General features: G+C 71.3%; 48 protein-coding genes and 5 pseudogenes (1 of these 53 running past the window's edge). 23 read left to right on the top strand and 30 right to left on the bottom strand.

Features of this window, described 5'->3' with window-relative positions:
• The 3 genes from ACZ7BZ_RS32270 to ACZ7BZ_RS32260 all read right to left on the bottom strand — a co-directional run.
• Window positions 1-507 carry the 5' portion of an alpha/beta fold hydrolase gene (locus tag ACZ7BZ_RS32270; RefSeq protein ID WP_470361439.1) on the bottom strand. Its footprint begins 291 nt before the window's first position, so the window shows 507 of its 798 coding nt (coding positions 1-507); the start codon lies at window positions 505-507; the stop codon falls past the left edge of the window.
• An 81-nt stretch (window positions 508-588) separates the two neighbouring features.
• A complete protein-coding gene (locus ACZ7BZ_RS32265; RefSeq protein ID WP_470361438.1) occupies window positions 589-1,488 on the bottom strand; it encodes an aldo/keto reductase in 900 nt (299 codons plus the stop codon).
• The gene (locus tag ACZ7BZ_RS32260; protein ID WP_470361437.1) at window positions 1,485-2,351 is read right to left on the bottom strand and encodes a helix-turn-helix domain-containing protein; all 867 of its coding nucleotides are present in this window, start codon (window positions 2,349-2,351) and stop codon (window positions 1,485-1,487) included. The genes ACZ7BZ_RS32265 and ACZ7BZ_RS32260 overlap by 4 nt, the downstream gene beginning before the upstream one ends.
• Before the next feature lie 512 nt (window positions 2,352-2,863).
• On the opposite strand from ACZ7BZ_RS32260, the gene ACZ7BZ_RS32255 reads away from it, so the two are divergent.
• The gene (locus ACZ7BZ_RS32255) at window positions 2,864-4,438 is read left to right on the top strand and encodes a serine/threonine-protein kinase (protein ID WP_470361436.1); all 1,575 of its coding nucleotides are present in this window, start codon (window positions 2,864-2,866) and stop codon (window positions 4,436-4,438) included.
• Between the two features lie 540 nt (window positions 4,439-4,978).
• Here ACZ7BZ_RS32255 and ACZ7BZ_RS32250 read toward each other — a convergent pair.
• The 3 genes and pseudogenes from ACZ7BZ_RS32250 to ACZ7BZ_RS32240 all read right to left on the bottom strand — a co-directional run.
• A pseudogene (locus tag ACZ7BZ_RS32250) lies at window positions 4,979-5,311 on the bottom strand (helix-turn-helix domain-containing protein); the annotation flags it as partial.
• 115 nt (window positions 5,312-5,426) lie between these two features.
• Window positions 5,427-5,732, bottom strand: a complete 306-nt coding sequence (locus ACZ7BZ_RS32245; RefSeq protein WP_470361435.1) for a hypothetical protein — start codon at window positions 5,730-5,732, stop codon at window positions 5,427-5,429.
• Between the two features lie 47 nt (window positions 5,733-5,779).
• Complete coding sequence (locus ACZ7BZ_RS32240; RefSeq protein WP_470361434.1) at window positions 5,780-6,619, bottom strand: ribosome-inactivating family protein; 840 nt, start codon at window positions 6,617-6,619, stop codon at window positions 5,780-5,782.
• A gap of 628 nt (window positions 6,620-7,247) precedes the next feature.
• On the opposite strand from ACZ7BZ_RS32240, the gene ACZ7BZ_RS32235 reads away from it, so the two are divergent.
• Window positions 7,248-7,460, top strand: a complete 213-nt coding sequence (locus ACZ7BZ_RS32235; protein ID WP_470361433.1) for a hypothetical protein — start codon at window positions 7,248-7,250, stop codon at window positions 7,458-7,460.
• Between the two features lie 283 nt (window positions 7,461-7,743).
• On the opposite strand, the gene ACZ7BZ_RS32230 is transcribed toward ACZ7BZ_RS32235, so the two are convergent.
• Both ACZ7BZ_RS32230 and ACZ7BZ_RS32225 read right to left on the bottom strand, forming a co-directional pair.
• Window positions 7,744-8,025, bottom strand: coding sequence for a transposase (locus tag ACZ7BZ_RS32230; protein ID WP_470361432.1), 282 nt, complete (start codon window positions 8,023-8,025; stop codon window positions 7,744-7,746).
• Window positions 8,026-8,134: 109 nt separating this feature from the next.
• Window positions 8,135-9,269: pseudogene (locus tag ACZ7BZ_RS32225) on the bottom strand (IS630 family transposase).
• Between the two features lie 83 nt (window positions 9,270-9,352).
• Here ACZ7BZ_RS32225 and ACZ7BZ_RS32220 point away from each other — a divergent pair.
• Window positions 9,353-9,883 carry an SMI1/KNR4 family protein gene (locus ACZ7BZ_RS32220; protein ID WP_470361431.1) on the top strand — a complete coding sequence of 177 codons (531 nt, stop codon included), beginning with the start codon at window positions 9,353-9,355 and terminating at the stop codon, window positions 9,881-9,883.
• Window positions 9,884-10,140: 257 nt separating this feature from the next.
• Window positions 10,141-10,983: pseudogene (locus ACZ7BZ_RS32215) on the top strand (IS5 family transposase).
• Window positions 10,984-11,008: 25 nt separating this feature from the next.
• Here the strand turns inward: ACZ7BZ_RS32215 and ACZ7BZ_RS32210 are convergent.
• Window positions 11,009-11,641 (bottom strand): class I SAM-dependent methyltransferase, encoded by a 633-nt coding sequence (locus ACZ7BZ_RS32210; protein WP_470361430.1) that lies wholly within the window; start codon window positions 11,639-11,641, stop codon window positions 11,009-11,011.
• A gap of 138 nt (window positions 11,642-11,779) precedes the next feature.
• Here ACZ7BZ_RS32210 and ACZ7BZ_RS32205 point away from each other — a divergent pair, with 138 nt between their 5' ends.
• Window positions 11,780-12,946: a hypothetical protein gene (locus ACZ7BZ_RS32205; RefSeq protein ID WP_470361429.1), complete on the top strand. Its 1,167-nt coding sequence runs from the start codon at window positions 11,780-11,782 to the stop codon at window positions 12,944-12,946.
• Between the two features lie 13 nt (window positions 12,947-12,959).
• Here ACZ7BZ_RS32205 and ACZ7BZ_RS32200 read toward each other — a convergent pair whose 3' ends face one another.
• The 7 genes from ACZ7BZ_RS32200 to ACZ7BZ_RS32170 form a co-directional block, all read right to left on the bottom strand.
• Entirely contained in the window at window positions 12,960-13,529 is a 570-nt protein-coding gene (locus tag ACZ7BZ_RS32200) for an integrase (RefSeq protein ID WP_470361428.1), read from the bottom strand.
• 165 nt (window positions 13,530-13,694) lie between these two features.
• Window positions 13,695-13,886 (bottom strand): hypothetical protein, encoded by a 192-nt coding sequence (locus ACZ7BZ_RS32195; RefSeq protein ID WP_470361427.1) that lies wholly within the window; start codon window positions 13,884-13,886, stop codon window positions 13,695-13,697.
• Window positions 13,887-14,013: 127 nt separating this feature from the next.
• Window positions 14,014-14,379, bottom strand: coding sequence for a hypothetical protein (locus ACZ7BZ_RS32190; protein WP_470361426.1), 366 nt, complete (start codon window positions 14,377-14,379; stop codon window positions 14,014-14,016).
• Between the two features lie 17 nt (window positions 14,380-14,396).
• Entirely contained in the window at window positions 14,397-15,026 is a 630-nt protein-coding gene (locus tag ACZ7BZ_RS32185; RefSeq protein ID WP_470361425.1) for an SMI1/KNR4 family protein, read from the bottom strand.
• Between the two features lie 66 nt (window positions 15,027-15,092).
• Window positions 15,093-15,224: a hypothetical protein gene (locus ACZ7BZ_RS32180; RefSeq protein ID WP_470361424.1), complete on the bottom strand. Its 132-nt coding sequence runs from the start codon at window positions 15,222-15,224 to the stop codon at window positions 15,093-15,095.
• A gap of 295 nt (window positions 15,225-15,519) precedes the next feature.
• Window positions 15,520-15,780 (bottom strand): hypothetical protein, encoded by a 261-nt coding sequence (locus tag ACZ7BZ_RS32175; protein ID WP_470361423.1) that lies wholly within the window; start codon window positions 15,778-15,780, stop codon window positions 15,520-15,522.
• A gap of 70 nt (window positions 15,781-15,850) precedes the next feature.
• Window positions 15,851-16,282, bottom strand: a complete 432-nt coding sequence (locus ACZ7BZ_RS32170) for an arsenate reductase ArsC (RefSeq protein ID WP_470361422.1) — start codon at window positions 16,280-16,282, stop codon at window positions 15,851-15,853.
• 150 nt (window positions 16,283-16,432) lie between these two features.
• On the opposite strand from ACZ7BZ_RS32170, the gene ACZ7BZ_RS32165 reads away from it, so the two are divergent.
• Together ACZ7BZ_RS32165 and arsB are read left to right on the top strand one after the other, a co-directional pair.
• Window positions 16,433-16,738 carry an ArsR/SmtB family transcription factor gene (locus tag ACZ7BZ_RS32165; protein WP_470361421.1) on the top strand — a complete coding sequence of 102 codons (306 nt, stop codon included), beginning with the start codon at window positions 16,433-16,435 and terminating at the stop codon, window positions 16,736-16,738.
• Entirely contained in the window at window positions 16,738-17,826 is a 1,089-nt protein-coding gene (gene arsB / locus ACZ7BZ_RS32160) for an ACR3 family arsenite efflux transporter (protein WP_470361420.1), read from the top strand. The genes ACZ7BZ_RS32165 and arsB overlap by 1 nt, the downstream gene beginning before the upstream one ends.
• Before the next feature lie 91 nt (window positions 17,827-17,917).
• Here the strand turns inward: arsB and ACZ7BZ_RS32155 are convergent.
• From ACZ7BZ_RS32155 to ACZ7BZ_RS32145, 3 genes and pseudogenes are all read right to left on the bottom strand, one after another.
• Window positions 17,918-18,073 (bottom strand): annotated as a pseudogene (locus ACZ7BZ_RS32155) (MerR family transcriptional regulator); the annotation flags it as partial.
• A gap of 205 nt (window positions 18,074-18,278) precedes the next feature.
• A complete protein-coding gene (locus ACZ7BZ_RS32150) occupies window positions 18,279-18,752 on the bottom strand; it encodes a GNAT family N-acetyltransferase (protein ID WP_470361419.1) in 474 nt (157 codons plus the stop codon).
• A gap of 64 nt (window positions 18,753-18,816) precedes the next feature.
• Window positions 18,817-19,176, bottom strand: coding sequence for an ArsR/SmtB family transcription factor (locus tag ACZ7BZ_RS32145; protein ID WP_470361418.1), 360 nt, complete (start codon window positions 19,174-19,176; stop codon window positions 18,817-18,819).
• Between the two features lie 127 nt (window positions 19,177-19,303).
• Here ACZ7BZ_RS32145 and ACZ7BZ_RS32140 point away from each other — a divergent pair, with 127 nt between their 5' ends.
• From ACZ7BZ_RS32140 to ACZ7BZ_RS32125, 4 genes are all read left to right on the top strand, one after another.
• Window positions 19,304-20,683 (top strand): FAD-dependent oxidoreductase, encoded by a 1,380-nt coding sequence (locus tag ACZ7BZ_RS32140; protein ID WP_470361417.1) that lies wholly within the window; start codon window positions 19,304-19,306, stop codon window positions 20,681-20,683.
• 295 nt (window positions 20,684-20,978) lie between these two features.
• Window positions 20,979-21,494, top strand: coding sequence for a SigE family RNA polymerase sigma factor (locus ACZ7BZ_RS32135; RefSeq protein WP_470361416.1), 516 nt, complete (start codon window positions 20,979-20,981; stop codon window positions 21,492-21,494).
• Window positions 21,491-22,378, top strand: a complete 888-nt coding sequence (locus ACZ7BZ_RS32130; protein WP_470361415.1) for a hypothetical protein — start codon at window positions 21,491-21,493, stop codon at window positions 22,376-22,378. Before ACZ7BZ_RS32135 ends, ACZ7BZ_RS32130 begins: the two co-directional genes overlap by 4 nt.
• Before the next feature lie 195 nt (window positions 22,379-22,573).
• Entirely contained in the window at window positions 22,574-24,166 is a 1,593-nt protein-coding gene (locus tag ACZ7BZ_RS32125; RefSeq protein WP_470361414.1) for a glycosyltransferase 87 family protein, read from the top strand.
• Between the two features lie 536 nt (window positions 24,167-24,702).
• On the opposite strand, the gene ACZ7BZ_RS32120 is transcribed toward ACZ7BZ_RS32125, so the two are convergent.
• The 3 genes from ACZ7BZ_RS32120 to ACZ7BZ_RS32110 form a co-directional block, all read right to left on the bottom strand.
• Window positions 24,703-24,843: a hypothetical protein gene (locus ACZ7BZ_RS32120; RefSeq protein ID WP_470361413.1), complete on the bottom strand. Its 141-nt coding sequence runs from the start codon at window positions 24,841-24,843 to the stop codon at window positions 24,703-24,705.
• A gap of 110 nt (window positions 24,844-24,953) precedes the next feature.
• Window positions 24,954-26,693: an ABC transporter ATP-binding protein gene (locus tag ACZ7BZ_RS32115; protein ID WP_470361412.1), complete on the bottom strand. Its 1,740-nt coding sequence runs from the start codon at window positions 26,691-26,693 to the stop codon at window positions 24,954-24,956.
• The gene (locus ACZ7BZ_RS32110; protein WP_470361411.1) at window positions 26,690-28,474 is read right to left on the bottom strand and encodes an ABC transporter ATP-binding protein; all 1,785 of its coding nucleotides are present in this window, start codon (window positions 28,472-28,474) and stop codon (window positions 26,690-26,692) included. The genes ACZ7BZ_RS32115 and ACZ7BZ_RS32110 overlap by 4 nt, the downstream gene beginning before the upstream one ends.
• Window positions 28,475-28,767: 293 nt before the next feature.
• Here ACZ7BZ_RS32110 and ACZ7BZ_RS32105 point away from each other — a divergent pair, with 293 nt between their 5' ends.
• The 9 genes from ACZ7BZ_RS32105 to ACZ7BZ_RS32065 all read left to right on the top strand — a co-directional run bounded on the left by ACZ7BZ_RS32105 (window position 28,768) and on the right by ACZ7BZ_RS32065 (window position 39,528).
• A complete protein-coding gene (locus tag ACZ7BZ_RS32105; protein WP_360240007.1) occupies window positions 28,768-28,926 on the top strand; it encodes a hypothetical protein in 159 nt (52 codons plus the stop codon).
• Between the two features lie 116 nt (window positions 28,927-29,042).
• Window positions 29,043-29,852 (top strand): hypothetical protein, encoded by an 810-nt coding sequence (locus ACZ7BZ_RS32100; RefSeq protein WP_470361410.1) that lies wholly within the window; start codon window positions 29,043-29,045, stop codon window positions 29,850-29,852.
• Window positions 29,853-29,904: 52 nt separating this feature from the next.
• Window positions 29,905-30,699 carry a hypothetical protein gene (locus tag ACZ7BZ_RS32095; RefSeq protein ID WP_470361409.1) on the top strand — a complete coding sequence of 265 codons (795 nt, stop codon included), beginning with the start codon at window positions 29,905-29,907 and terminating at the stop codon, window positions 30,697-30,699.
• A complete protein-coding gene (locus tag ACZ7BZ_RS32090; RefSeq protein WP_470361408.1) occupies window positions 30,696-31,826 on the top strand; it encodes an insulinase family protein in 1,131 nt (376 codons plus the stop codon). Before ACZ7BZ_RS32095 ends, ACZ7BZ_RS32090 begins: the two co-directional genes overlap by 4 nt.
• Entirely contained in the window at window positions 31,817-33,001 is a 1,185-nt protein-coding gene (locus tag ACZ7BZ_RS32085) for a peptidase M16 family protein (protein ID WP_470361407.1), read from the top strand. The genes ACZ7BZ_RS32090 and ACZ7BZ_RS32085 overlap by 10 nt, the downstream gene beginning before the upstream one ends.
• Before the next feature lie 83 nt (window positions 33,002-33,084).
• Window positions 33,085-34,305, top strand: a complete 1,221-nt coding sequence (locus tag ACZ7BZ_RS32080; protein ID WP_470361406.1) for a cytochrome P450 family protein — start codon at window positions 33,085-33,087, stop codon at window positions 34,303-34,305.
• 1 nt (window position 34,306) lies between these two features.
• Window positions 34,307-37,060 (top strand): class IV lanthionine synthetase LanL, encoded by a 2,754-nt coding sequence (gene lanL, locus ACZ7BZ_RS32075; protein ID WP_470361405.1) that lies wholly within the window; start codon window positions 34,307-34,309, stop codon window positions 37,058-37,060.
• 8 nt (window positions 37,061-37,068) lie between these two features.
• Window positions 37,069-38,055 (top strand): LLM class flavin-dependent oxidoreductase, encoded by a 987-nt coding sequence (locus ACZ7BZ_RS32070; RefSeq protein ID WP_470361404.1) that lies wholly within the window; start codon window positions 37,069-37,071, stop codon window positions 38,053-38,055.
• A gap of 219 nt (window positions 38,056-38,274) precedes the next feature.
• On the top strand, window positions 38,275-39,528 hold the full coding sequence (locus ACZ7BZ_RS32065) for a phenylacetate--CoA ligase family protein (RefSeq protein ID WP_470361403.1): 1,254 nt from the start codon (window positions 38,275-38,277) through the stop codon (window positions 39,526-39,528).
• Between the two features lie 90 nt (window positions 39,529-39,618).
• Here the strand turns inward: ACZ7BZ_RS32065 and ACZ7BZ_RS32060 are convergent, their stop codons facing one another.
• From ACZ7BZ_RS32060 to ACZ7BZ_RS32045, 4 genes are all read right to left on the bottom strand, one after another.
• Complete coding sequence (locus ACZ7BZ_RS32060) at window positions 39,619-42,120, bottom strand: acyl-CoA reductase (protein WP_470361402.1); 2,502 nt, start codon at window positions 42,118-42,120, stop codon at window positions 39,619-39,621.
• Entirely contained in the window at window positions 42,117-43,292 is a 1,176-nt protein-coding gene (locus ACZ7BZ_RS32055) for a LuxE/PaaK family acyltransferase (RefSeq protein ID WP_470361401.1), read from the bottom strand. Before ACZ7BZ_RS32055 ends, ACZ7BZ_RS32060 begins: the two co-directional genes overlap by 4 nt.
• Complete coding sequence (locus ACZ7BZ_RS32050) at window positions 43,289-44,416, bottom strand: GNAT family N-acetyltransferase (RefSeq protein ID WP_470361400.1); 1,128 nt, start codon at window positions 44,414-44,416, stop codon at window positions 43,289-43,291. The genes ACZ7BZ_RS32055 and ACZ7BZ_RS32050 overlap by 4 nt, the downstream gene beginning before the upstream one ends.
• A gap of 343 nt (window positions 44,417-44,759) precedes the next feature.
• On the bottom strand, window positions 44,760-45,467 hold the full coding sequence (locus ACZ7BZ_RS32045; protein ID WP_470361399.1) for a hypothetical protein: 708 nt from the start codon (window positions 45,465-45,467) through the stop codon (window positions 44,760-44,762).
• 60 nt (window positions 45,468-45,527) lie between these two features.
• Here ACZ7BZ_RS32045 and ACZ7BZ_RS32040 point away from each other — a divergent pair, with 60 nt between their 5' ends.
• Window positions 45,528-45,851: a hypothetical protein gene (locus tag ACZ7BZ_RS32040; RefSeq protein WP_470361398.1), complete on the top strand. Its 324-nt coding sequence runs from the start codon at window positions 45,528-45,530 to the stop codon at window positions 45,849-45,851.
• A gap of 153 nt (window positions 45,852-46,004) precedes the next feature.
• Here the strand turns inward: ACZ7BZ_RS32040 and ACZ7BZ_RS32035 are convergent.
• Window positions 46,005-46,408, bottom strand: a pseudogene (locus tag ACZ7BZ_RS32035) (pyridoxamine 5'-phosphate oxidase family protein).
• 193 nt (window positions 46,409-46,601) lie between these two features.
• Between ACZ7BZ_RS32035 and ACZ7BZ_RS32030 the strand changes: the two are divergent.
• Entirely contained in the window at window positions 46,602-47,042 is a 441-nt protein-coding gene (locus tag ACZ7BZ_RS32030; RefSeq protein ID WP_470361397.1) for a hypothetical protein, read from the top strand.
• Window positions 47,039-49,744, top strand: coding sequence for a hypothetical protein (locus tag ACZ7BZ_RS32025; RefSeq protein ID WP_470361396.1), 2,706 nt, complete (start codon window positions 47,039-47,041; stop codon window positions 49,742-49,744). The genes ACZ7BZ_RS32030 and ACZ7BZ_RS32025 overlap by 4 nt, the downstream gene beginning before the upstream one ends.
• Window positions 49,745-50,272: 528 nt before the next feature.
• On the opposite strand, the gene ACZ7BZ_RS32020 is transcribed toward ACZ7BZ_RS32025, so the two are convergent.
• From ACZ7BZ_RS32020 to ACZ7BZ_RS32010, 3 genes are all read right to left on the bottom strand, one after another.
• On the bottom strand, window positions 50,273-52,684 hold the full coding sequence (locus ACZ7BZ_RS32020; protein ID WP_470361395.1) for a ricin-type beta-trefoil lectin domain protein: 2,412 nt from the start codon (window positions 52,682-52,684) through the stop codon (window positions 50,273-50,275).
• A 150-nt stretch (window positions 52,685-52,834) separates the two neighbouring features.
• A complete protein-coding gene (locus ACZ7BZ_RS32015) occupies window positions 52,835-54,310 on the bottom strand; it encodes an arabinofuranosidase catalytic domain-containing protein (protein ID WP_470361394.1) in 1,476 nt (491 codons plus the stop codon).
• A 675-nt stretch (window positions 54,311-54,985) separates the two neighbouring features.
• On the bottom strand, window positions 54,986-56,110 hold the full coding sequence (locus tag ACZ7BZ_RS32010; RefSeq protein ID WP_470361393.1) for a hypothetical protein: 1,125 nt from the start codon (window positions 56,108-56,110) through the stop codon (window positions 54,986-54,988).
• Window positions 56,111-56,276: the final 166 nt, after the last annotated feature.

Below are 56,276 nucleotides of genomic sequence, written 5' to 3'. Positions count from 1 at the left end.
GGTCAGCTGGCGGTGGAGCATGCGGGCGGCGTGGGCGAGTACCTCCTCGGTGGCCCCGGCCGAGGTCCACGCCTTGACGCCGGCCGTCACCGCGGCGTCCAGGTCGTCGGCGGCCAGCGCCGTCCGTTCGGCCTCCCAGGCGGCGTCCAGACGTGGGGAGGCGGGCTGGTCGTGGGGCCGGTACCCGACCAGTACCAGGCCCTCCACCCGCTCGGGTGCCGTGACGGCGGCCTGGAGCGCCACCAGGGCGCCCAGTGAGTTCCCGGCGAGGACGAAGCGGTCGGCCCCCAGGTGGTCGAGCGTGTCGAGCACGTCCGACCAGGCGGCCACCGTGCGGCGGTCGGGCACGATCGCGTCGCCGTGGCCGGGCAGGTCGAGGGCGATGGCCCGCACGCCCGCCTCGGCGAGCAGCGGGAGGTGGGCGTCCCACATGGTGCGGTCGGTGGGCCGGGCGTGCAGCAGGACGACGGGCCGTCCCCGGCCTGCCTCGGTGGAGGGAAGCAGCATCGCTTGAGTGCCTTCTTCGGTGAGCGGGTGGGAAGGGCCGGCCGGCGTGGAGATCAGCGGCAGGTCCCGCGGGGGTACGGATCAAGCGGCGTCGGTGAGTTCGCCCAGTTCCGTGTCGGTCAGGCGCAGCGTCGCCGCGGCCAGGTTCTCCTCCAGGTGCGCGACCTTGGAGGTGCCGGGGATGGGCAGCACGACCTCGGAGCGGGCGAGCAGCCAGGCCAGCGCCACCTGGGACGGCCGGGCACCGTGGGTGGTCGCGATCCGGTCGACCGGCCCGCCGGGGCGGGCGAGCTCGCCCGCGGCCACCGGCGCCCAGGGGATGAAGCCGATGCCGTGGCGGGTGCAGTAGTCCAGGACGTCGGCAGAGGTGCGGTCGGTCAGGTTGTAGCGGTTCTGGACGGTGGCGATTTCCGTGATCGTGCGCGCGTGCTCGACCTGGTCGACGGTGACCTGGGACAGGCCGATCGCGACGATCTTGCCCTCGTCCTGGAGCTGTTTCAGCGCACCGACCTGGTCCTCCAGCGGGACCTCGGGATCGACGCGGTGCAACTGGAACAGGTCGATGTGATCCAGGCCCAGTCGGCGAAGGCTCATCAGGGCCTGCTGGCGCAGGTACTCCGGGCGCCCGACCGGCGGCCACGCCTGGGGGCCCAGGCGCACCAGCCCGTCGCGGGTCCTGATCGTGTCCGGGCCGTTGCGGGTCAGCCCGGCTTTCGTCGTGACCAGCACTTCCTCGGGGTAGGGGTGGATCGCCTCCCGGATGATCTCCTCACTGACGTGCGGGCCGTAGGAGTCCGCCGTGTCGATCAGCTGCACGCCGAGTTCGACGGCCCGGCGCACCACGCGGATGCACTCGTCGCGGTCGTCGGGCTCGCCCCACACGCCGAGCCCGGCCAGGCGCATGGCGCCGAAGCCGAGACGGTTGACGTCCTTGCCGGCGATCTTGAAGGTGCCGGCGGTGCCGGACGGGGCAGCGGTCATGACCGGTTGTCCTCCTCCTCTGCGAGAGTGCCGCAAACGGTGGGAGCTGAGCCCTGCTCGGCCAGTCGGCGGAGCTGGACCAGGGCCGCGGCGCTGGCGCTACCGGGTTCCGCGCTGTAGACGGACAGGTGCTGGCCCGCAGCGCTGGTGACGGCCAGCGCCTCGAAATGCAGCCGGATCTCGCCCACCAGGGGGTGCCGGAAGTGCTTGTCCTCATGTGTGCGGGGACGGACCTCGTAACGTGCCCACAAGCCGACGAAGGCGGGGCTGCACACGCCGAGCTCGCCGACGATCCGCTCGATCCGCTCGTCCTGGGGGAACTGCGAGGAGGACGCCCGCAGGTTGCCGACCGCGGTGTGCGCCGCCTTGTCCCAGTCGACATAGAACTCCCGCGCGAACGGGTCGAGGAAGATCATTCGCAGCAGGTTGTCGTACCGGGCGAACCCGCGGTACAGCTCGCGCGCCATCCGGTTGGCGGCCAGGACGTCCTGCGCCGCGCCGACCACGAAGGCCGGCACGTCACGCATGCCGTCCATCAGCCGCGACAGCTCTGGGGCGACAGCAGGTGCCGCGGCCGCCGTGGCGAAGACCGGCAGGCCGAGCCGGAACAGGTGATCCGCTGCGGTGCCGTCCAGCCGCAGTGCCGCAGCGATCGCCCGGAGCACCTGCTCGGACGGGTTCCGCTCACGACCCTGCTCCAGACGGATGTAGTAGTCCGTGCTCACCCCGGCCAGCAGTGCCACCTCGTCCCGCCGCAGTCCCGGCACCCGCCGGTCCCCGCCGTCGAGCAGCCCGACGTCCCGCGGCGTGATCACCGCGCGGCGAGCACGCAGGTACGCACCGAGCTCGTTGTTGCTTTCCATGCCCGCCACGCTAGATCCACACCATGGGTCGGGGCGTGGGTGCGGTGCACCCACCCGAGGGGGCGGCTACCCGGCATCCCCGTGGAAGCCCCCGATGGGAGCCGCCCGCCGGACGGGGGCTCAACCGTCGGGACTACCACGGCCAGAGCAGCGACCCGCAGCTGCCGAGCGGGCGCGGCCAGGGGTGTGCAGCAGCCGCGGACTTGAGTGCCCGTACTCAGGACGGCACATGGGATGAGCGTGAGGATGACCGGATGCTTCAGTTGGTGGTCGACGTTCTCGTGGCCGTGGTGCTGACCACTGTGGAAGTCGTGGCACTGGTCCTCGCCTCTTTCGCCATCGGAATCACGGCGTGGGCGGATGACAACTCTGGCCGCGGGGTCACACCCAGCCTCAAGCGGATCGCCCGTGCCGTGGCAGTGGTGTCGTTGGTCCTGCCGGAGAGGGCCGCCCCGTCGCCTGGAGTCTGCCGGGAATTGGCCGGGCGCGCGGGCTGCGACAAGATGTGCGGCATGACCGATTCAGGGGGAACGGCGGACGATTCCGCCACGAGGGGATTGCTCATCAGCGGCCGCTACCGGCTGCACGAACGCCTCGGGCGTGGCGGTATGGGCACGGTGTGGCGGGCCACCGACGAAAGGCTGCGCCGCCAGGTGGCACTCAAGGAACCCGTGCTCCCCGACGGCGTCGATGAGCGGGAACGCGACGAGCGCTTCCGGCGGATGGAACGCGAGGCGCAGGCCGCAGCCGCCCTGCGGCACCCGAACATCGTCCGGGTGCACGACATCGAGACCGTCGATGGCCGGCCCTGGCTGGTAATGGAACTGATCGAGGGCGAGAGTCTGGAGGCGGTCCTGGCCGCCGGCACGCTCAGCGTCCGCGAGGCGGCCGGGATCGGCCGCGAGATCGCCGCCGCGCTGGCCGCGGTCCACACGGCCGGCGTGGTGCACCGGGACATCAAGCCGGCCAACATCATGCGTACCCGCACGGGCGAGACGATCCTCACCGACTTCGGGATCGCCCAGATCGACGGCGGCACCGACCTGACCCGGACGGGCGTCGTGGTCGGCTCCGTCCCCTACCTCTCCCCCGAACGCGCCGCCGGCCAGCGTCCCGGGCCGCCCGCCGACCTGTGGGCCCTCGGCGTGCTCCTGTACGAGGCGGTCGAAGGCGTCCACCCCTACCGCAGGCAGCACCCGCAGAGCACCCTCGCCGCGATCCTCACCGACCCCGTGCCCGAACCACGCCGCGCAGGTGTGCTGACCGTGCCGATCATGTCGCTGCTGGAGCGCGACCCCGCCCGCCGGCCGACCGCCGCGCAGGCCCAGCTCCAGCTCGCGGCGGCGGCGACAGCGACCACTCCGCCCGTGCCGACCGCGCTCGACACGCCTGCCCCGACGGCCGTTCTCCCGGCCGCGCTGACCTTGCGGCTGCGCGCCGCCACCGTGGCCGTCGGCGGCACGAAACGGCGCACGGCGACCACTACCCTCGTGGGTCTGGCCGTCATCGCCGCAGCCACCACCTGGGCACTGTGGCCCGCCGGCACGCCGAGCCCCTCGAACGTCCCCGTCGGCTACAAGGCGCAACAGGTGGAGTCGCTGGGCTTCGCCGTCGCGGTACCCCAGGACTACACGGCATCCATCGGCAGCGACGACGCCGCCTGGGCCAGCCCCGACGGACGCATCCAGATCGACCTGCGCGACGAGGGCAAGAGCACCCAGGACCCCCGGGCGTACGCACAGAAGCGGCTCGACACCGTGAAGACCAGCCAGGGCAAGCCGCCGAGCTGCAACGACATCCCGGACCCCTTCTTCATCACACCCATCCACGCCCCCCAGTCGATGCTCCACCACGGCGGCGTCAACGCCTCGGTCATCGAATACGACTACTCGACCAAGGCCGACGAGCTCTACCCCTGCATCGCCCAGAACCCCAACGACAAGGCCATCGAGCAGTACATGGTCCACGACGGCCACGTCCTCCACCTCACCGTCACCATCCGCGGCTACGACAAGGAACAGCCCGACGGCCAGAAAGCCGACTACACCGTCTACGAGAACGTCAACAACTCACTGGCGTTCAGCTGACGCGCTTCCCGACGGTACGTCCGTTTGCCCGGCTGTCCGGGGAACCGTCGGGGAGTCCACGATGCTCTCACCGTCGTCGGAGACCCCGGCCTGACCGGTGAGAGCGAAGCCGAAGGCTTCGTAGAGACGCCGGGCACGGACGTTGTCAGTGTGGGTGAACGGCTCGCACCGGTCGTAGCCCCGTTCGGGCCGTGGGAGAGCAGGGCTTCAAGGAGCTTCCCGCCCACTCCCCGCCCCCGTGCCCGGGGTGGACGGCCATGCTGATGTGGCACAGGCCTGCAATGGCGGGGAGAGTCCTTCGCTCGGGGTCGGGATCGAGTCGAGCCGACTCGACTCGGGAGGCTCGCACGTGTGCGATGTGTAGCACTACTGAAGTTGAATTCGTGATGTCGGTCTGAGGTGTGGTCAGCCATCCATGACCAGGCCGGCGGTGGCGAGGCATCCGTCGATGAGGTGAGGGCGGTACTGGAGTCTCTTCAGGCTGCGCTTGACGGCTCGGGCGAGTTGGTCGATGTCGGCGGCGGCGAGGTTGCCGATGGTGCGCTTGACCAGCGACCAGATGCCCTCTTGCGTCCATCGCTGGTCGTCCCAGCCGTGGGCAAGCGGCCCACGCTCCAACTCCCGCTCCAGCCTCATGATCTGGGCATCGGAAAGCTTTGGACGACCCGGCGAACCCTTCGAGGCGATTCCTGCCGCGCCGTCCTCGCGCCACTGCCGGCGCCAGCGCTCCACCGAACGCACGCTCACCCGCAGCGCGGCTGCGATGTCCCGACTCTTCTCACCGCCCTCGAAGCGATCCACGGCCTGCCGTCGGATCCGCTCCCGCGCGGCCCTCTCCGCGTCGGTCAAACCGCCGCCCTGTGCATACCTCACAGCACACGACTACCGGGACCAACCCTCCAACGGCAGGCGAACGCTACCGCTTCACCCATCCGAGCGACATCACGAATTCAACTTCAGTACGCAGGCATGAAAATCGCGGCCTACTCTATGCAGCGAGGTCCTGACCGATCGCCCGCAGAACGTCAGCGAACCACACCAGGTGGTATCCCAGAGCACGATCTTCATTAGCAAGCAGATCCTGCAGATGCTGCCAGGAATCAGAGAGCTGCCCGATCGTCAGGTCGCCTGGCACCTTCGCGACGTCGTACAGCTCGTCGGACGGGATCGACCAGAAGTAGTCCTTATCCAGGATGACGGCACCGCCCGCCGTGGCGCCTTCGACGTGGCGGATCAGCACGTCGAAGGACCTGCGCAGCTCATCAAGGGACACATACAAGGGATCACCAGTCATGAGCACCATCCTGATGCCTGACGACATCAAGATCTACAGCTGGAGTACTAAAGGCGGGCTTGGGAACCGTTGAGTTCGACAAATCCGAGGACCCGGCCCAGACCGACCAGGCTCGTCACCCACTGGCCCAGAATCCTGATCGACAGGGTCGGGTTGTTGCGGATGTTGTAGGCGAACTGGGAGATGCGGCCCCAGTCGTTCTCCAGCCCGGCGTAGTCGTCGGTCAGGGGCGTGTGGGTCCAGTTGCGGATGTTGCCCCGGATCCGGTCGAAAATCGGGCTGAAGCGCGACGCCTCGGAGAAGATCTGGATCGCGACCACCAGCGCGCGGCCGACGGCGTCGTTGTAGTTGTTCGGGGCCGCGTGACCGAGCTGGTACATGGCGTTGTAGATGGTCTCCGGCTCGAGTACCAGCCGGCCCCTGTCGTTGCCGCCCGGAAGACCGGTGTAGTTGCCGTTCGTCGGCAGGATGCGGGCGCTCGGGATGCCTAGCGCGGTCTGGAAGTCCTGGTACCGGTCGTTGAACGCGAAGTGCGTGTTGGTGGCCGGGGCGTAGAACCCGGCGACGTAGAGGTTGTCCGCCCACAGGTAGACCGAGGTGAGTTGGGTGTTGTTCGTGTCCAGCACCCTGACCTGGACCAGGCGGTTGTGGTCGGTCGAGGTCTGGGTGAGGCCTTCGTAGTGGGTCGCATTGCCGTAGGTGTGCAGGTGGATGGCGCTGATCAACCTGTAGTAGTTCGACTCGTGCGTGGCGCCACGCTCGGTGATGTTCGAGATGTTCCAGTCGATGACGCTGAAGTTGGTGGCGGACGCGGTAGTGCTCAGGCCCGTCACCAGACCCATGGCCGTCGCCAGTGACAGCAGCAGAAGAGCGAGTTTCCTCAGCATGTTCCCTTTTCGTTCCTGATTCAGAGGCAAATGGAATTCAGGCGCCCTCGCGCGTACCGATGGGCGTCTCGTCAGTCGCGAGGCTATGGCGCGCCGCGGTCCCCGCTTTTGCCGTCAGTGAACGTCCGCTGGCCCCGGCGTGCACACTGTAGGGGCTTTCAAAGTCCCTGTGATCATGGGAATTTGCTGGTCACGACGGTGTGATGGGTGCCAGCCGGCCCGTTGCCAGCGCAACGAGGCCCCGGTTGTCGGGGTGACCTTGCCAAACTCGCGTCACACAACACGTCTGCCGGATCAGACCCCACCACGCGGGCGAAACCCGCAGATTGATCACGACCCGATACGCACCCTATGGCCGCGCCGATCTCCTCAGGTCGGGCCACTGGACTCCGTCGGAGACACCGGCCACCGCCGCCTTCGGCCCCACCACCCGCGCGGCTCGGCACCAGGACAGCGCCCTGCGAACTCCCCCGACCCGGATGGCCCGGTACTGCCGCGGGATGCCGCCCGCGCCGGCCGCCATGTCATGGCACGGCATCGGCCTGTGGACACAGGCTGTCCTCGGTCACCTGTCCGAACCGGATTCCCGAGCTGGCAACCACGTCTACTGGAAAGGACGCAGGAGCTGGTGGACGCCGGCGCAGAGATCGACGTGGTGAACGTCGCCGCCGAAGTCAGGGCTATCGGTGATGAGACGTCGACAGCGTGGGCCGGTTCGGTGCTACGGCTCGGAGCGCAGCCGGCCCGGGTCGATGGCGGCGATCGTGAGGGCCATGTCCTTGACGGGACCTGGTCGGCCTTCTCCGGGATGGTGCACCCGATCCTGCGTCTGCACAGGTAGGAGCGGTTGGCGCGGGAGCCGTAGGCTTTGTCGGCGCGGACCTTGTCCGGTTTGGTGCGCGGCCGCCCCGGCCCGGTGCGGGGAACACGGGTGCGTTCGAGGACGGGCTGGAACTGCGGCTGTCGTGCCGGTGCCCGGCAGTGACCAGCAGTGCCGGCGGCTTCTGCCCCTGCTCGGTCGCGAGGTGGATCTTCGCGGTCAGGCCGCCGCGGGAGCGTCCGAGGCCGTGGTCGTCGGGCTCGATGTCGATCCCGCCGGGCGGCTCGCGTTGCAGATCCCTTTTTTACGCGCGCCGACGGCGTGCTGGTGGGCGCGGCACACGGTCGAGTGCACGCTTACGTCCCGGGCGATCAGACCCTGCGCGTCGGCCTGGACCCGCAGTTGCTCCAGGATCCGCTTCCAGGTGCCGTCGCGCTGCCAGCGGCGGAACAGGTCGTACCCGGTCCCTCGGACCGTACCGCTCGGGGACGTCCCGCCACGGGGTGCCCGCGCGGGTCCGCCACCGTATCCCGTCGATCAACTGCCGACGTGTCCACGTCCGCGGCCTGCCCGCCTTCTTCCCCACCGGCAGCAACGGCCAGCCGCGCCCACTGCCGGCCCGTCAGATCCCCTCGCGCCCACACCATGATCATCGCAACTCGAGATCCATTTTCGCAACAGACCCTAATGCCGCGTCAGGCAATGTTTGCCCTGGTGACGACTTCGCGTAGGCGTTCGTCGGCGGCGTGCTTGTTTCGCCAGATGATGTAGCGGCGGATCATGCTGCCCTGGGCCTTGTGGCTGGGGTGGTCGGTGCCGTCGAGGGTGAAGTAGCGCAGGGCGGTGAATTGGGCCTCGATCCAGTTGCGCCAGGAGCTGTTGGTCGGGGTGCAGGCGATCTCCACGTTGTTCGCCTCGGCCCAGGTTCCGACCCGCCGGCACCGCTTGGTGGTCAGGTGGGGTGAGTAGTTGTCGGCCACGATCGCGATGCGCACGTCCAGCGGGTGCAGCGAGAGAGAGATAGCGGCAGAACTCCAGGAACTTGGAGCGGTTCTTGGTCTTCTTGATGTGGCCGCAGAGCTGGTCCTTGGCGAGGTCGTAGGCGGCGAACAGGTGCCGGACGCCGTGCGGGCGGGTGTAGGTCGCCCGCCTGCGCGGGCGAGGTTCGCGGTCGGGGTCCTTGTGCCGGCCGCCGCGTTCGGCCCACTGCCTGCCGGGGTGGGGCTGGAGGTTGAGGGGGCCGAACTCGTCCATGCAGAAGATGACTTCGGGCTCGCCTTTCTCGGGTATGACCTCGCCGTCGGCGATCGCGTAGAGATGTTCGACCCTCGCCTTCCTGGCGGCGTAGTCGGGGTCGCGGGAGGTCTTCCAGGTCTTCACACGTTGAAAGGAGACGCCTTCCTCGCGGAGCAGGATTCGCAGGCCCTCGTGGCTGATGTCGTCGACCACCCCCTCGGCGACCAGGAAGTCGGCCAGCTTGGCCAGGCTCCAGGTCGAGAACGGCAGGCCGTGCTCGACCGGCTTGGACTTGGCGATTTTCTTGATCTCCCGGCGCTCGGGCAGTGTGAACGTCCTTGGCCGTCCGCCCTTGTACTTCGGGTAGAGCGAATCGAAGCCGTCCGCGTTGAAGTTGTGGATCACGTCGCGGACCCGGTCCGCACTGGTGAACGTCACTTCGGCGATCCTCGCCACGGGCATGCGCTGGGCGGACAGCAGCACCATCTGGGCCCAGCGCCAGGTCACCACCGACCCGGTGCCCCTGCGCACGATCCGCAGCAGCCGTCTGCCCTCGTCGTCATCGATCCCACGGACCTGCACACGTTCAGCCACGTGATCATTCTGACGGCCCTTTTCCGGGCTAAGAAGTGATCTTGTAGCTGAGGTCCGTGCGGCCGAGCCGTAGGCTGCGCTTCGTGAACCGATTCGATGAGGTCGTGGCGACGTTCTGGAACAGCGGCGACTTCGGCGTCCAAGAGCCCCTGACGGACGAGATGGTGCAGGAGGCCGAGCGTGAGCTCGGTGTGACACTGCCGCTGGCGCTGCTTCACCTCCTTCGGGTTCAGAACGGCGGCGTCGTGGCGGATGATCACGACGCGTTTCCCACCAATCAGCCGACCTCGTGGAGCGAAGACCATGTGCCCTTCGACCACCTGATGGGCATCGGGCGCGACGAGGGGGCTACCTCGCTGCTCGACACTCCGTACCTGGTTGAGGAGTGGGGCCTGCCGACGCCGCTCGTGCTGCTCTCTGGCGATGGACATTGCTGGATTGGGCTCGATTACCGCGTGTGCGGACGGGATGGCGAGCCGTCGGTCACCTGGTTCGAGACCGACCTCAATGCAGAGTTTGTCCTGGCCGACGACTTCCGTTCGTTCGTCGAAGGCCTCACTCCCAGCAGCTCCTATGAGGACGGTTCGGCCAGGAATCCGGAATCGGCTGGGTGATCGCAGTGCCTTCGGAGCCGAGGACGTGATCACGAGCTGGCTGGCCCGAGCACGCGGGGCAGGTGGACGTGGAGGTGCTCGACCTCGACCTGGTGGCCACGGTCGCGAACTTCGCGGGCGAGGATTTCGATGAGTCCGGATGCCCTTTTCCGGACTAAGAACTCGCGCGGATAGGCGACGGGTAGCTCCCGGCAGCAGGAGGCACAGGTCTCGGATGATCACGGAGTTGCGACGCTCTGTGATCACTGGGGAGACCTGTGCCTGTCCTGCCATCATGGCTCACCGATCCGCTCTGGGACCAATTCTCGGCGCTGCTGCCCGAGCGGTCGGTCTTCCATCCGGACCACCCGCTGGGCTGTCACCGCAGACGGATCGGCGACCGGATCGTGTTCGACAAGCTCGTCCAGCTCCTGCGGTTCGGCTGCTCCTACGAGGCGATCGCCGACACCACCTGCTCGGCCACGACGATCCGCAACCGCCGTGACGAGTGAATACGCCTCGGCGTATTCGCCCAGTTCAAACAGCTCGCACTTGACGCCTACGACCGGATCGTCGGCCTCGCCCTGGAGCAGATCGCGGTGGACGGTGCGATCACCAAGGCGCCCGGCGGAGGCGAAGCGGCCGGACGCTCACCCGTCGACCGGGGCAAGCAGGGCATGAAACGCTCCGGGATGACCGACGGCTACGGCATCCCGCTCGGACGCGTCCTGGCCGGCGCGAACCGCCACGACTTCCCGCTCCTGGCCCCAACTCTCGACCTCCTGAGCGAACTTGGCCCGCTGCCGGACGACATCACCGTGCATCTGGACGCCGGATACGACTCCGCCGGCACTCGCAGCGAACTGAACGGTCGAGGGCTGCACGGGCAGATCGCCCACAAGGGCGAGAAGGCGGCGATCCAGGCGAGTCGGCGGTGGCACGTCGAACGCACCCACGCCTGGCAGAACGCCTTCCACCGCCTCGCCCGCTGCTACGAACGCCGCACCACCGTCATCAACGCGTTCTTCGACCTCGCCGACACCATCATCACCGTCCGCAGCCTGATCCGCCGGGCCTGGACCACCCACCGCTGGGACACACGCCCCCGGCGCCGACCATGAGCGACCACCCATCCACAGGCCCAGGTCATTCCAGCCTGCGGGCCAGCAGATACGCGCGCTCGGTGTCCGCTTCACCCGGATACGGTCCCCGCATCAATGTCGCCTCCACTGCGAATCCGGCGGCGGAGAGGCCCGCGGCCACCTCCTCTGGGCGAAGAGCGAAGAAGTCGAGCGAGACCGGACGGTCGAGCCAGGAGTCCAGATGCCGAACCTCCTGACCCGCATGGAACGCCGCAAGGACAAGGCCTCCCGGCCGCAGCACCCGGGCGAACTCCGCATAGGCCAGCGGCCGCTCCTCGACCTGGAGATGGATCAGCGAGTAGAACGCCACCACACCGGCCAGCTCACCGTCTCCCAGCGGAAGGTCGAGCATCGATCCGACCCGCACATCCAGGCCAGGCCTACGCGCCCGGGCCACCTCCACCATGCCCGGCGACACATCCAACCCCAGAACCGGGACCCCGAGATCGGCCAGGAAGCACGCCACCTGGGCAGGACCGCACCCCACGTCGCCCACGAGGCCCTCATTCGGGACCTGCTCGGCGAAGGCCGTCAGCATGGCACGGTCCAACGGCTTGGAGGCCAGATCCGCAGTGAAGCCCTGCGCGTACACGTCCGCGACCGCGTCGTAGGAGTCCCGGATGGAGGCGTTGTTCATTCGGCCAGTATGCGACACGCCCCGAAACCCCCGGCCAGCTGGCACTACGGGAACCTCCAGCAGCCCGTCGCCGGTCCCAGCGCCGGTAGCAGCCAAGCATCTAAGCGGATCGAACCATCACAGAGCGTCAGCAACTCCATGATCAAGGACTCGCGCCCACCACGGCTGTTGGCCAGCCTCCATCCGCCTATCCGCGCGGCCTCTTACACAGACATTGTCCGCGACATGGTGGAGCGCAAAGTGTCGATCGGTATCGATGATCTGGAGGAAGCCTACGGCCAGCCTCGGACGGCACTCGTCAGCGCGCCGAGTCCGAGCCTGCGTGCTGCGGTCGCACGAGCCTGGTACGACCGGCCTCTCGCCGTGCAAGTGGAACTACTCGCTGACCCGGATCCGCAGGTCCGTGCAGCCGCCACCGAGCGCAAGCAACCGGGTGCCCCGCCTGAGTGGAGGGAGCGTTGCCTGGCCGACGCTGCTGTGCGCGTCAACGTGGCGCGCCACGTCCCGCTCACGTCGGAGCAGTTTGCGCAGCTCATTCGGAGCGAGGAAGAGGAGGTCCATCAGGCTGTCGCCGGGAACCCTCATCTATCGGCAGAGATGGTTGCCCGGCTACTGGACATCGCCGACCCGCTCGTGCGGGTCGCGGCGGCGCAGAGTCGCCATGTAGACGCCGAAACCCGCGACCGACTGTATGCGCTCGTAGAAGCCGAACGCGCGGACGGAAGCGTCGAGGCCGAGGTGGCCCTGAACTGGAACTTTGCCGAACCGGAGTGGCTGCGCGAAGCGCCCCTCAACGAGCGGATGACCTACGTGGACTGCCAGTACACGACATTCCGGCGCGTACTGGCCTCCTGCCATGACCCACCCGAAGAGGCATGGCGTCGGCTGGACAACGACCCGGAACTCGCGGTCCGTCGTGCTGCCGCCGGCCGGCCGACCACACCACCGGAGGCCCTGGAAGGACTGGTACGCGCACACGGCGACGTATTCCACATCCGACCGCTACTCGTCGAACACCCCAACTTCCCCCGTCACATGCTGCGCACGTTCGTTGCCGAACCAAGCCCGAACGTGCGCTACCTCGCCCTGCAAGACCCAGAACTACCTGTGCCAGACCTTCAGCAACTCGCCGCCGCTGCCGAGTCCTTCCTGCGCCGCGGGGTCGCCCGTCACCCCAACGTCACGGACGCGTTGCTGGAGCACCTGCTCTCTGACCCAGACCCCCAGGTAGTCGACGATGCCGCTGCCAACCCCGCGTTGCGGCCGACCCAGATGTATCGGATGCTCACCGCTGCTGGCTTGTGACTCCACGAGAGGCTCAGGCCCGGGCCCCGTGTCCTCCCGGTTCTCGCGGAGGCGGCGGTGCAGGGTCGGTGAAGACGGGCATGCCGAGGTCGACCAGTTGGGGTCGGCCGTCGGTCGGGGCCCGACCGAGGCTGTTGAGCTTGGCGGTGGCGGCGTCGAGGCTGACCTGGAGCCCTTCGACTTCTCCGAGCCAGCCGTTGCCACGGGCTTCGCGGATGCGTTCGCGGAGGTTCTGGATGATCTCGATGAGGCGGCCCCGTTGGCGGGGGTCAATCTGGAGGACAGGGCAGCAGGCGTGTTCGTGCTTGCACGGGGTGCCGTAGGGCCGTCCGCAGGTACCGAGGGAGACCTTGCGCAGCTCGAAGTGCTGCTGGAAGTCGCACCACTCCTGGTCGGTGGGCTCGCGGTACTCCTCCTGGGGCCGATCGGCCCGGCGCCGGTCCAGGAAGCTGCGGTAGGTCCGCACCAGGTCGTCTTGGAAGACGGCGAGGTATGCCTGGGTGGTGGTCAGCGTCTTGTGCCCGAGGATGCGGGCGGCGATGTGGACGGGCAGGCCCCCCGTGACGGCTTCAGTGGCGAACATGCGGCTTGTGTCCGCAGAGGCCGTGTGCGGATCAGCCCGTGTTGTCTTTGAGCGGGAGGCACTCGGCGAGGGCGTTCGCCACGTCGTTCCCGGGCCGTATTGCATTGCGGCCACCAAGATGTGAGGCAGAGCACACTTCTGGGCGACACCCCTGGGCCATGGCGATCACGCTTCCTCGTTGCCCTCGATGAGCCGTTGATGCCCCCTCAGCTCGGTAGTCCGGGCTGTACTCGTGAGTACGATCTGCTTCGCCGTCCCGAGGCATCCTTGGCCCGCGCCGAGCAGTTCGCGGGTGACAACGATGGAGTCGATGACGCTGGCCCCCTGACTGTGCAGGAAGCGTTGGGCGGCCTCCATTCCGCGCTCCTGGTCGAGCAGTGGAAGGCTCTGCGCGACCAGAGAGGCAAGATGGGTGGCTCGGTCAGGGTGGGGCCGTGAACGTCGGCGAACATGCGATCCCTCCTGGAGGCTGCTGCTTCGATGCTCAGGTGACCTGGGTTTCTTCGCTGCTCTCTCGGTCCGCAAGGAACTCGTCGAGCAGTTGGAAGAGAACCTCGATCGCGCGGGCTTCGTCCTCAGGCGGCAGGTCCCAGGGGCTGTCCCAGCCGTCGGGAAGAGCGATGTGCAGGACCTGGCCGGGCCATGCATGGTTGCAGCCCTGCCCTCGCCGGGCGACGAGCCATTCGCGCCATCCCGCCAGTCCTGGAGACCGGTGCCGGGCCGCGTTCTGGTCGTATCCGCTGAGAAATGCAGTCAGCGCGTGGAAGGAAGGGTGGCCGACGAACATCCCGGGCCGCTTGCCGACGTTGGAGAAGTACTCGCGTTCGCTCATCTCGATGAGGCTGGTCATGAATCCGTTGAGCGCCGTCAGCGAGGGAACATGTCAGCGTAGGGGTCTGGTTCGCCAGTGGCAGGGTCGAGTCCTGCCTTCCAGCGGAGTTGCGCCACCCGCCAGTGGACGAAGGTCGGTGGTGAACAGTTCCAAAGCTCACCACCGATGCTGATCGGCCAGGGCGACCACCGGTCGTGGTCCTTCTGGACCAACCGACGGATAAACTCGACCATGCCGAACGGGTGGACCGTGAAGGTCGGGTTTGTGTGCCGCCCGTAGACCAGGACCGGCCAGCGGTCCGGATCACTGTCGTCAGTCAGCCAGCAGAGAATGTCTGGCCCAGAGGTGATTCCCCAGGCGAGGATGTGCTCCGGATCGACATCGAGAGCGGCCCGGCCGCCCTCCATTTCCCAGCCATAGCGGGCATTCTCGGTCTCCCCTGCGATGTCGCCGGGGTCCCACTGAATGCCTTCCGCAGGGAGGGGAAGCAGGACGCTGGCCTCGCCGTTGATCGAGCCGCCGCCGTAGACAGACATGAAGCTCTTGTAGTCAGCGGGAAAGCGAACGTGCCAGGTCGCTTCAGCGGCAGCCCAGTCGACCTGTTCGTCCGCACCGTGCTCCGGCGACATGATCTGTGTGAGCGCTGCGACGCCCGACTGCTCCACGATTACGCTCCCTCTCCTCTGAGGCAATCCGATCAATCTAGCGGCCAGGTCCGACAGCGAATCCCCTCACCTGGTCCGGCTCTGGGAGCCGTGATCCAGGCGGCTGGGGATCTGGTTGACCTTGGGCAGGATGCGCAGGTAGCGGGTGCCCTCGTGCTCGAAGACCTCTTCGAAGGGGGTGGCTCGGGCGGCTTCCAACAGCGCGGCTGCCTCGCTGCGGACGCGCTCTGCGGTCTCCAGCAGGACCGGCAGATGGGGCAGGCGTTCACGGCGGGGTAAACGTTGCCTGATGCGGCATTAGATCGTTCCCCGGGCCGTTCCCAGGAGTTCACCGAATGAAAGACAGCAGTCACCGGGCGTACGGTTCCTGTCGGCCGCCGTACGCGGTTTTTCGGGATTCGACGCTCAACTCTCCCCGACGGAAGCAGGCGGGCGCCCTCAATCCCTGGTGCCGACGCACCGGGCCCGACCCGGCGTGATCTTGCTCGCCGCCTCAATCTCCTCCTAAGATCAACTTCGCTTCTTCGGAGCGCTGTTCGTCGTGGCGCAGGGCGTCGAGACGGCCGAGGTCGTTCTTCAGCCGATTCTCGGCGGCGGTGAGGCCCTCGCCGGTGTCGTTGCGCTGCGGGTCGGGCAGTCGCATCCTGGCTTGCGCCTCGGCACGGTGGGCCTCCTGGTAGTCGTGGTCCGCGTCATCGAGGGCCTGGACGAGGGGCCGGATCTGCGCGGCGCGGCGACCGCGTTCCAGGGTCATCCGCAGGTTCCCGAAGACCGGGGCCTGCGCCCGCGGGGCCGACAGGGCTTCGGCGGCAGTGCGGTGGGGGTCAGCCCTCCTGTCCGGTGGCGGCCTTGGCGTCGATCTCGGCGATCAGCTGCTCGATGAGGACTTTGATGGCGTCGCGGATGGGGCGGACGGCTTCGACGCCCTGTCCGGCCGGGTCCTCCAGCTTCCAGTCGAGGTACTTCTTGCCGGGGAAGAAGGGGCAGGCGTCGCCGCAGCCCATGGTGATGACGTAGTCGGAGGACTGGACGGCCTCGGTGGTGAGGATCTTTGGCTTCTGGTCGGAGATGTCGATGCCGACCTCGGCCATCGCGGCGACGGCCGCCGGGTTGACCCGGCCGCCGGGGGCGGAGCCGGCGGAGCGGACCTCGACGCGGTCCCCGGCGAGGTGGGTGAGGAAGCCGGCGGCCATCTGGGAGCGGCCAGCGTTGTGGACGCAGACGAACAGCACGGAGGCGAGCGGCGCGGCGGTCATCGGTGGGCGGTCCTTCGTTGGTCTCGGGTATCCGAGCCGGGGCGGCGCCGTCGGGGGGCGCGGTCCGCGGCGGGCGGTGGCGGGCAGGCGGCTGCAGAACGTATCAGCTGCCGCTGGTGTCAGCCCCTGCTGACGTGAAAGTATCAGTCCATGGTGATGTCAGTCGACACTGAGTTGATGCGCGTTCTGTCCGACCCGCTCAGGCTGCAGATCGTGACCCTGCTGGCCCGCGAGACCCTGTGCACCACGCACCTGGTGGAGGAGACCGGCGCCCGCCAGACCAACCTCTCCAACCACCTCAAGGTGCTGCGGGAGGCGGGCGTGGTGGACACCGAGCCTTGCGGGCGGTTCACGTACTACCGGCTCCGCCCGGAGGTGCTGGAGGCCCTGTCCGGGCAGTTCGCCGACCTCGCCGCCACCTCCCGTGCCAACGCCGACGTCAAGAGGTCCTGCTGATGCCGCGCGCCGCGCCCGCCCCCGAGACCGAACCCGAGGCGGCCTCGGTCGCCAAGAAGCTGTCCTTCGTCGACCGCTACCTGGCGGTGTGGATCCTCGTCGCGATGGCCCTCGGCCTCGGCCTGGGCCGGCTGATCCCGGGGCTGAACGACGCCCTCGCCAAGGTCGAGATCGGCGGGATCTCGCTGCCCATCGCACTCGGCCTGCTGGTCATGATGTACCCGGTGCTGGCGAAGGTCCGTTACGACCGGCTCGACACCGTCACCGGCGACCGCAAGCTCATGGTCTCCTCGCTGGTCATCAACTGGCTCGTCGGCCCGGCCGTGATGTTCGCCCTGGCCTGGACCTTCCTGGCCGACCTGCCCGAGTACCGCACCGGGCTGATCATCGTCGGCCTGGCCCGCTGCATCGCCATGGTGATCATCTGGAACGACCTGGCCTGCGGCGACCGTGAGGCCGCCGCCGTCCTCGTCGCCCTGAACTCGGTGTTCCAGGTCGTCATGTTCGGCGTGCTGGGCTGGTTCTACCTCGACCTGCTGCCGGGCTGGCTCGGTCTCGGGAAGGGCGAGCACCTCGACGTCTCGATGTGGAGGATCGCGCTCAACGTCGTCGTCTTCCTCGGCATCCCCCTGGTCGCCGGGTTCCTCACGCGCCGCCTCGGGGAGAAGAAGCTCGGCCGCGAACGCTACGAGGCCAAGGTCCTCCCGAGGATCGGCCCCTGGGCGCTGTACGGGCTGCTGTTCACCATCGTGATCCTGTTCGCCCTCCAGGGGAAGACGATCACCTCCCAGCCACTGGACGTCGCCCGCATCGCCCTGCCGCTGCTCGCTTACTTCGCGATCATGTGGTTCGGGACCTTCACTCTCGGCAAGGGCCTGGGGCTGACCTACGACCGCACCGCCACCCTCGCCTTCACCGCCGCGGGCAACAACTTCGAACTCGCCATCGCGGTCGCCATCGGCACTTTCGGCGTCACCTCCGGCCAGGCCCTGGCCGGCGTCGTCGGCCCGCTGATCGAGGTTCCGGTGCTGATCGCCCTGGTGTACGTCTCCCTCGCCTGGCGCAGGAAGTTCCGGTCGGCTTCCTGAGCCGCCACCGCAGGCCTCTCGGGCCCGGCCTCCCGGCAAGCCTCTTGCCGGGAGACCGGGCCCGGGGCGTCAGCGGTTCTCGCCCGACGACTCAGGTCCGAGCGGCGGGGGCGTTGCGTTCCAGGCGCGCGGCCAGGGTGGCGGCGAAGTCCTCGGTACGGGAGAGCTGCACCCGTAGCTTCTCCACCTGCTCGACCGCGGCCCGCTCGTAGTCGCGCACACGCTCCAGCAGAGCCTCGCGCTCGCTGCCGGCGAGAGTACGAGCAGCGCGCAAGACCGTGGAGATCACCGGCCTGAACGACCCCAGCGCCGACCTCCACGGCAAGCTCACCGGCGAACTCGCCGGCGGCCACTGACCCACCGCACGCCGGAGCGGCGGCAGGCGCACCGCCACCGCTCCGGCACCGGCACCGGGGCGGGCGGCGCCCCGAGTTCGCCTCACCGGCCCGCGATCAGCGGACGACGGAGCTGCGGCGCTCGATCAGGACGGTGTCGCGCCAGCGGCCGTGGCGGCGGGCGACGCGTTCGCGGGTGCCGATGGTCCGGAAGCCCGGCGCGGGCGTGCAGGGCGAGCTGGCGGTGTTCTCGGGGAAGACGGACGACTGGACCGTCCGGATGCCGACCTGCTCGGTGGAGTCGGTCAGCCGCGCCGGCAGCACGCCCGCGACACCCCGGCCGCGGTGCTCGGGGTGGACGTGGACGGAGTGCTCGGCCACCCCGGCGTGGGCGGGGCGGGCGGAGACCGCGCCGACCGCCGCCCAGCCCGACACCTCCCCGTCCTCGCCGAGGGCGACGTACCGGTGCGCGGGCAACCGGGCCGCGTCGAGGGCATCCCAGACGGGGGCCTCCGTTTCGAAGGTGGCGTTGCCCTCCTCGATGCCCGCCCGGTAGATCGTCAGGACCTCTTCGGCGTGCGCGGGCAACATCGGGACGAGCCGCGGAAGGGCGACCGGCCCGGCAGTCCTCCAGAAGGACGGGGACGGGGGCGGGTCAGTGGTTCAGGCCGAGGAACTGGGCAAGACCCGCCAGCACGGACGGCTCGACCCGGTAGTACACCCAGGTGCCACGCCGCTCGGAGGCCAGCAGACCGGCCTCGCGCAGCTTCTTGAGGTGGTGCGAGACGGTCGGCTGGGAGACCCCGACGTCCTGGATGTCGCACACGCACGCCTCCCCGCCCGGGTGGGAGGCGACCTTTGAGAACAGCCGCAGCCGGACCGGGTCGCCGAGCGCCTTGAACATCGCGGCCATCCGCGCCGCGTCCGCCTCGGACAGCTCCGCCGAGGTCAGCGGTGGGCAGCACGGCACCGCCTCCGGCTCGAGCACCGGCGACTCCACTCGTGAATTCGACATACGTCTATGTTGACATCCATCGATTCCCGGTGGCAAGGTCGAAGGCGACAACACATCGACGCTTGTCGAATCAGGCGGACGCGGCACGCCCGCCCGCACCGCCCAGCGCGAAGGGGAGATAGCCGCCATGACCTCCGAGACCACCGGCCTGCCCGTCCTCGTCGTCGGAGCCGGACCGATCGGCCTGGCCGCCGCAGCCCACCTGCTGGATCGCGGCATCGAACCGCTCGTCCTGGAAGCCGGGCCGTCTGCCGCGGCCTCGGTGCGCGCCTGGTCGCACGTACGGCTGTTCTCCCCCTGGGCCGAGGTCGTCGACCCCTCCGCCGAGAAGCTGCTCACCCCCACCGGCTGGACCCGCCCCGACGCCGACGCCTACCCGACCGGCGGCGACTGGGTCGCGCAGTACCTGCAGCCGCTCGCCGACTCGCTCGGCGGGCGCGTCCGCTACGACGCCCGCGTCACCGGTGTCGCCCGCGCCGGGCGGGACCGGATCGTCGACGCCGGCCGCGAGGAGCAGCCCTTCACCGTCCACGTCAAGCACCCGGACGGCCGCGAGGAGCGCCTTCTGGCGCGTGCCGTCGTCGACGCGTCCGGCACCTGGTCCACCCCCAACCCGCTCGGCGCCAACGGCCTGCCCGCCCTCGGCGAGCGCGCCGCCACCGACCGCATCTCCTACCGCATCCCCGACCTCAAGGACCCCGCCGTCCGGGCCCGCTACGCCGGCAAGCGCACCGCCGTCGTCGGCACCGGCGCCTCCGCGTTCACAGCCCTCGCAGCCTTCGCCGACCTGGCGAAGGCTGCGCCCGGCACCCACGCCGTCTGGGTGCTGCGCCGAGGCTTCACCGGCTCCACCTACGGCGGCGGCACCGCCGACCAGCTCCCCGCCCGCGGGGCACTGGGCCTTGCCGCCAAGGCCGCCGTCGAGGACGGATACGCCGACGCCCTCACCGGCTTCCGCACCGCCGCCGTCGAACGCTCCGCCGACAGCACGCTGACCCTGGTCGCCGAGGACGGCACCCGCGCCGAGGAGTTGGACGAGATCGTCGTCCTGACCGGCCTGCGCCCCGACCTGTCCTTCCTCACCGAACTGCGGCTGGGACTGGACGACCGCCTCCAGGCCCCGGTGGAGCTGGCCCCGCTGATCGACCCCAACCAGCACTCCTGCGGCACCGTCTACCCCCACGGCGCGAATGAGCTCTCCCACCCCGAAAAGGACGTCTACCTCGTCGGCATGAAGTCCTACGGCCGCGCCCCGACCTTCCTCGCCCTGACCGGCTACGAGCAGGTCCGCTCCGTCGCCGCCGCCCTCGCCGGCGACCACGACGACGCCGCCCGCGTCGAACTCACCCTCCCCGAGACCGGCGTCTGCGGCGGCGCCGGACTCTATGACCAGCCCGCCGCCGCCCAGAGCGACGGCGGCTGCTGCCCGGCCCCGGCCGCACCGCAGCTCATCACCCTCGGCACCCCCGCCACCGACAACTCCTGCTCGTCCGGCGGCAGCTGCTGACTCGACCTCCACGGCTCTATCCGAGCCCACGCGGCATCCGTTATCTCTCCTCGACCCACCACAAGATCGATTGTCAGACACGGCCCAGGACATGGTGCTCGCCGCCCGGCCGTGCGCGGCCGGGCGGGCTCGGTCCGCTCCGCCACCGAATCCTCCTCCAGTGATCACTGCACGGCGCTACCGCCGATGACGAGACGGAGCCGAAGTCCGTACGGAGCCGCCCGTCACACTGGCCTGCGGAAATTGACATCGACGTCTTGTCATCCGTTTTCGGCGGGTGGTGCGTCCAAGGAGTATGAAGCGCGAACTGAGGCGCCCGGGGGGCTGCCGATCCGACCCGTTCGACGAGTTCGTCGCGGCGCGGTACCAGACCCTGTTGCGGGGGGCGTACTTGATCACCGGGAACGTTCATGACGCCCGGGACCTCCTGCACGACGCGTTGGTGCAGGTCTACCCGAAGCGGTCGGTGATCCGGGACGCGGGGGCCGCCGAGGGATACGTCCGCACGACGATGGTCCGCACCCATGTCTCGCGGTGGCGCCGGACCAAACGGGAGGAGCTCACCTCCGCTCTGCCGGACAGGCCGGTGGTCCAGGAGAGCGGGTGGGACGACCAGTTGGCGGCGGCGCTGGCCGGGCTCCCGCGGCGGCAGCGGGCGGCGGTGGTGCTGCGCTACTACCTGGATCTGCCGGTCGCGCAGGTGGCGGAGGAACTGGGGTGTTCGCTGCCTACGGCGAAGACGCACCTGGTGCGCGGGATCAAGGCGCTTCGGCAGGAAATGGAACTGGTGAGGGAGTTGGTGGGGCCGTGAGCGCTGAGGCCGCATTCGAGGAAGAGTTGGCGGGCCGGCTCGCAGAACATGCGGGACGGGTCGGTGGCAGCGCGCCGCTGGCCGAGCTGCACGCGGCCGGGCGGCGGCGGGCGCGGCGGCAGAGGGCCCTGCGGGGCGCGGCAGCGGTGGCGGTGCTGGCCTTCGGAGCGGGGGCGCTGACACAGCTCGGCAGCGGTTCCGGGGACTCCCGGACGGGCCCGGCCGGTGCGGGCGTGGGTCTGGCCGGCCCGGCACCGGGAACGACGCGTTCGGTCGCCGTGATCCTGGAGTGCGCGAACGGACCCACGGGCTGGCGGACGCCGGGCCTGCACCAGCACGGCAAGCAGGTGCTGCCGGACTCCCCGTCGCCGGCGGGGCCCGCATCGTCCGGTGCCCCGTCGTCCGATGACCCGTCGTCCGATGACCCGTCGTCCGGGCCCACGCTCTCGGGCTCGCCGTCACCGCTGTCGTACGCCACGCCGGCGCAGTCCGACCTGGAACGGGCGGGTCAGGCCATCGAGTACATGGCGATGGCGAGCTACCGCGACCACTACTTCGGCACCTGCCGCGACACGAACACGAACACGCTCTACGTGATGCGGGTCCCCGGCGGCGGCCTGGACGCGGCGGCGGCCTCGGCGCTGACCGACTGGCCGACGGTGAAGCTGCAGTTCGCCGTCGCGGCCGGCTCGCGCGACGAACTGTCGGCGTTCGGCGCCCGGATCCGAGCGGACCGGGAGGACTGGCGGGCCAAGGGTGTGGAGATCGAGGCGGTGACCCTCGCCATCGACGGCGCCGGAGTGGTGGTCGACACGCCGCAGTGGCAGACCGCGGCGGCGCAGATCGAAGCGAAGTACGGCCCCCGGGTGGCCGAGGTCCGCTGAGCCCGACGAAGGGCTGACGCGAAGCGCCGGCGCCACGCCGACTCGTGAGGAGCACGGCGGCCGGCGGCCCTGAGGAACAACGAACACACGACAGGCGGGCCGCGCGACGGGCGCCCCGCCGCGGCCCTGCCATGCCCCCGGGCGCGACAGGTGCCCCGACGCGCGAACCTTTCCGCCCAGCCCAACGGGAGACCGATGTCCGAGACAGTCGCCGAGGAACCACGCCGGAACGAAGGACCGCCTCCGGACCGGGCCGACTCGACGGTCCTGGTCCTGACCGCGGTGACGGCGGTGGCGTCCGCGCTCCTACTCCGGTTCCTGTTGCTGGAGTACGAATCGCCGGACTGGTACCGCTTCCTCGGTCCCTGGTACCGGTACATCACGGAGCAGGGCGGGTTCCACGCCCTCGGCAACGCCGACTTCTCGGACTACAACGTCCCCTACCTGTACCTCATGGCCGCGCTCACCTACCTGCCGGTGCCGGCGATGGAGGGCGTCAAGTGCCTGTCGATCCTCTTCGACCTGGCGCTCGCCTCCTACGCCTACCGCATCGTCGCACGGCAGTCGCCGCACCGGCCCCGGCGGGCGCTCACCGCGGCGGTGATCGTGCTGTTCCTGCCCACGGTCGTGACCAACAGCGGCTGGTGGGCCCAGTCCGACGCCGTCTTCACCACCTTCCTGGTGGCAGGCGTCCACCATCTCCTGCGCGGGCGTCCCTGGTGGACCTGCTCGTTCTTCGGGATCGCCCTGGCCTTCAAGCTCCAGGCGGTCTTCCTGTTCCCACTGCTGCTCGTCGCCGTCCTGACCCGGTGGATACCGTGGCGGAGCCTGCTGGCCATCCCGGCCGCATACGTGGCACTCGACGTCCCCGCCGTCCTCCTCGGTTCCGACCCCTGGCAGCTGCTGACGGTGTACGTGCGGCAGACGGGGACCTACAAGGACCTCACGCTCAACGCGCCGACGGTCTACCAGTTCGTCTCGGTGCCGTACGGCGAGGAGGACCCGGTGCGCCGGGCGGGCGTCCTGGTCGCGGGCCTGCTGGTCCTGGCGCTGACCTGGCCGACGGTCCGGGCCGTGCGGCGCACGCGCCAGGCCCGGCCGGAGGAGCGCACCGGGGGCAATGCGCGCACAGGACCCACCGCACCGGTTGTCCTGCTGCTGGCCACCGCCTCCGCGATCGCGGTGCCTTTCCTGCTGCCGTCCATGCACGAGCGCTACTTCTACGTCGCGGACATCCTCAGCGTGCTCGCCGCCTCCCAACGCCCGCGGCAGCTCTGGTACCTGCCGGTCCTGGTCCAGCTCTCGTCCTTCGGCAGCTACCTGAAGTTCATCGCGCCCGGCGTAGCGCCGTACCTGTCGATGCCGGCCCACGGCGTGCTGATGCTCCTGGCGCTGATCACCGTACTCCGCGCCACCGACCGCGAGTTCCGGGATGCAGCCGCTGCGCCGTCCGGATGCTTGCGCCAGGTGCGGGGGCGCTTGCCGAACACGTCCGGAGCGCGGGCCGCCTCGGAACCCTTCCGGTACCCGGCCCGCTCCCCCGCCGTCAGATCACGGCGCACTGCACGCGGGAACGTCGCAAGCGACGGCACCCGCTCCAACGCGGGAACCGCAGCCGCTGGTGCGCCGCCCGGAACCGCCGGGGCAGCCGGCCGAGACGCGAATGCCGGTGGGACGGCTGCTCCGGCCGCAGCATCAACGGCGGCGGCATCGACGGGCGCGGTATCGACGGCGGCTGCGCGGGCGAGGAGTTCGCGGTGGACCGCGGAAGCGTTGCCGCGCCAGTAGGCCAGCAGCACCCGGACCTCGGGCGTGATCTCGAACCGGTCGCCGTGGCGGGCCCCGGGATCGTCCGCGCTGGCGGGCGTCGCGGTGGCGTCGGCCAGCCACCGCCACACCGTCCGGTCCGAGACCTCCAGGCACTGCGCCGTGGTGCGGACGTGCGAACGGGTGAGCCGGCCCTCGGCACGCAGGCCGAGAAGACGGCGCACCGCGGGCGCACGCAAGGCCTTCGACGACACCGGGTCCAGGACGGGCTCGGCCTCGGCCGGCGCAGGCACAGCGGCGGTGGCCGTGGCGTCGGGGGTGGGGGTGTTCACCGGTGTCCTTTCCGCATGCGGCGGCGGTGGCAGTCGTCGCGGCAGCAGACCCAGAGCCCGGTGGGTCGTGACCGTCTTGCCCTGGCCAGCGTCCCCTTGGACGCACGCAATCCCGTGACGTCCTGACGGGGACCGAATTGGCGGCCCCCTGGGGTTCGAACATGGGACACACTGCCGTGCCTGGCGGGAAAGCCGTCCGGTACACCACAGGGAGCACCTGTTCCGTCAGAGCCGCTTGCCGGCCGGGGCCTTTCCACACCACCGCGCGGCCTCGGTCGACCAGGAGTGCACCGTGCCGACCCCGCCCGCGGCCCCGGGCGCGCTGACGCCCAGGACGAACGCGGCGATCGTCTCGTTGACCGCCATCGCGTGCTGGGCGCCGAAGCCACCGATACCCAGGTCAAGTCGTGACCCGGGGACGGGCCGACGAGCTGAACGGCCTCGCCGACGACCAGGAGAGCGGCGGGCCGGGCCGGTCACGGCGACGGGTGGGCGAGGTGGAGACGGGCGTAGGCGCCGTCGACGGCGAGGAGTTCCTCATGGGTGCCCTGTTCCGCGATGCTCCCGTTCCGCAGGACGAGGATGGTGTCGGCGTCACGGACGGAGCCGAGGCGGTGGGCGATCACGAAGGTGGTCCGCCCGCTCCGCAGTGCCGTCAGGGCCTCGCGGACGAGTTCCTCGGTCCGGGCGTCCAGCGCGCTGGTGGCCTCGTCCAGCACGAGGACGGCCGGGTCGGCGAGGAAGGCGCGGGCGATGGTGATCAGCTGCCGTTCACCGGCGCTGAGGCCCGGCTCCCCGTCGTCCCCGCCGATCACCGTCCGGTAGCCGAGGGGCAGGGTGCGCACGAAGTGGTCGGCTCTGGCGGTACGGGCCGCCGCCTCCACCTGGGCCGGGCTGGCGCCGGGGCGACCGTAGGCGATGTTCTCCTCGATCGTGCCGTGGAACAGCCACGGGTCCTGGAGCACCAGCCCGACCCGGGAGCGCAGGTCTGCGCGGGTCATCGCCGCGGTGTCCACGCCGTCCAGGAGGATGCGGCCCGCGCTCGGCTCGTGAAAGCGCAGCAGCAGGTCCGCCAGGGTGCTCTTCCCGGCGCCGGTGGGGCCGACCACGGCCACCGTCCGCCCGGGCCGCACCTCCAGCGACAGCTCCTCGATCAGCGGGCGGTCCGGGGTGTAGGAGAAGCAGACCCGCTCGAACGCGACGGCGCCGCGCGGGGCGGCGGGCCGTTCGGGCCGGGGCGGGTCGGGCGGCTGCTCCTCGGTGTCGAGGAGGTCGACGATCCGCGTCCCGGCCGCGATTCCGGCCTGGACCAGGGCGGTGAGCCCCGCGAGCTGGGCCATCGGCTGGTTGAACTGGCGGACGTACTGGACGAACGCCTGCACCTCGCCGACGGTCATGCTCCCGGAGGCGATCCTCAGGCCGCCGACCACGGCGACCAGGACGTAGCCGAGGCCGCCGAGGAACACCGTCACCGGTTCGACGGAACCGGCGAGCAGCTGGGCACCGGCGGCGGCGTCGCGCAGATCGGCGTTGTGGCGGTCGAAGTCCCGGGTGGCGGACTGTCCCCGGCCGAAGGCCCGGAGTTCGGCGTGGCCGGTGTACATCTCCTCGACGTGGGCGGTGAGAGCCCCGGCCGCCGTCGCCTGGGCGGTGAAGCGCCGCCGCGCCCGTCGGGTGATCGCCCGGGTGGCGAGGGCCGTGACCGGGACGAGGGCGAGGGTGAGCAGGGTCAGTTCGAGGGAGAGCAGGCACGTCATCACGAGGACGCCGGTGATGGTCACCAGCGAGTTGACGGTCTGTCCGACGACCTGGTGCGCGGTCTGGGCGACGGTGTCGAGGTCGTTGGTGGCCCGGCTGAGCACCTCCCCGCGCGGTTGGGCGTCGAGGAAGCCGAACGGGAGCCGGGCGATCTTGGTCTGGAGCCGTTCGCGCAGCCGGGCGACGGCACGTTCGACGGCCAGGACCGCGAGCCGGACGCCGAGCAGGTTGAGCAGCGCGGCGGCGGCGTGAACGGCGAGGACCAGCAGCAGGAGGCGGCCGAGGGCGGTGAAGTCGAAGGGGCCGGGGGTGTCGGCGAGGAGCAGGTCCGTCGCCCTGCCGAGCAGGAGCGGGCCCGACACCGCGAGGGCGGCCCCGGTGGCGCAGACGGCGAGCGCGGCGGCGAGGGTCAGGCGCTCCTCGTGGAAGAGGGCGGCCAGCCTCCGGACGGCGGTCATGCGCCGCCTCCGACGGGCGCGGTGCGGTCGGCGGCGGCGTCGGGTGGCGGCGCGTCGCCGTCGACGGACGGTCGACTGCGCGCCAGTGCCCGGTAGGTGGCATTGCCGGCGAGCAGCTGGGCGTGCGTACCGGTGCCCACCACCCGCCCGGCCTCCAGCACCACGATGCGGTCGGCGTCGCGGACGGCGTCGGCCCGTCGGCCGGTCAGCAGAACGGTGCGGGCCGTGTTCGCCCGTGCCAGCGCGGCCAGCAGGGCGGCGGCGGTGGCCTGGTCCAGAGCGGAGGCCGGGTCGTCCAGGAGCAGGACGGCGGGGTCCGCGACCAGGGCGCGGGCGATCGCCAGCCGCTGGCGCTGCCCGCCGGACAGGTTGGCGCCGCCCTGCCGGACCGGCGCCAGCAGGGCGCCGTCCAGGTCCTCGACGAACGCGCGGGCCTGTGCGGTCTCCAGGGCCCGCCACAGTTCGTCCTCGGTCGCGCCGGGGCGGCCGAGCCGCAGGTTGTCGGCGATCGTGCCGGAGAAGAGCGTGGGCCGTTGGGGCACGACGGAGACGGTCCCGGTGAGGGCGGCCGGGGCGAGGTCGCGGACGTCGACGCCGTCGATCCGGACGGTCCCGGTGGTGGTGTCGTGCAGCCGCAGGACCAGGTTCAGCAGGGTGGACTTGCCGCTTCCGGTGGGGCCGACCACGCCGACCGTCTCGCCGGGCGCGGCGGTGAGGCCGACCCCGGTCAGCACCGGGTCCTCGGCGTCGGGGTGGCGGAAGCCCGCGTCGCGGATCTCCAGGCGTCCCTCGCGCAGGGGCGCGCGCACCGGCTTCCGGGGCTGCGGGACGGAGGCCGCGGTGTCCAGGACTTCGAGGATCCGTTCCGCGCTCACCTCCGCCCTCGGCAGCGCCACGAACAGATAGGCGGTGAGGGCGACGGCGCTCAGCACCTGGGAGAGGTAGCCGAGGAAGGCGATCAACGCGCCGACGCTCAGCCCGCCCCCGGTGATCCGGTGGCCTCCGATCCACAGCACGGCCACCCCGGCACAGTTCAGGACCAGGCCCGACAGCGGCGACATCAGGGCCATCAGCCGACCCGTGCGCAGGGACACGGACAGCAGCTCGCCGTTGTGGACCGCGAAGCGGCGTGCCTCGTCCTCCTCGCGGGAGAAGGAGCGCACCACCCGCTGACCGCCGATCTGCTCGCGCAGCACCCGTGCTGCCTCGTCCAGCGCCGTCCGGCCGCCGCGCAGAAGGGGGCGCATCCGCCGCACCGCGAATGCCGTCGGCACTCCGAGCGCGGGGACGACCAGCACCAGCAGCGCGGTCAGCGCGGGGTCCTGGCCGTACGCGAGGACCACCCCGCACACCAGGGTCAGCGGTGCGGCGACGGTGACCACCAGGACCAGCAGCACCAGGGCCTGGACCTGCTGGACGTCGCCGACGGTCCTGGTGACGAGCGAGGCGGCGCCGAAGCGGGCGACCTCCCGCGGGCCGAGCGACCGCACGTGCCGGAACACCGAGGCCCGTAGGTCGTGCGCGATCGCGGCCGCGACCCTGCTGCCGATCAGCAGGACGCCGCCGGTGCAGGCGACCTGAACGGCGCTCAGCCCGAGCATGGCCCCACCGAAGCGCAGGATCGTGCCGGTACCGCCGGAGGCGACGCCCTGGTCGACGATCGCGGCGTTCAACCGGGGCAGCGCCACAGCCGCTGCGGTCTGGACGAGCTGGAGCAGCAGCAGGAGTCCGACCGGCCGTAGGTGCGGGCGCACACGGGTGCGCAGGAGCCTGAGCAGCATGACGCACTCCTCATTCGTGGCCGGTATCCGGCATTCGTGGCCGGTATCCGGCGGACGATGGGGGGATCCCCGGAACCGCCGTCCGGACCAGGTGAATTCCCCCTCTCTATTCGTTTCAACGGGCACGTACCACCACCGGGTTCAAGATGCCCCGGAGAAGTTGGTCACACACCATGAGACTTGTTTTCGGAGCTGCCCCGAGGACACGATCTAGTCGCGGCCGGGAATCGGAATCGGAATCTCGGCCACACACCGCAGTACGTCATCTCACCCTTCTGAACGGAGAAATGAGCATGGACAAGGATCTGCAGAACGAGAACCTCCGCGTGGACGCCATCGTCGACAGCCTCCGGGCCATCGACGCCACCGTGGACGGCGAGGAGAGCCTCGCCGCGGCGCAGGCGGGCGCCACCTGGCCCGACGGCGGCACCTCGATGCGCACCACCATCTGAGACCGCTCCTGACGCCGTGACCGGGCCGGTTCGCAAGGACCGGCCCGGTCACGGCGGGGTCGTCGCGGCCCCGCCCCGACCGTCGTCCAGCTCCCGGAGTGTCGAAAGCGAGCGCCATGAGTGCCGGAACCAGCGAACGGACCGAAGCCGGCCGACGGCCCGGAACCGGCGCGGCGGGCGGAAGCGCCCCCCTCGACTGCGGTGCCATCCTCCGCCGTTACCGGGACCTGGCCGCGGCCATGGGCGACCGTTACGGAGCCGGATCGCAAGCGGTGGTGTTCGTCCGTTACGAGGAACTGCTCACCGTCCGCTCGATGCTGTTGTCACGGCGTGGCGACCCGGTCCTCGAATCCCGGCTCGACGAATTGCGCGCCCTGGTGCAGGAACTCTATACCGCGAGCGCGCCGTCGAATTCCGTGGAAACTCCCTGGAGAACCCTGGTGAGCGAATCGCCGCCCGTGGTGGAATACAGCCGGGCCCATTTCGACAGCCGTTACCGGGCGGTGTCCGGACGGGTCATGGCGGACACCGTGACGGTGACCGGCGCGCGGCAGGCCTTCGAGCGCCTCGCCCCTCGGACCTGCTTCATGTTCGCCGTCACCGACGAGGGCGAACTCCGCGTCTGGAACCGGGCGTTCGAACTGCACGACCTCGCCTTCGGCCGCAACCGCGCCACCGTGGACGGCGTGCCGGTCGCCCACCCGATGCTCGTCCCGGAACGACTGCGGGTCCGCGCGGCCGGAGAGGTCCTCCTCCTCGGCCGCGACCGGGTGGAGATGGTCGTGGCGAACACCAAGTCCGGGCACTTCCGCCCGCCGCCGCAATCGGCGGCGGTGATGCGCGAGGTGTGCCGCTCGGTGCTCGGCCTCGCCGACCGGGACATCGACGTCTTCACCCTCTTCACCTCGGCCGACACCAACCGATGAGCCGACGGCCTACACCGCCCGAGGACCCGACGACCGGCAGAGGAGACAGCCAGTGACCGAGGCGACCAGCGGCACCGCCCCCGTGACTCGCGTGCCGCCCGCCGTCCGGCGGTCCGTCGGCACCGAGTACGAGTTCAAATGGCGCCTGGACCCCGCCGAGGCACGGTCCGCGCCCCTGGACCTCCTGACGGACGGCCTCTTCGACCGCCACCTGACCTCCTGCTCACCGCCGGTGACGGTCACCCAGTCGACCATGTACGCCGACGACGCCGACTTCGGCCTGACCCGCGCCGGGCACTCCCTGGGCTGCGTGGTCAACTCGGGCCGGGCCTCCTCGGTCGCCTGGCTGCGCCTGAAGCAGACCGTCCTGTGGGACGGGCGCCGGGACTGCCTGGAGGTCAGCGAGAAGGTCGACCCCGCCCGGGTCGGCGCCCTGCTGAACGACCCCGCCGTACTGCCCGTCGGCCACCTCCGCCGGTACGGCATGGCCCGAGGGCGCCTCGCCCCCGTCGGCGTGCTGACCCAGGTGCGGCACAAGCGCACCGGCGCCTTCCGGGAGATCCCGGCCTGGCTGGCCTACAGCGTCGACCTGGTGGAGTTCCGCTCCCCGCAGGACGGCGTCGCCCCGCTGGGCCGGTACGCGTGCCTGGAAGTGGAGGTCAACGACTCCACACCGGACGTGCTCGCCCTGCTGGACGAACTGGCCGCCGGACTGGACGGGCTCCTCGGCGGCCGCCGGGAACGGCTCACCAAGGGGCAGCTCGCCGCCCTGGCCGCGAACCCGGGCCGCTTGACGGTCCAGGACCTCGCCCCCGGGCCCGGCACGGCCTCGGAGCACCGCTCGTGAGCGCCGCCCCCGACACGGGCCGAGCGGTGATCGTCGACCTGCCGCACGGCCCCGCCGACGACCCGCAGGACCGCGCGGGCCTGGCGGCACTCGCGGCACGCCACCTGATGGACCCCCGGGCGGGCGGTCCCGGCACCCTGGCCCGCGCGAGGGTCTGGCACACCCGCCACCGACTGGCCCCGCACTGCTCCTCGTTCGCCTTCTGGTCCGGCTTGGACGACGACCTCGCGGAGGTCGGGACGGCATTCGCCCTGGCCGCGCCGCCCGGGGCCGACCGCCTCCGCGAACTCGTCGCCGCCCAGCTGCGCCTGGCGACCGCGTACCGCGACGACCCGTACACCCGGCTGCTGGACCTCCTGGAGGCCACCGCCACGGGCGCCCCCGACCGGCCCGCGCTCGGGACGGAGCAGAGCCTGGCCGCGATCGGACCGCAGGACGTGCGGGCGTACCTCGCCGCCAACTGCGGCGACCGGGCCGTGACCCACCGCAGCGCGGGCGACGACGCGCCCGCGCCCGCGCCAGGGGCCGTGCGACAGCCGCGACCGCGACACTGGCACGGCGGCCGGCGCACGGTCCCGCTGCCCGGCGCCGTCGTCCGGGTCGCCCTCGCGCTGCCGGTGGACCCGCCCGCGCCCGGCGCGCTCGAGCTGGCCGTGGAACTCCTCGGCAGCCACGGCCTCGGCGGACGCCTCGCCCGCGCGCTGCGCGGCGAACGCCCCCTGGCCTACGGGCTCGGCGCCTTCCGGCTCGGCGGACCGGACGGCCGGGGCACCGCGGCGCTCGCCGTCCAGGCGCAGGTCGCGCCCGAGCACGCGCGCGAGGCGCTGCACCTGCTGCGGGAGACCGTCCACTCGGTGCTCTCCGGACCCGTCCCGGAGGCCGAACGGCGGGACGCCTCCGCACGGCTGCGCACCGCCCTGCTGTCCCAGGTCGACCAGCCGTTCGGCGCCGTGGACGAACGGCGCCGCCGACTGCGCGGCGAGCCCGAACTGACCGCGCTCGCGGCGGCGGTGGGGGAACGGGCCGTCGACGGTCTGCTCCCGTCCGTGGCGGCAGGACTGACACCGGCGACGGTGGCACTCGGCGCGGTACCGGAGGACTTCCTGGAGAGTGGGACATGGGCATGACCTCGGTGGACCTCGGCGGACTGCGCGTCCGCCTGCTGGAACGGCCGGGAGCACGGACCGCCGGCGCGGTCCTGCTGGTGCGCGCCGGCTCGGCCGACGACCGCCCGGCGGCCCTCGGCGCCGCACACCTGGCGGAGCACCTCCGCATCGCCGCCGGGCCGCCGGGGCCGGCTTCGATGCCGCCGGTGCGCGGAGTCACCGACAACACCACCACCCGGTTCAGCGCCGTCAGCCTGCCCGAGGACGCCCCCGCGCTCTCGGCCCGCCTCGCCGGCCTGCTGGGCACCTCCGACCTGGCCGACACCGTCTTCGAGGCCGAGCGGCAGGCCGTCCTGGTGGAACACCGCCAGGCGGCCGCCAACCCCCTGCTCGCCCTCGGTCCCGCCGTCGCCGACGCCGCCCTCCCCGGCCACGGCCTGGCCGCCACCCGGTGGGCCGACGCGGACGCGCTCGCCCGGCTCACCCCGGCTGACACGGCCGCCTTCACGGACCGGCACTACCGGCGGGCCGTGGCCGGCCTCGCCCTGACCGGGCCATCGCTGGACCCGGACCGGATCCTGGCGGCGATCGACGCGGCGGCCCGACCGTCGCCGCCGGCGGCCCAGGGGGCCTACGAGGCCTACGCCGCATCCGACGCGGCCGACGGACCGTCCGAGGACCGGGGGCGGCGGGGCGGACACCCTCTCGCGCTCTCCCCCGAACTGGACGGACTGGTCCTCCTCTCCCTGGCCTGCGACGCCGCCGCCACCGACCACCTCACCGCCCTGCTCGGCCCCGAGGGCACCGCCCAGGCGGCGGCCCTGCGGCACGGCCACCCGGTGCTGGGCCGCACCTCCCTCACCGGTCGCAGCCCGTCCGGGCGGGCCGTGGCCGTCCACGTCCTCTGCTGGAGGGCCGGAGCGGACGCGGACCGGCTCGCCGACGGCCTGGCCGCCGGGGCCCCCGCGTACCGGACCGCCGCCACCGCCCCCGAGGCCCTGGCCAGGGCCTCGCTGCGCCGCCGGCAGGAGGACGCCCTCGCGGCGCGGACCCCGCTCGGTGCCGCCGCCGCCCTGCTGGGGGAAGCCCCCGACGGGCCTGCGACCCCGGCCCCGCCCGTCCGGCAGGCCCCGCCCGCCCCCGAAGGCCTCGCCCTGTGGCGGGTCGACCGCGGGGTCCTGCGCCGCCACGTCTGAGGACCGGCCCCGGCCACCGCCACGCCCTGCCCCGCCGCCCTGACCCGCCGACCGGCTCAGCCCAGAAGGAAGGCCCCGCCCGCATGTCCACCGGAACCGACCAGCACCCCGTCGTCGACCTGGGCCCCCGGCGCCGCACCCTCGCCACCGACCCGTACGCGGTCCTCGAGGAGCTGCGCGCCCAGGGGCCGGTCCACCGGGTCCGGCTGCCCGACGGCAGCGTGACCTGGCTGATCGTCGGCTACCAGGAGGTGCTGGCCGCCGTCAAGGACCCGACCCTGAGCAAGAACTGGTACCGGGCGACCGGACAGCTCGGTCCGAACGTCATCGGAACCAACATGCTCACCGCTGACCCGCCGGACCACACCCGGCTGCGCCGGCTGGTCTCGCGAGAGTTCTCGGCCCGGCGCATCGAGTCGCTGCGCCCGCTCGTCGAGGCCGCCGCCGCCGAGCTGATCGACGGCTTCCAGCACGCCGGATCGGTCGAACTCGTCGAGGACTTCGCCATGCCACTCTCCCTCGGCGTGATCACCGACCTCCTCGGTGTGCCGTTCCTCGACCGCGAGGCCTTCCGCGCCTGGACCGCCGACATCATCGTCCCGCCCGAGGACCCCGCCCGCGAGGGGCAGGTGCTGGAGGAGATCACCGCCTACCTCGACCAGCTGATCGAGACCAAGCGCCGACAGCCCGGCGAGGACCTGCTGAGCGCGCTGATCCGCACCATGGACGAGGACCACGACCGGCTCGGCCACGAGGAGCTGAGGGCCACCGCCTTCCTCCTCCTGCTCGCCGGTCACGAGACCACCCTCAACCTGATCGCCAACGGCGTGTACGCGCTGCTGAGCCACCCCGCCGAACTCGCGGCCCTGCGCGCGGACTGGTCGCTGATCGACCAGGCCGTGGACGAGGTGCTGCGCTGGGAGGGCTCGTTGACCTTCGCGACCAACCGGTTCACCACCGAGCCCTACCGGGTGGGGGAGACCGTCATCCCCGGCCGGGGCGCCAGAGTCCTGATCGCGCTGGGCTCCGCCAGCCGGGACCCGGAGCAGTTCCCCGATCCGGACCGCTTCGACATCAACCGCCCGCCCCGGGCACACCTCGCCTTCGGCCACGGCATCCACCACTGCCTCGGTACGCCCCTGGCCCGGCTGGAGGGCGCGGTGGCGATCCGAGCCCTGCTGGAGAGGCTCCCCGACCTCTCCCTGGAGATCGAACACCCCACGTGGCGGCCCAGCATGATGGGGCGGGGGATGTCCGTCCTGCCGCTGGCGTTCAGCCCGCTCACCCGGGCCGGGAGCCGCTGAGATGGACTACGACGACCTGGTGCGGGGCCTCCTGGCGACCGACCCGGCGGGCTGCTGGCAGCTCGTGCCGGGCGACTACTGGTGCCGGGTCAGCCCCTCCCGCTCCCACACCCGGGCCCAGGGCTGGAAGATCCACGTCTCCGCGGTGCCCGCTGACGCCGAGGAGGTCCTGCGCAGGACGGGCGGCGCGCTGATCGCCCGGTCCGTCCCGTTCAAGTACGTCGGCACGGCCGAACTGCTGCGCGCGTCACTGGGGCGGCAGAACGACCCGTCGGCGAGCGGCAAGTTCCTCACCGTCTACCCGGCCACCGACGAGCAGTTCACCCGGCTGCTGGACGAGCTGCACACCCTGCTCGCCGGACTGCGCGGCCCCCGCATCCTCTCCGACCGGCAGTACCGGGGCGGGCTCGTGCACTACCGGTACGGCGCGTTCACCGGCCACAGCCGACTCGACGACCACGGGGTGCGCCAGGAGCTGATCCTCGCGCCGGACGGCTCCCTGACACCCGATCTGCGGCGGGGCTGGTACACCCCGCCCGCATGGGCCCGCGACCCGGTGGCCCGCCGCCCCGAGGACGCACCGCCGGCGGAGGCACCGGCCCAGCAGGCACAGCAGGCCCAGCAGGCGGACACGACGGACGAGGCGACGGCCCACCAGCCGACCGGCACCGACGAGGCCACGATCGGAGGCCGGTACCGGGTGACCGCCACCATCCGCCACACCAACCGGGGCGGTGTCCACCGCGCGGTGGACACCCGCACCGGCCGTCCGGTGGTGATCAAACACTGCCGGGCCTGGGTCGAGCCGCAGCCCGACGGCACCGACACCCGCGACCTGATGCGGCACGAGGCCGCGATGCTGGCCCGCCTCGCCGGAGCCGTCCCCGTGCCCGAACTCGTCGACCTCCTCGAACTGGGCGACAACCTCTTCCTGGTGGAGAGCGAACTGCCCGGCCGCCCACTGCGCGAACTGCTCTTCCCGGCCGAGGACGACGCCGAACCGCTCGCCGAGGAACCGGTCATCGAGCTCGCCGTACAGCTGATCGAACTCCTGCGGGCCGCCCATCGCCACGGCGTCGTCATCGGCGACGTCACTCCCGACAACTTCCTCGTCGCCCCCGACGGCCGGCTCCGGCTGATCGACCTGGAAGGCGCCGCCGAGACCGGGACACCCATCGCCCGCCTCACCACCAAGGGCTACGCGCCGCCGGAGAAGCTCACTGCCGACCCCCGGGCCGTCCTCCTCGCCGACGAGGCGATGGACCGCTACGCCGCCGGCGCCATCCTGGAATCGCTCGGCCTCCAACGGCCCCGGGCCGCGGGCACGGGCGAGCGGCCCACGGGCGCGCCGAGCGCGCTGGACCTGCTGGCCGGCCGCTCCCGGGCGGCGCGGCGGCTCGCCCCGGCGGTCCGGGGGCTGACCGCGGCCGATCCTGCACGGCGGTGGAGCTGGGAGCACGCCCTACGGTGCCTGCGCCCGGCACCCGGCACCGGCGCTCGCGCACTCCCCGCCGACGCCCCCGGGCCGTCCGGCGCGCCCCCCGGCCTCGACGGGGACCGGCTCGTCCACGACGCCCTGCTCTCCGTGCTGAACGCCCTGCGGCCCCGGGAGGCGGCCCTGATCGAACCGCGCGGCTCCAACGGCCGCTACGACCCGCGCTCCGTCCAGGCCGGAGCGGCCGGGGTCACCGGCGTCCTGCTCCAGGCCCGACGCGCCCTGCCCCGGATGCCCCAGGACCGGGCCGAGGCCCTCGCCGGCCCGCTGGACGACGCGCTGGTCCAGGTCGACCGCTGGTGGGACCGCAATCTCGGCGCCCCCGGCCGCCGCCTGCTGCCCGGTCTGTACAACGGCTTCGCCGGGGCCTGCTGGGCCGCCGCCGACGCCGCCCTCGCCACCGACGACCCCATCACCCTCCGGCACGCGCTGGACCTCGGCGAACAACTCCCCACCCGCTGGCACGTCCCGACCATCGCCCACGGCGTCGCGGGCACCGGGGCCACCCTGCTGCACCTGTGGCGCTCCACCGGCGAGACCGCCCTGCGCGACCGCGCCCGGGAATGCGCCCTGCACCTGGCCGAGACCGCGCTGCCCGACGGCTCCGGCGGCCTCCACTGGCCGGGTGGCACCGGCGGACCCACCGCGTACCACGGCTTCGCCGTCGGCACGGCCGGGATCGGCTGGTTCCTGCTGACAGCCGCCGACGCCCTCGGGGAGCCGGAGCTGACGGCCGTCGCCCGCCGGGTCGGCGACGGACTCGTCGCCGCGGCGCTCACCCGCGCGGTGCCGGGCGACCCGTCCGACGCCCCTGCCCTCGCCGCCTGGTGGCCCGAAGGACCGGACGGAGGCCCCCGGCGCCACGGCTGGTGGGCCGGCCCGGCCGGAATCGGCGCCTTCCTCCTGGAACTCGGCCGACGCACCGGCGAACAGAGCCACGCCGACACCGCCCGCGCCGCAGCCGTCGCGGTCGCGCACTCCGCCGCCCGAGCCCCCCTCGGCGCCTTCTGGGGCCTGGCCGGGGACGGCCAGTTCCTGCTCGACGCGGGCGCGGACCGCGCGGCCGACCTGTGCACCGCGCTGATCGGGTCACACGCCGGACTCGACGAGCGGGGAGCCCTGACCCTCGGAGACAAGCACGACTTCGCCGCGGGTGTGCCGGGCCTCCTCGCCCACCTGCTGCGCCACCGCTACGGCACCCCGGCGCCCTGGCTGCTGCCCTCCCCCGCGCTGCCGTCCTCCCCGGCCTGGGAGCGGTGACCGCCGCCATGACCGAATACTCCATCTTCGTCCCCTTCGACCCCCAGCGCGGCGATCAGATCCTGCCCTTCGCCGCCCTCACCCAGTGGAGCACCGCGCACCGCCTGTGGCAGGGACAGGGCAGCGGCGGCGACCCGTACCAGATGTTCGCCGTCGCCGCGGCCCACGGCTTCCGCACGCCCTGCGGCACCGGCGTCGCCCTGATGCCCTCCCGGCACCCCTTCGACGCCGCCCTCCAGGCCCGCACCCTCGCCCTCACCACCGGTCACCCCGTCACCGCCTGCTTCGGACCGGGCTCCCGCGCCCTGCAGCGCCGCATGCTCGGCGCCCCGTACGCGAGCCCGCTGACCGCCGCCCGCGAATACCTGACCATCGTCCGGGACCTCCTCCACCGGGGCAGCGCCGACCTGCACGGCGAGTACTTCGCCTGCGACGCCGAACTCGCCCCGGTCCCCGGCCCGCCGGTCGAACTCGGCCTCGGTGTGCTGCGCCCGGCCATGGCGGAACTGGCCGGAGCCGTCGCCGACGTGGCGGTCACCTGGATGACCCCGGCGGCCTACCTCGCCGAGACGATCGTGCCCGCCCTGCGGGCCGGTGCCGCCGCAGCCGGACGCCCCGCGCCCCGGCTCACCGCGATCGTCCCGCTCGCGCTGGAGCGTCCCGACCGCCGCGCCGTCGACCTCGCCCTCGCGGGCAACGGCCACCACCTGCGCGCCCCGCACTACACCGCCATGCTCCGCCGCGCGGGCGTCGCGCTCCCGGCAGAACCGGGCGATCCCTCCGCCGCCGCGGCGGCACTGGTCCGGGGCGGCGGCTTCCTGTACGGGAGCGGTGCGGAACTCGCCGACCGGCTGGCCGGGTTCGAACGTGCGGGAGTGGACGAGATCGTTCTCAATGTGACCGGGGTCGCCACCGCGTACGGCCGCCGGGCAGCGCTCGACGAACTGCGGGACATCTTGGTGGCCCTCACGGCACCACGGCACCACCGCCCGTAGCCCGCCCCGAAGCCCGAACGCCTACCGGGCACGCCGCGGGTCAGACCCGCTCGTAGTGCGCGGGGTACTCCGCGCGCCCGTCGTCCATGCACGCGTCGCTTCAGCCCGCGGTTCCGCGACCTGGACGACCAGCGGTTCGGGCCGGCCACGATGCCCGGCGTCCGGCCCGCGGCGATGCGGTTACGATCAACGGGCAATCACATCGCAGGTTTGGATGACATGACTGATCATCAGCTGGCTGATCTCCTGGCCCATGTACGTGGGCACTCGCCCTTCTACCGCGACCTCTACGCCGGACTGCCCGGCGACGTCGCCGACCTGTCTGCGCTGCCGCTGATCGACCACACCGCCTACTGGGGCGCCCACGGCATCGAGCGCAGCGGCCTGCTCACCGGCCCGCACCAGGACGGCATCGTCTTCAAGACCGGCGGCACCACCGGCGCACCGCGCGTCTCGGTCTACACCCGCGACGAGTGGCGTGCGATGGCCCGGCGCTTCGCCGGCGGGCTGCCCGCCGCCGGGGTGCGGGCGGGCGACCGGGCGGCCAATCTGTTCTACGCCGGGGAGCTGTACTCCAGCTTCGTCTTCACCCTCAACGCCTTCCAGGAGGCGCCGGTCCCGGTGGTGCAGCTGCCGATCGGCGGTGCGGCGCCACTGGACTACACCGTCGAGACCCTGCGGGACTTCCGCGCCACGGTGATCGCCGCACCGCCGACCTCACTGTGCCGGCTGGCCCGCCAGGTGACCGAGACCGTGGGGGCGCTGCCGCAGGTCCGGCTGGCGCTGTTCGCCGGAGAGGCCTTCTACGGCGACCAGTTGGCGCTCATGGCCACCGCCTTCCCGAACGCGCGGGTCCGCTCGATCGGCTACGCCAGTGTGGACGCGGGCATCCTGGCCGGGCCGGTGGCGGACGAGCCGGACACCCGGGTGCACGAGGTGTTCGGCCCCGACAAGGTGATCGAGCTGCTCGACCCCGAGACCGGCGAGCCGATCACCGAGGAGGGCTGTGCGGGCCGGGTCGTCGCCACCGACCTGGTGCGTCGTCTGATGCCGGTGATCCGCTACCCGGTCGGCGACATGGCCGAGTGGGTCGACTACCCGCGACGCCGCTTCCGGCTGCTCGGCCGTTCCGAGGAGGGCGCCCGGGTCGGCGTGGTCACCGTCTACCTGGAGGATCTGCGCGCCATGGCCGCCCGGGCCGACCGCCAGGGTGCGGTCGCCGACCTGCAGGTCGTGCTCCGCCACCGCGAGGCCAAGGACGAACTGCTCCTGCGGCTGGCCGGCCCGGCCCGCTCGGCCGACTTCGAGCGGGAGCTGCTCGCCGTGCTGGACGAGGCCCGGCCGATGTTCGGCGCGGAAGTCCGGAAGGAGAACATCCACCCGCTCGCCTTCGAGTGGGTCGGACCGGACGGACTGGACATCAACCCGCGCACGGGCAAACTGATCCGCCTCGTCGACCAGCGCGCGAACTGACGTCCGCGCGCTGGGAGAACCGCGCGAGCGGCCGTGCATCTTCCCACGATGCACGGCCGCTCGCGCGGTCGCCCCGCGCCCTTGGGAACGTCAGCGGTTCCTGGACCGCCGGTCCACCACGGCCAGCAGCTTCCCGCTCGCCGCCGTCTGCGCGAACTCCGCGGCCGGGACGCACTCCACGCGCAGGTCCACCAGCCGGTCCCGTTCCACCGCCGCCGCGAGGTCCGGGTACCCGTCCAGGAACTCCCGGACGCCCGGCCCGTCCTGCGGCCGGCCCTCCAGCCGGACGGTCAGCGTCTCGTTGGCGGCGTCGTCCTCGTCCAGCAGGATCTGCAGCGCACCGTGGTGCTCCAGCCGCTCCTCCGCGACCTGGACGAACCGCCGGTAGTTGAGGAAGTGGCTGCCGCTGCGGAAGATGTCGCCGAAGCGCCCCAGCAGTTCGAAACGCGGGGTGCGCCGACCGCACGGGCAGTCCTCGGTCAGCCAGCGCCCGAGGTCGCCGATCTCGTACCGGTCCAGCCGCTGCCCGCGCCGGGTGTGCGCGGTGAACACCAGCCGCCCGGCCTCGCCCGCCGACGCGGGCCGGTCCTCCTCGCGGTCGAGGATCTCCAGCGTGTGGAGTCCGCTGAACAGGTGGTAGACCCGCTCCGGCGCGTCCGGGCACTGGTAGCCGAGCGGGCCCGCGTCCACGCTGCCGTACGCGCCGGCCCGGATCACCTCGACCCCGAACTCCTCGCGCAGCCACTCGCGTTGGCCGGCCGGGAAGTGCTCGCCGCCGTAGAAGAGCTTGCGCACACCGCGGTACCCGCGCAGCAGGTCCGCGCCCTCGGTGAAGATCCGCAGCAGGTAGTTCGGCATGCCGAACAGGGTGTCGACCCGGTGCTCGACCACCGACCGGGCGACCGCCGCGTGGTCGTCCTGCGCCATCATCGGGTACTGGACCGCCCCGAGCGTCTCCAGCACCGAGAAGAAGCTGGAGAACCCGCCGTACAGCTGCCCGCCGAAGAAGAGGTTCATCGCCCGGTCGGTCCGCGGGTCGAACCCGGCCGCGAGCAGGCCCTCCGCGCCGGAGCGCATGTGCTCGTGGTAGTCGTCCCAGCTGAACGCGGAGAGCTTGGGCGCGCCGGAGCTGCCGCCGCTGCGGAAGAAGACCTCCGCACGGCTGAGGTCGGTCTGCAGCTGCTCGAACTCGGTCTTGGCGGTCACCGCGACCGCCGGAGGGGTGAGTGCGCGCGCACCGACCAGGTCGTCCAGGCAGGCGTCCCCGGTGAACCGCCCGTCCAGCTGGACGTCCACCCGGCGGCTGTAGCGCTGAAGCGCGTACACGCCGTCGTGCGGCTCGCCGTCGTAGCTGCCGAGCATTCCGCCGGGCACCGTCACCCGCTGGACGCCCGCCGCCAGCACCGCGCCGGCCAGCTCCGCGGTGTCGGTGCGGCTCGCGCCGATCCCGGCGGTCTGCAGGTAGCGGCGCATCGGGCGCAGCACCTCGGCGATCCGCTTGCGCGGCAGCGGCTTGACCCAGACCGTGCGGTGCAGGGGCGAGGCGCGCAGCGCGCTGCGGGTGTCGGCGAGCACGTGCCAGCTCGCGTCGGGGGCGGCGTGCACCTTGGTGAGCCCGAGGTGCTCCTCCAGCCGGGCCACCAGGACGGTGTTGGTGATCTCGGCGCTCTCCAGCTGCTCCCGGTCCTGCGGTGCGGGTGCGCGGGCGGCGAGCACGGCGGCGAACCGCTCGGCGAAGGCGAAGAGTTCGTCCTCGTCCTCGGTGTCCAGGTACACCACCTGCGGGCTGGCGCAGGCCTGCTGTTCGAGGCGGCAGATGTCGTCGGCGATGCCGTCCAGCGTCTCGGGGGCGGACCAGGCGTCGGCCGTCAGGTACGCGAAGGAGAGCTTCGGGCCCCAGTCGACGAGCCGGCAGCCGGCGGGTATCAGCGCGGCGATCGAGGCGATGGCCTCCTCGCCGCCCCAGGCGGCGACGGCGTCGGCGGCCGCGCACAGCCGCTGGAGCCAGTCGGTTCGCGAGGACGGGAAGCCGAGCACCACGACCTGCCGGGCGATCGCCCCGGTGCCGTCGAACTCGGCCAGAGTGGCGAGCAGTTCATGGGTGAACCGCCCCTCGCCGCTGGTCTTGACGACGTTGAGGTTGCCCGCGAGCAGGCCCTCGACCACGGTGAGCGCCGCGGCGGCGGGTGCGTTGCCGGGAGCGATGTGCACCAGCAGGCCGACCGGCAGCCAGCCCTCGAAGATCTCCCGGCGGAAGTCGAAGCGCGCCAGCCGCCCGGGGTCGATGCCGCCGAGCTCGCGGGTCAGCTTGACCTCCAACGCCTCCCGGGACAGCGCCTCGGTCAGGTCGCGCATCGTCCGCGAGGTCTCGTCCTCGGGCACGCCCGCCTCGCGCAGCAGACCCGCCAGCTTGACGGAGTGCTCGCCCGCCGGGTCGGCCAGCGCGACGGCCAGGCGGTCGCAGGCGGCGAGCACGGTGATCGGGCTGAGCCGCTCGGCCAGCGCACCGGCGGCGTACTCGTCGAGGCGCTCCAGGCGGGCCGCCGCCTCCGCGTCGTCCACCCACGCGCCCTGCCAGTAGTGCTGAGTCACTTTGTCCCCTCGGTCTTGAGCAGTTCGGCGGCGGCGACGGCGCAGCTGCGGTTGCGGCTGAGTCCGGCCCGCCCGTGCACCTCGAACCAGGGCGTGGGCAGGCCGCAGCCGCACTCCTCCGGCGCGTGCTGGGTGACGAGGTCGCCCATCAGCACGGACTGGGCCGGCACCGAGGTGATGTACGGCGAGATGAACTGGGGGTAGCCGCTCTCGCCGTACGGCAGCGGCCGGAGCGTGCGCACGTCGCGGACCAGCTGGCGGGCCCAGACCGGGACGTGCAGCCGGTGGTTGGGGCACTCCATGTGCAGGACGGAGTGCTCCACCGCGCCGTAGCCGTCGCGGATCCGCCCGTCCGGGATGCCGAGCTGCTCGTGGATGCGCCGGTACAGCTCCGGCTTGGCGACCTGCTTGTCCGCGTTGCCCTTCCAGCCGCCGCCGAAGACCACCAGAGACTCCGGGTTCAGCCGCAGGGGCGGCAGGCCGAGTTCGCGCATCCGGTCCAGCGTGAAGGAGAGGAAGGCGGGGAAGCCGAGGATCCGGACCGGCGCGCCCTCCTCGGCGAAGCGGATCAGCGCGCGGACGCAGCCGAACGGGTCGAACTCGTGGCCGCTGCCGGTGTGCTTGAGCGCGTACTCGACCGAGCGGACGGGAGCGAAGTGGCACAGGTACTCGTCGGTGAACGAGGTGCCGAGGTTCAGGCCCGGCCGGGGCTGGTAGTTGGAGAGCAGGTAGTTGACCGGCTCGTCGCCTTCGGACCTGATCCAGCCGTAGTGGTCGAAGACCCGGGCGACCATCCGCTGGCCGTTGCGCAGGGTGAAGTCGTCGAAGGCCATCTGCGACTTCTGGCCGGTCGTGCCGGAGGAGGTCAGGGTCAGCAGCGTCTCCTCGCGCGGCAGCGACAGCACCTCGTGCAGCTTGAAGAAGTTGGCGTGCACGAACGGCAGTCGGTGGAGCTCCTCGATGGACTCCAGGGGGTGCCCCTCGGCCTCCCACAGCCTGCCGAAGTAGGGCGAGCGCTCGGCGTGCCAGGCGTTGATCTCGTTCATCGCCGCCGTGAACAGGGCGTCCACGTCGTCCCCGGCGCGGTACGGCTCGGCCAGGTCGACCAGCTGCTGTACGTGGGCGAGTGCTTCGGGGTCCGGTACCGAGACCGGTTGGAGGTACGTGTTCATTGGAATATCCCGTGGGTGTCGAGGTGCTGCTTCTTCCACAGCTCGATGTACTGCTCGGTGAACGGCTGGAACGCGGCGTCGATGGCCAGGCCCCGGAAGTCCAGCGGCTGCAGGATCCGGGCGAGTACCACGTGGTCGCGGAAGCCCTCGCCCTCCCGGCGCATGGCGGGGTAGGCCGCCACCGGCAGGAAGCCGTGTCCGAGCAGCCGGCGCAACAGGTGGTAGCTGTCCAGCGGCACCAGGGCCTCGATGTACCGGGCGCCGTGCGCGGCCAGCCGGTCGGTGATGGTGTCGAGCTCCTCGCCGATCTCCGCGAGCTCGATGCCGATCAGCGTGCAGTACCCGTCGGCGGGGCTGAGGTGCGCGTACACCTCGTAGGCGCCGTCGGCGGCGGAGAGCATGACGTTCGGCTCGTGGAACGGGTAGAAGCACTCCTCCAGCCCGTCGAACCGGCGGCTCACGAAGGCCGGCGCGTCGATGAATTCCAGCTCCCGGACGACGCTGCCGCCCTTCCTCGGCCGGGGCAGCGGCTCGTCCACGAGCTCCGGTCGCTGCGCGGGCCCCGGCACGTCCGCCAGCGCCCGTACCAGCCCGCCGAGTTCGGACGGGACCTTGTACACCGGGAGCCGCTGCTCCAGCACGCCCGCGCGGTGCTTGGCCAGCAGCACCATGGTCTCGTGCCAGGCGGCCTTGCGCAGGTTCGGCAGCACGCCGAGCGCGCGGAAGCCGGACTTCAGGCAGATGCGCTGCGGGGCGGTGGTGTCGGTCCGGGCGGTGGCGTACACGGAGTCGACCGGGTGGTCGCCCGTCAGCAGTTGGTCGGCGAGATGCTGGACGGCGAGGTTGGCCCCGCCGAGCCCACGGGCGTCTGGGTGGATCACCAGCCCCTGCAGCTTGCCGATCCGCGCGGCCGGGTCGACCGTGCCGAGGATGGATCCGAGCAGCCGGTCGCCGCCGGGCTCCCGGGCCACCAGCCAGGTGGTGTCCGGGGCCGTGATCTCACGGGCCATCACCTCGGGGTCGGTGCCGAGCGGCAGCGCGTAGCTCCGCCCGTACACCTGGCGGTAGAGCGTCAACAGACCGTCCACGTCGTCTAGACGGGCCGGGATGAATTCGAGGGCCAAGTCGCCTCTCCCAAAAGGCGGCGCGAACACGGTTCATCGCACGCGCACCACGAAAGAAACTTGAGTCGCAAGCAGGCGTGCCCGGTCCGAGCAGCCACATTGCCGCTCCACACAGTAACGCTCACGCAACGGTGCACCGGACCGTCACGGCGCTAAAAGGCCGTCAGAAGGCTTGGATGCGACGAGAATCACAAGCACGCGAAATACGTACGAAATTGAACCAATGAACTTCCGCTCAACGTTGACCGGCCGTTCGCCGACCGGTCGTCAGGGTTCCTCTGGCGGCATCCGGCCGACCACCGCCGGCGGTGGGCCGGATGCCGGGCGGGCCGGTCCGCCGCCGTCAGGGCATGCGCGCGCTGAGGGTGCGGGCGACCTGGCGCAGCACCTTGTCGCTCCAGTTCCGGTCCGCCTTCGGGTACTCCCCCACGCCGCCGGCCGTCGAGGTGCCGCTCAGCTCGTACTCGTACGGCCCCTGGTGGCAGGTCAGGTTGCCCCTGGCGAGGTCGTCGGTGTAGCAGCCCTGCGGGCCCAGTGAGGTGCCGAGGTCCTGGAACTCCTTGTGATACTTGGTCGCGTCCTCACGGGCGCGGGCCAGGTCCTTGGCGTAGCCCTTCGCGACGAGCGCGGGGTCGGCGACGGCGGTGAAGGTGAGCGTGACGCTGCTGTTGCTGTCGCTCTCGTACTTGTCGGGCAGGCCGAAGCCGAACTTGCAGCCGGCGTCGGGCGCGTCGCCCGTCGTGCCGGGGTCCGCCTCGGCCAGCGGGTTGAAGTTGATGACGGTGACCTTGACCGGCTTTCGCTTGATGCCGGCGGCCTGCGGCAGGATCGCCTTGATCTCGGCGTCGCCCAGCACCTCGCAGGCGTGCGGCCATTGGGCCAGCGCCAGCGAGCGACCCGACGGCGGCTGGGCGGTGAGCCGGTTCCCCGACGGCTGCGCGGAGCCGAAGTTCAGGGCGGGCACGTCCTTCTTGCCGCATCCGGCGAGCAGGAGTACCGCGGCCCCGGCCAGGGCCGCGGCGGTGGACAGTGTGCGGGTGCGTGTCGTCATCGTTCCCCCCGGAAGTGTGCGTGTGCGTGACGGGCGGGTGCGCCGGCGGCCAGGACACGGATGATCTTTTCACTGTACCGCCCCACTGGTCGGGTCGGGTGGGCGTGCGGGAACGGCCCGGGCGTTGCGCCGGAGCTGGTGCTCCGGGCCGCCATCCGGTCGGCGGTGGCTCCGAATCCGGTTCACGGCGTGAACGGCAATTCCGTCGGAGTTCTCGCCGAGGATTTCCGGCCGGCCGAGGACGGTGGAACCGGAAAAGGGAAACCGGCGGGAGGGATTCGCCGGGCACGCAACCTCTTTCCCGGGATCCTGGCGACGATCACGGCCAATGACGGGACGGTCCATCAAGTCGGGTGCGGCAAGCAGCAGATGAGCCGGGCATGAACGCCTCTGGTGGATTCCGGCAGCTCCCGGCGACTCGGAGGCGCCGGGAGCCGGCGCGCCGGACTCGCGGTAGTGGAGGGTGGAGTCGAGGACCGGGGGGGGCATCGCGGTGTCACTTCGCTTTCGTCACGGGGATTCGTTCTGTACGGGGGTTCAGAGGTTGAGGCTCAGGACGCGGTCGACGGCGATCTCGAGGACGACCAGGTCTGGTGGGGCGGGTGGGGCCGCGCGGTAGCGAGCGGTGTAGCGGCGGAGGGCCTCGGCCAGGCGCCCGGGGTCGTCGGTGACGGTGGCCCGGCCTTCGAGGGTGGCCCAGCGGAAGCCGTCCGCCTGGCAGAGCGCCACCCGGGCCTCCGGTCCCGTGGACGCCACGTTCCGTGCCTTGCGGGCCCCCGCCCGGGTGGTCACCCGGGCCAGTCCGGTGGCCGGGTCGAAGGTGAAGCGGACGGGGCGACGTGCGGGGTGCCGTCGAGGCGGAGTGTGGTGAGGGTGGCCGTGTCCGGGCGGGCGAGGAACGCCCTTGTGGTGACGGGGAGTTCGATGGACGTCCGGCTCACTTCTGGGTCGCTGTTCCTGGTCGACGCCGTCAGGGATTGCCTCGCGCGTTGTATGGAGCCGGGTGGGCGGCGGCGTCCCCGCGACCGCCGTTGAAGATCGCGATCTCCGGCTGTGGCAGCCTGCCGTGAACTTGTTACGCGTGGACCGAGGGGACGGTACGGTCGCAGGGCCGAAGAACGAGAAGGAGCGGAGATGTTGGAAGAAGCGTTGGCGGCACTGGCTACGGCAGGCGGTACTGCGGTGGTCCAAGCTGCGGGCACCGATGCGTGGGCCGGGTTACGGACGCGGGTGGCCCGGTTGTTCGGGCGTGGGGATGGACAGCGTGAGCGGGCCGAGCTGGAGCGCCTCGACCAGACGGCCAGTGCTCTGGAGGTGGCCGGTGCCGACGAGGCGGAGATCGTGCGGGCCCGCCAGGAGGCGGCCTGGCGGACCAGGTTTGAGACGTTGTTGGAGAATCTGACCGACGACGCACGGCGACAGGTCGCCGCCGAACTGCGGGCGCTGATGAGGGAGGAGACCTTGGATGCGCGGGCGAGTGGAGGCGGAGTGTCCGGCAATACCTTCTACGGCCCGACAGCGGTACAGCACGGGAACAACAACCGCCAGGACAACCGCTTCGGATCGGGGGCATGACCGACCCGACCACCAGTACCCCTGATGAGGCCAGGGGTTCCGGTTTCGGTTCCGGCGACAGCGGCGTCACCTTCTACGGCCCGGCAGCCCAGCAGTACGGGAACAACAACACCCAGCACAACACCTTCCTTCCGCCCCGCGCGCGGCCTGACGTTCCGAGGGATGAGCCGCGCCCGTTGGCACGGTGGACCCCCGCCCAGCTCGGCGTCCACCCGGCCGTTCCTGGCGCTGCCTCAGACCGGGGCGTCGGCGCCTTCGTGTTGCCGACCTACATCGAACGTGACCACGACCGGTCCCTCCGACAGCATCTGAAGGACGCGGCCGCCTGCCTGGAGACAGTGCTGGTGGTCGTGCGAGGGGAGTCGTGCACCGGCAAGACCCGCACCGCTGTCGAAGCCGTCCGTACATGCCTGGCGGACTGGAACCTGGTCTTCCCCAAGACCGTTGACAGCCTCCTTGCTGTCCTGGGCTCTGCCGCCCTCAAGCCGCGAACCGTACTCTGGCTTGACGAGGCGCAGAGCTTTCTCACCGGCCCCGAAGGCGAGACCGCGGCCGCAGCACTGCGCACGCGGCTGGAAGGGCCTGGACCCGTCGTCGTCATCGCGACCCTGTGGCCGGCCTACTACCGCGATCTGACCGTCACGCCCACGCCTAGCAGCGCCGACCGGCACCCGAACGCCCGCGCGCTGCTCGGCCCTGTCCGCGTGGTCGATGTGCCTGGCACTTTCACGGACCAGGCCCTCCACGACCTGCGCTCCCGCACCACCCACGGGACCCCGCTGGACACGGCTGACCGATTCGGTCCGGGTGGGACGATCACCCAGACGCTGGCGGCCGGCCCGCAACTGGTCGACCACTACGAACAAGCAGCCCACCCCCATGGCCCCTACGGCAAAGCCGTCATCACTGCGGCCATGGACGCTCGCCGTCTCGGCCATACGTCTCCCCTGCCAGCCGCACTGCTCGAAGCCGCCGCCCCCGGCTACCTCACTGAGGAACTGCGGGCCGCCGCGGATCCGGACACCTGGTTCGTCGATGCGCTGGCGTACGCGAGGGCCAAGGTCAAAGGTGTGGTCGCAGCCCTGGGCGACATCGCACGCCCCACTGGCATGGGTTCTCTCCCCGACGTGTACGCCCTCGCCGACTATCTCGACCAGTATTCCCGCGCCACCAGGCTCTACCGGTTTCCGCCCGACTCCTTCTGGACCGCTGTCGAGCAGCACGCGGCCACAGCGCTGGACCTGCACGCTTTGGCGGATGCGGCCGTCTGGCGCGGCCGCTACCGCCTCGGTGCATCCCTTTACCAGCGGGCCGCCGAGGCCGGCCACACCCGCTCCCTGGTCGACTTGGCGCTGCTGCAGGACAAGGCGGGCGACATTCAGGGCGCGGAGCGACTCGCACAGCGGGCCGCCGAGGGCGGCCACACCAGCGCCCTGCTCCGACTGGCTCGTACGAGGTTCATCAGTGACCCGGTGGGTTCACAACGGCTCGCGCAGCGGGCGGCCGATGCCGGCAATACCGAGGCACTCGTGATGCTGGCCCGGAGGAGAGAGTTGGAAGGGGATGCGGAGGCTGCAGAACTGCTCATCCTGAGGGCCGCAGAGGCTGGCCATCCCGACGAGTTGATGAGCCTGGTACGGAGCCGGATGGAGTTCGGCGACTCGGAGGGCGCGGAGCGGCTCCTGCAGCGGGCCGTCGACACCGGCCACACTGCAGCTCTGACGCCTCTTGGCACGGTCCGGTACCAGGCCGGTGACCGGGCGGGTGCGGAGCGGCTGTGGCAGCAAGCCGCCGAGGACGGTCACCCCAGTGCCATGTCGCTGCTGGCGGACATGCGAGAGGAAGAGGGTGACGCAGAGGAAGCCGAACTGCTTTTGCTACGGGCCGTCGGCATTCAACGATCCAACCTCGTACAGCTCCAGGCGTGGAAGCGAGAGCAGGCCGGCGACCTGGTGGGCGCGGAGCGGCTCCTGCAGCGGGCCGCCGACGCCGGCCACACCGACGTCCTTCAAGACCTTGCCCGGTTGCGGGAGCGGGCCGGTGATCCAGCGGGCGCCGAGCGGCTCTTACAGCAGGCCGCCGACGCCGGCCACACCAGTGTTCTCAAGAATCTGGCCCGGCTGCGGGAGCGGGCCGGCGACCTGGCAGGCGCGCAGCGACTCCGGGCAGCCGACCCCGGTCGCCACGGGGAACTCAGCCGGCAGGTGGAGTTGCTGGACCAGGCCGGCGACTCGGAAGGCGCGGAGCGGCTCCTGCAGCAGGCTTCCGATACTCCCAACAGTGTGCTGCTTCGGCTGGCGCGGCTGCGCATGCGCGCCGGCGACCGGGCTGGGGCGGAGCGCCTGCGGCTTCGGGCGATCGACAACAACAACTCCGACGGCGAGGCGTGGGGAGACTTGGCCCGGATGCGGGAGGCTGCCGGTGACCGGGAGGGCGCAGAGCGGATACTGCTGCAGGCCGCCGCGATCACCGACCCCTACGTCCTGTTGGATCTGGCACGGTCCCGAAAGCTGGCCGGTAACTGGGCGGGCGCAGAGCGACTCCTCCTTCGAGCCGCCGACGCCGGTGAGCACGGCGTCATGGCGGAACTGGAACGGTTGAGGGAGGCCGCAGGTGACCGGGTGGGCGCAGAACGCGTCAGACGATTCGGGTTGGAAGCTGACGGGTCCACAGCAGTCGAGTGGAGTCGGAAATTCCACTGACTCCCGTGCGCTTTGCTTCGGGGTCGGACTCCCCGGAATTCCGTCGTCGTGGCGCTGACAAGCCGGTCACAGCCGGGCCGGGGCGAGACGCCGCTTCACCGGCTGTCTCACGGCCGTCTCTCCGGTGCCACTGAGCAGAAGCCTCGCCATCGTGCCCAGCGCCGGACCCTCGCCGCCGTGACGAAGGTCCCCACCGAGTTCGCGCCCTGCTCCATGGGAACCCATCGCCAGCACCCGCCCGACAAGCCCTGGCGCAGCGCCGCCCAGCGGCCGGCCTACCACGTTCGCCCGCTTCGTCGGGCTGCCGGTCGGCCCGCGCAGGGCCCGGGCCCTGCTCACCGCGACCGTCTGCAGCATGTACACCAGTCTGGGGGTGAGCCTGGTCCTGGTGACGGCATACGGGGAACGAGCCGCGCGTCGCCTCCCGGTACCGCAGATGTAAGCGGAACATCAACTTCGGAAGCGTTGTCCGCGTAGCGGAACAAGGTGCCCCGGTGCCTCGAGGCACCGGGGCACCCGGGGGGAGCCTCAGGACAGCGACCACCGCTGGTTGGACTGCCCGTTGCACGCCCACAGCTGGACCGGAGCGCCGTTGGCGGTGGAAGCGCCGGACACGTCCAGGCACAGCCCGGACTCGACCCCGGTGACGGTGCCGTCGGCGTTGAAGGCCCACTGCTGGTTGCTCTGGCCGTTGCACGTCCAGACCGCGACCTTGGTGCCGTTGGTGGTGCCCTTGCCGTAGGCGTCCAGGCAGAGCCGGCTCGTACCGCTGTAGACCGTCAGCTCGCCGGCGGACGTCCGGGTGAAGAGCTGGTTGGCCGCACCGCTGCAGTCCCAGATCTGGGTCTGGGTGCCGGGGGAGGTCGACGCGTTCGGCACGTCCAGGCACCTGCCCGCCCCCACCGCGTGCACCGCCCCGCTGACATCACCGCCACCGCCGCCCGTCACGCCCGACTGGGCGATCACCTGCTGCGCCCCGGACGGCCAGTTGGTGCCGCTGACCTGGACGTTTCCGGTGAGGACGTTGTTGTGCGGGGCCCCGGTGGCGACCTGGGTGGCGCCCCCGTTGTACCAGTTGCCGGAGAAGGTGCTGTCGTTGGTGTTGTTGGTGCCGCTGGCGTTGGTGAAGGCCCACACGCCCGAGTCCTGGACCACGTTGCTGCTGAGGGTCTCGCTGCGGGAGCCCTCGTCCAGGTAGAGCCCGACGGTGTTCCTGTTGTCGTAGACGTAGTTGTGGTCGATGCTCGTGCCCGGGTTGGCGGACAGGGTGTAGATGCTGCCGCCGTCGTGGAACACCTGCTTGGTGCCGTGCACCTTGTTGTAGCTGACGACGGTGTTCTTCAGGGTCGTCGGCGTGCTGTAGACGGGCTGGTAGTCGTAGAGGCCGCGGTCGCGGTAGTCCTGGCTGCCGCCGGCGTCGTTGGCCCCCCAGCCCCATCCGACGTCGATGCCGTCGTAGGCGAGGTCGGAGACCTCGTTGTGGGTGATGACGGCGTGGGTGACGTAGGTCGAGAGGATCCCGGCCATGTCCTTGTAGTCCTTGGCGACGTCACTGATCCGGTTGTTGCCGATCGTGATGTTCTGGTTGGTCATCACGGCGTCGGACGGGTGGTGGGCGCCGGGCCGCACGCCGCCGACCACGATGCCCGCCCCGGAGTCGTCGGTGAACGTGTTGCCCGAGACCGTGACGTCCGAAGCGCCCAGGCCGAGGCCGGAGGCGTGGGCGTTCGCGTCGTTGCCGATGCCCAGGCCGACCTGGCCCAGGTGGGCGAAGGAGTTCCCGGAGAAGGTGACGGAGGAGGCCGCCGAGACCTGCACCGCCGCCGGCACCTGGTTCCAGCTGTTGCGGGCGGCCTCGAACAGCCGGCATCCCGACTGGCAGGAGGTCATGAAGTCCGAGGGCTGGCTGAAGGCGCTCGCCAGGAACGTCCCGCTCTGCTGGTCGGCGTAGCCGAGGTTGGTGCCGGGCTGCAGCCAGGTGGTGTGGTTGAAGGCGATGCCCTGGAAGGTGAGGTCGTGCGCGGGGCTGGTGTAGCTGCTGCCGCCGATCTGCAGCAGGGACGTCAACCGCGGCAGCTCGATGTCGTGGGCCGAGGCCTGCCAGCCTGCGGGGGCCTTGTAGTACAGCCGGCCCGCCTGCGGGTCCAGGAACCACTGTCCGGCGGACTTCAGGAACGCGTACGAGTTCTCCAACTGCAGCGACCCGCCGGCGAAGGGCTTGGCCAGGGTGTCGTAGCCCCAGTTGTTGTTGTTCCATGCGGGCTGCTGCATGGTGACCGTCGTCCCGCTGATGGACTGCACCGGCGCGAAGCGGTCGGTGAAGGAGTTCCGGCTCTCCAGCTCGATCCGGTTCTGCTGGGGCAGCGAGGCCAGGTAGTTCAGCGCCGGATTGACGATCGTCATCCCGCCGGCGGTGATGCTCACGTCGTCGCGCGAGATCGGGATCGCCGCCCGCGGCGCCAGCATCCCGTCGACGTACAGCTGCCGCGAGTCGGTGCCCGCCGGCACCGGCGCCGCGTAGATGTTGTTCGCGGAGTCCTTCAGACTCCAGCCCGTCACCTGCTGCCCGCCCGACAGCACCGGGCTCGCGCCCGGGGCCGCCTGCCAGATCACCCGGTGCCCGTTGCCGCCCGAGTCCGCGGCGCCGAGCGTCAGCGGAGCGGTCAACCGGTAGGTCCCGCCCGCCAGTTGCACCACGATGTCGCCGGTCATACCCGCGTTGACGGCCTCCACGGAGGCCTTCGCCTGGGTCAGGGAGCAGGGCGCCGCGGCCGAGCACGAGCTCCCGCTGCCGGTCGGCGCGACGTACAGGGTGGTGGTCGTCGCCGCGGGCGCGGCCACGGCGGGCGCGGCCATGACGGCGCCGGCGGCCAGGGCCGCGACGGCGAGGGCCGCTCTCGTACGGCCGGGCGCCGCAAGTGCGCGTCGGGTGGGCTTCATCGGTTCGCTGTCTCCTCGCGTGGGTGGGGCCGGGGACGGCAGGTACGGGGTGGTGGGGGCCGGGGACGGCAGGTACGAGGTGGCGCGGGCCGGGCCGTGGTGGGACGGCCCGGCCCGGGGTGCGTACGGGAACGGGCGCCGCCGGTCAGCTCAACTGCGTGCCCACCTCTGGTTGCTGGCACCGGTGCACTGCCACAACTGGATCAGGGTGCCGTTGGCGGTGCCGTAGGCGCTGACGTCCAGGCACAGGCCGGACTGCACGCTCGTGACGGTGCCGTCGGCGTTGAGGTTCCACTGCTGGTTGGACTGGCCGTTGCAGTCCCAGACGATCGCCTTGGTGCCGTTCGCCGTGCCCCTGGCCTCGGCGTCCAGGCACTTGCCGCCGTAGACCCGCAACTCCTTGGCCCCGGTGGGCGTCCACTGCTGGTTCGTGCCACCGCTGCAGTCCCACAGCTGCGTCTGGGTGCCGTTGGCCTGGCTGGAGTTCGGGACGTCCAGGCACCGGTTGGCGCTGGTGCTGCGCAGCGGAGCGGCCGTGCCGCCGCCGGTGCCCGAACCGCCGTAGCCGGCGGCGGTGATGCTCGCCTGCACCCCGTTCTCGGTGGCGTCCGAGGGGAAGCCCGCGGTGATGGCGCCCTCGAAGAACTCGCCCTGGCCGGAGACGCTGTTGTCGCCCCCGGTCCCGAGCAGCAGGGAACTGTCGGTCTTCATCGGCGAGTAGCCGTTGGGCAGGGGGCCGGAGTAGGGGGTGGTGAGCCCGCCGCTCGCCGCGTTCCCGTACTTCAGCGTGAAGTTGCTGGTCCCGTTGTTCTTCTCCATGGCGCTGACGAACGGGTAGTGCACACCCTGGTTGCCGGGGTCCTTGTTGGAGCCGGTGTTGGTGTGGAACATCCCGTTCTCCAAGTCGGCCTCGACCCAGGGTCCGGTGCCGGTGCAGCCCTTGAACCAGCAGGCGTTGCCCCAGTAGACGGCGTTCATCGTGGCGTCGCCGGTGTCGGTGTGGCTGTTCTCGCCGCTGCCGTAGTCGAAACAGCACCACTGGTTGGTGAACTCGGACGAGGTCACCATGTAGATGCCCTCGGGCTGGGAGCCGGTGGGAGCTCCGTCGGCGTGGTCGATGCGGTAGCCCACGCCCTGGGTGACCTTGACGCCGAAGACCTGGTGCCCGCCCGCCGTCACGGGCAGCGCCGAGGCGTCCGCGCCGACGTCGGCGCCGTTGGGGCCCGGCCCCTTCCAGTAGCCGCCCCAGGAGACGGCCAGGTCGTTGTGGTGGCTGCTCTGGTCGTAGATCTTGGTGATGGCGCACGAGGTCCCGGCGCAGAAGGACGTCTGGGCCGACGCGTCGGCGTAGCCGCCCACGGAGAGCAGACCCACGTCGCGGTACGCGTGGTCGGAACCGCGCCGGACCTGGTACAGCGGGCCGTTGTAGCCCGCGAACAGCGCCCGGGTGGTCGCGTGGGCCGCGATGCAGGGCGCACCGCCGGCCGCGTAGACGTCGCAGGGCAGTGCTGCCGCCGCCGCGGCGACGGGGCGGGCCGCGGCGGGGTCCGCCCCCGCGCCGGGACCGCTCGCGGCGGCCGGACCGCCGAGCACGGCCATCGCCACCGCGAGGACCAGCAGCAACACGGCGCCCGGCCCCGCCGGGCGTAAGGGGCCGGACCGGGTGGTTGTGCGGTGGTGCATCGGAGCCTCCTGCGGATGAGGACACGGGTACGCGAGGACGCGAGGACGCGGGTACGGAACAGCGACTGCGGAGCACCGGCGGGACGTGCTGCGCCCCGCCGGCGGTCCGGGATGGGTACGACGCATTTCCGTGCGATGGATCAGGCTCATGGGCGGGGCGACGGCCGGGAAGAACACCCGGCGTCAGTGCGCGCGGGCGGCGACCAGCCGCGCCGGGCCCGGTCCCGGGTCCGGTTTCGAGCCCGGACCGGGCAGGACGGAGCGGTCGTTCTACCAGCCCGGGGCCGTTCCTGGGTCCGCAGGACGGCCCCGGGAGGAGAGATGAGGCAGCTCATTCATGTGAGCGCTCACAATCGAGGGGGGAGATCGCCGGCATCCACCGCTCGCCACCAGGGGCCGCGGTGAGCCGAAATGAGACTGACACATGTGTCGGCCGTATTACAAGGCATGTGCAGCGCAAGCCTTTTCCCGAACGCACGGCCGGACGGCAGGCGCCGCCCGACCCCGGGGGTGGCGGGCTGATCCGGCCTCAGAGCCCGCAGTGCGGGGGGCGACGCAGCCCGCCGGCCGGTCCCAGGACCGGGGACCGGCCGGCGCGCCGGGCGCTGGACGCCGAAGTCAGGGGAAGGCGACCACGTTGCTGGGCACGGTGCTGCCCGTGGGCGTGCTCGCCCCCGTGTCGTTGATGACGTGGGTGATCGTGCCCTTGCCACCGAGGGAGACGGTGAACGTGTCGTGGAACCGCACACCCGGGGCGGCCGGCACCTCGAACGCGTGGTAACTGCTCACCGACGGGTCGACGTTGAAGTAGCAGTAGCTGCCCAGGCCCCACGCCTCGTGCGAGGTGACGTCGTCGCCCACCTTGTACGCGGCGTAGCCGTTGACCCCGGCCGGGCCCATCCAGGCGCCCTGGTTCGGCACGTCGTACGGCATCTCGTTCTGGAAGAAGATCGTCCTGCCGTTCTGGCCGTTCCAGGTGACGTCGTACTTCTGGTAGTGCTCGACGAACAGGCCCGTCGCCTCGACGCTGTCGCCGTTGACGATCAGTCCGTTGTCGGCCGTGTTGACGCCCCAGCCGACCGTGCCCGCGTTGCCGTGGTCGGCGCGCCAGGCCCAGATGTCGTCGATGATCACGTCGCTGCTGTTGACGACCAGGCTCGCGGTCGCCCTGCCCGCGATCTCGCCGCCGATCCGGAAGAACACGTCCTGGACGGTCGTCGGGTCGCCCGCGTGACGCGCGCCCGCCCCCGGGGCCCCGACCGTCAGCAGCGCGGCCGAGTTGGTGGTGCCCGCATCGAACAGCAGGCCCTTGAGCCGGACGCCGTCGACGTCCGCCACCCGCATCGCGTCGACCCCGCCGTCCGGCACGAACGTCGGGTAGCCGATGCCCAGGACCACCGTGTCGGCCCTGGTCACGTCGAGCGTCCGGTCCAGGTGGTACACGCCCGGGGTGACGAACAGGTCGCACCCCTGGGCCAGCGCCGCGTTGATGGTCGAGGCGGTGTCGCCGGCCTTGACGACGTAGAACCGGTCCATCGCCAGCGAACTGCCCGCGGTGCTGCCGCCCGCCCAGCTGGGGCCCGAGGCGTCGGTGCGCAGCGCGGGCAGGAACACCCGGTAGCGGCCGGCGCCGTCGACGTAGAGGTAGGGCACGTCACGCGAGACGGGGGTGGTGCCCAGAGTGGTCTCCGGGGGGTTCGGGAAGGTGTTCGCCGGCGCGCCGCCGGTGCCGGAGAAGACCATGTTCCACACTCCGCCGCTCCAACTGCCCAGGCTGCTGTCCCGGGTGTACCACTGTTGCTGCGAGGAGGAGGACGCCTGACAGTGAGGATGTGACGTGATGATGTTGCCGGTGGGTCTGACCCTCCGCCTGACTGACGTCTCGACTGTCCTGTTTGGGATTTGTCGG

This window comes from Kitasatospora sp. NPDC036934 (assembly GCF_055608425.1).
This window is presented reverse-complemented; position numbering and strand designations above follow the sequence as displayed.

Excerpts from the sequence above, each read along its gene's own strand:
- ACZ7BZ_RS32265 (WP_470361438.1), bottom strand. The coding sequence starts at position 1,488 with ATGACCGCTGCCCCGTCCGGCACCGCCGGCACCTTCAAGATCGCCGGC.
- ACZ7BZ_RS32260 (WP_470361437.1), bottom strand. The coding sequence starts at position 2,351 with ATGGAAAGCAACAACGAGCTCGGTGCGTACCTGCGTGCTCGCCGCGCG.
- ACZ7BZ_RS32255 (WP_470361436.1), top strand. The coding sequence starts at position 2,864 with ATGACCGATTCAGGGGGAACGGCGGACGATTCCGCCACGAGGGGATTG.
- ACZ7BZ_RS32245 (WP_470361435.1), bottom strand. The coding sequence starts at position 5,732 with ATGACTGGTGATCCCTTGTATGTGTCCCTTGATGAGCTGCGCAGGTCC.
- ACZ7BZ_RS32240 (WP_470361434.1), bottom strand. The coding sequence starts at position 6,619 with ATGCTGAGGAAACTCGCTCTTCTGCTGCTGTCACTGGCGACGGCCATG.
- ACZ7BZ_RS32210 (WP_470361430.1), bottom strand. The coding sequence starts at position 11,641 with ATGAACAACGCCTCCATCCGGGACTCCTACGACGCGGTCGCGGACGTG.
- ACZ7BZ_RS32205 (WP_470361429.1), top strand. The coding sequence starts at position 11,780 with ATGATCAAGGACTCGCGCCCACCACGGCTGTTGGCCAGCCTCCATCCG.
- ACZ7BZ_RS32200 (WP_470361428.1), bottom strand. The coding sequence starts at position 13,529 with ATGTTCGCCACTGAAGCCGTCACGGGGGGCCTGCCCGTCCACATCGCC.
- ACZ7BZ_RS32195 (WP_470361427.1), bottom strand. The coding sequence starts at position 13,886 with ATGGAGGCCGCCCAACGCTTCCTGCACAGTCAGGGGGCCAGCGTCATC.
- ACZ7BZ_RS32190 (WP_470361426.1), bottom strand. The coding sequence starts at position 14,379 with ATGACCAGCCTCATCGAGATGAGCGAACGCGAGTACTTCTCCAACGTC.
- ACZ7BZ_RS32175 (WP_470361423.1), bottom strand. The coding sequence starts at position 15,780 with ATGACCCTGGAACGCGGTCGCCGCGCCGCGCAGATCCGGCCCCTCGTC.
- ACZ7BZ_RS32170 (WP_470361422.1), bottom strand. The coding sequence starts at position 16,282 with ATGACCGCCGCGCCGCTCGCCTCCGTGCTGTTCGTCTGCGTCCACAAC.
- ACZ7BZ_RS32165 (WP_470361421.1), top strand. The coding sequence starts at position 16,433 with ATGGTGATGTCAGTCGACACTGAGTTGATGCGCGTTCTGTCCGACCCG.
- arsB (WP_470361420.1), top strand. The coding sequence starts at position 16,738 with ATGCCGCGCGCCGCGCCCGCCCCCGAGACCGAACCCGAGGCGGCCTCG.
- ACZ7BZ_RS32150 (WP_470361419.1), bottom strand. The coding sequence starts at position 18,752 with ATGTTGCCCGCGCACGCCGAAGAGGTCCTGACGATCTACCGGGCGGGC.
- ACZ7BZ_RS32145 (WP_470361418.1), bottom strand. The coding sequence starts at position 19,176 with ATGTCGAATTCACGAGTGGAGTCGCCGGTGCTCGAGCCGGAGGCGGTG.
- ACZ7BZ_RS32140 (WP_470361417.1), top strand. The coding sequence starts at position 19,304 with ATGACCTCCGAGACCACCGGCCTGCCCGTCCTCGTCGTCGGAGCCGGA.
- ACZ7BZ_RS32135 (WP_470361416.1), top strand. The coding sequence starts at position 20,979 with ATGAAGCGCGAACTGAGGCGCCCGGGGGGCTGCCGATCCGACCCGTTC.
- ACZ7BZ_RS32125 (WP_470361414.1), top strand. The coding sequence starts at position 22,574 with ATGTCCGAGACAGTCGCCGAGGAACCACGCCGGAACGAAGGACCGCCT.
- ACZ7BZ_RS32120 (WP_470361413.1), bottom strand. The coding sequence starts at position 24,843 with ATGGCGGTCAACGAGACGATCGCCGCGTTCGTCCTGGGCGTCAGCGCG.
- ACZ7BZ_RS32115 (WP_470361412.1), bottom strand. The coding sequence starts at position 26,693 with ATGACCGCCGTCCGGAGGCTGGCCGCCCTCTTCCACGAGGAGCGCCTG.
- ACZ7BZ_RS32110 (WP_470361411.1), bottom strand. The coding sequence starts at position 28,474 with ATGCTGCTCAGGCTCCTGCGCACCCGTGTGCGCCCGCACCTACGGCCG.
- ACZ7BZ_RS32105 (WP_360240007.1), top strand. The coding sequence starts at position 28,768 with ATGGACAAGGATCTGCAGAACGAGAACCTCCGCGTGGACGCCATCGTC.
- ACZ7BZ_RS32100 (WP_470361410.1), top strand. The coding sequence starts at position 29,043 with ATGAGTGCCGGAACCAGCGAACGGACCGAAGCCGGCCGACGGCCCGGA.
- ACZ7BZ_RS32085 (WP_470361407.1), top strand. The coding sequence starts at position 31,817 with ATGGGCATGACCTCGGTGGACCTCGGCGGACTGCGCGTCCGCCTGCTG.
- ACZ7BZ_RS32080 (WP_470361406.1), top strand. The coding sequence starts at position 33,085 with ATGTCCACCGGAACCGACCAGCACCCCGTCGTCGACCTGGGCCCCCGG.
- lanL (WP_470361405.1), top strand. The coding sequence starts at position 34,307 with ATGGACTACGACGACCTGGTGCGGGGCCTCCTGGCGACCGACCCGGCG.
- ACZ7BZ_RS32070 (WP_470361404.1), top strand. The coding sequence starts at position 37,069 with ATGACCGAATACTCCATCTTCGTCCCCTTCGACCCCCAGCGCGGCGAT.
- ACZ7BZ_RS32065 (WP_470361403.1), top strand. The coding sequence starts at position 38,275 with ATGACTGATCATCAGCTGGCTGATCTCCTGGCCCATGTACGTGGGCAC.
- ACZ7BZ_RS32055 (WP_470361401.1), bottom strand. The coding sequence starts at position 43,292 with ATGAACACGTACCTCCAACCGGTCTCGGTACCGGACCCCGAAGCACTC.
- ACZ7BZ_RS32045 (WP_470361399.1), bottom strand. The coding sequence starts at position 45,467 with ATGACGACACGCACCCGCACACTGTCCACCGCCGCGGCCCTGGCCGGG.
- ACZ7BZ_RS32040 (WP_470361398.1), top strand. The coding sequence starts at position 45,528 with ATGATCTTTTCACTGTACCGCCCCACTGGTCGGGTCGGGTGGGCGTGC.
- ACZ7BZ_RS32030 (WP_470361397.1), top strand. The coding sequence starts at position 46,602 with ATGTTGGAAGAAGCGTTGGCGGCACTGGCTACGGCAGGCGGTACTGCG.
- ACZ7BZ_RS32025 (WP_470361396.1), top strand. The coding sequence starts at position 47,039 with ATGACCGACCCGACCACCAGTACCCCTGATGAGGCCAGGGGTTCCGGT.
- ACZ7BZ_RS32020 (WP_470361395.1), bottom strand. The coding sequence starts at position 52,684 with ATGAAGCCCACCCGACGCGCACTTGCGGCGCCCGGCCGTACGAGAGCG.
- ACZ7BZ_RS32010 (WP_470361393.1), bottom strand. The coding sequence starts at position 56,110 with ATGGTCTTCTCCGGCACCGGCGGCGCGCCGGCGAACACCTTCCCGAAC.